This window comes from Bradyrhizobium quebecense, assembly GCF_013373795.3.
GTDB classification, from domain to species: domain Bacteria; phylum Pseudomonadota; class Alphaproteobacteria; order Rhizobiales; family Xanthobacteraceae; genus Bradyrhizobium; species Bradyrhizobium quebecense.
The window spans coordinates 8,525,103-8,582,773 of sequence record NZ_CP088022.1 but is presented as its reverse complement, the minus strand read 5'-3'; the positions used below and the strand labels follow the sequence as shown (position 1 = coordinate 8,582,773).

The 57,671-nt window shown below is 59.8% G+C and carries 40 protein-coding genes and 19 pseudogenes (2 of these 59 cut by a window edge); 26 read left to right on the top strand and 33 right to left on the bottom strand.

The window, feature by feature from the left end:
- Positions 1–471 (top strand): IS5 family transposase gene (locus tag HU230_RS40715; RefSeq protein ID WP_207835011.1). Its coding sequence is split into 2 segments (ribosomal slippage): positions 1–56 and positions 56–471, totalling 759 coding nucleotides; it begins 287 nt to the left of the window's first position; the frame shifts between segments, so codons are not numbered across the junction.
- Between the two features lie 277 nt (positions 472–748).
- Positions 749–1,150, top strand: coding sequence for a hypothetical protein (locus tag HU230_RS40710; protein ID WP_176533544.1), 402 nt, complete (start codon positions 749–751; stop codon positions 1,148–1,150).
- 385 nt (positions 1,151–1,535) lie between these two features.
- On the opposite strand, the gene HU230_RS40705 is transcribed toward HU230_RS40710, so the two are convergent.
- Positions 1,536–1,691 carry a hypothetical protein gene (locus tag HU230_RS40705; RefSeq protein WP_221345264.1) on the bottom strand — a complete coding sequence of 52 codons (156 nt, stop codon included), beginning with the start codon at positions 1,689–1,691 and terminating at the stop codon, positions 1,536–1,538.
- Between the two features lie 289 nt (positions 1,692–1,980).
- On the opposite strand from HU230_RS40705, the gene HU230_RS40700 reads away from it, so the two are divergent.
- The 4 genes and pseudogenes from HU230_RS40700 to HU230_RS40685 all read left to right on the top strand — a co-directional run bounded on the left by HU230_RS40700 (position 1,981) and on the right by HU230_RS40685 (position 4,557).
- Positions 1,981–2,172: a hypothetical protein gene (locus HU230_RS40700; RefSeq protein WP_176533545.1), complete on the top strand. Its 192-nt coding sequence runs from the start codon at positions 1,981–1,983 to the stop codon at positions 2,170–2,172.
- Between the two features lie 363 nt (positions 2,173–2,535).
- Positions 2,536–3,633 (top strand): annotated as a pseudogene (locus HU230_RS40695) (IS3 family transposase); the annotation flags it as partial.
- A 252-nt stretch (positions 3,634–3,885) separates the two neighbouring features.
- Positions 3,886–4,173 carry a hypothetical protein gene (locus tag HU230_RS40690; protein WP_176533546.1) on the top strand — a complete coding sequence of 96 codons (288 nt, stop codon included), beginning with the start codon at positions 3,886–3,888 and terminating at the stop codon, positions 4,171–4,173.
- A 63-nt stretch (positions 4,174–4,236) separates the two neighbouring features.
- The gene (locus tag HU230_RS40685; protein WP_166104130.1) at positions 4,237–4,557 is read left to right on the top strand and encodes a hypothetical protein; all 321 of its coding nucleotides are present in this window, start codon (positions 4,237–4,239) and stop codon (positions 4,555–4,557) included.
- A 112-nt stretch (positions 4,558–4,669) separates the two neighbouring features.
- Here HU230_RS40685 and HU230_RS44445 read toward each other — a convergent pair whose 3' ends face one another.
- From HU230_RS44445 to HU230_RS40665, 5 genes and pseudogenes are all read right to left on the bottom strand, one after another.
- Complete coding sequence (locus tag HU230_RS44445) at positions 4,670–4,936, bottom strand: IS1096 element passenger TnpR family protein (RefSeq protein WP_338077481.1); 267 nt, start codon at positions 4,934–4,936, stop codon at positions 4,670–4,672.
- Complete coding sequence (locus HU230_RS44440; protein ID WP_338077334.1) at positions 4,854–5,309, bottom strand: IS1096 element passenger TnpR family protein; 456 nt, start codon at positions 5,307–5,309, stop codon at positions 4,854–4,856. Before HU230_RS44440 ends, HU230_RS44445 begins: the two co-directional genes overlap by 83 nt.
- Positions 5,306–6,870: pseudogene (gene tnpC, locus HU230_RS40675) on the bottom strand (IS66 family transposase). The gene HU230_RS44440 and the pseudogene tnpC (HU230_RS40675) overlap by 4 nt, the downstream one beginning before the upstream one ends.
- A gap of 103 nt (positions 6,871–6,973) precedes the next feature.
- Positions 6,974–7,273 (bottom strand): IS66 family insertion sequence element accessory protein TnpB, encoded by a 300-nt coding sequence (gene tnpB, locus HU230_RS40670; protein WP_176533547.1) that lies wholly within the window; start codon positions 7,271–7,273, stop codon positions 6,974–6,976.
- A gap of 225 nt (positions 7,274–7,498) precedes the next feature.
- Positions 7,499–7,687: a transposase gene (locus HU230_RS40665; RefSeq protein WP_176533548.1), complete on the bottom strand. Its 189-nt coding sequence runs from the start codon at positions 7,685–7,687 to the stop codon at positions 7,499–7,501.
- A 20-nt stretch (positions 7,688–7,707) separates the two neighbouring features.
- Here HU230_RS40665 and HU230_RS40660 point away from each other — a divergent pair.
- The 3 pseudogenes from HU230_RS40660 to HU230_RS44260 form a co-directional block, all read left to right on the top strand.
- Positions 7,708–8,194 (top strand): annotated as a pseudogene (locus tag HU230_RS40660) (IS66 family transposase); the annotation flags it as partial.
- Between the two features lie 104 nt (positions 8,195–8,298).
- Positions 8,299–9,581, top strand: a pseudogene (locus HU230_RS40655) (IS256 family transposase).
- A gap of 38 nt (positions 9,582–9,619) precedes the next feature.
- A pseudogene (locus tag HU230_RS44260) lies at positions 9,620–9,736 on the top strand (IS66 family transposase); the annotation flags it as partial.
- A gap of 56 nt (positions 9,737–9,792) precedes the next feature.
- Here HU230_RS44260 and HU230_RS40645 read toward each other — a convergent pair.
- The 16 genes and pseudogenes from HU230_RS40645 to HU230_RS40575 all read right to left on the bottom strand — a co-directional run bounded on the left by HU230_RS40645 (position 9,793) and on the right by HU230_RS40575 (position 26,110).
- The gene (locus HU230_RS40645; RefSeq protein ID WP_176533549.1) at positions 9,793–10,644 is read right to left on the bottom strand and encodes a nodulate formation efficiency C protein; all 852 of its coding nucleotides are present in this window, start codon (positions 10,642–10,644) and stop codon (positions 9,793–9,795) included.
- Positions 10,645–11,086: 442 nt separating this feature from the next.
- Positions 11,087–11,581 (bottom strand): annotated as a pseudogene (locus tag HU230_RS40640) (IS630 family transposase); the annotation flags it as partial.
- 79 nt (positions 11,582–11,660) lie between these two features.
- Positions 11,661–11,963, bottom strand: coding sequence for a group II intron maturase-specific domain-containing protein (locus tag HU230_RS40635; RefSeq protein WP_224924229.1), 303 nt, complete (start codon positions 11,961–11,963; stop codon positions 11,661–11,663).
- A gap of 80 nt (positions 11,964–12,043) precedes the next feature.
- Positions 12,044–13,326: pseudogene (locus HU230_RS40630) on the bottom strand (IS256 family transposase).
- 98 nt (positions 13,327–13,424) lie between these two features.
- A pseudogene (gene ltrA, locus HU230_RS43940) lies at positions 13,425–14,345 on the bottom strand (group II intron reverse transcriptase/maturase); the annotation flags it as partial.
- Positions 14,346–14,873: 528 nt separating this feature from the next.
- Positions 14,874–15,338 (bottom strand): annotated as a pseudogene (locus HU230_RS40620) (transposase); the annotation flags it as partial.
- A 542-nt stretch (positions 15,339–15,880) separates the two neighbouring features.
- A pseudogene (locus tag HU230_RS40615) lies at positions 15,881–16,992 on the bottom strand (nodulation protein NodZ).
- Positions 16,993–17,098: 106 nt separating this feature from the next.
- Positions 17,099–19,177, bottom strand: coding sequence for a carbamoyltransferase family protein (locus HU230_RS40610; protein ID WP_173642975.1), 2,079 nt, complete (start codon positions 19,175–19,177; stop codon positions 17,099–17,101).
- A gap of 314 nt (positions 19,178–19,491) precedes the next feature.
- Positions 19,492–20,280 carry an ABC transporter permease gene (locus HU230_RS40605; protein ID WP_166104829.1) on the bottom strand — a complete coding sequence of 263 codons (789 nt, stop codon included), beginning with the start codon at positions 20,278–20,280 and terminating at the stop codon, positions 19,492–19,494.
- Between the two features lie 3 nt (positions 20,281–20,283).
- The gene (gene nodI, locus HU230_RS40600) at positions 20,284–21,204 is read right to left on the bottom strand and encodes a nodulation factor ABC transporter ATP-binding protein NodI (RefSeq protein ID WP_224580964.1); all 921 of its coding nucleotides are present in this window, start codon (positions 21,202–21,204) and stop codon (positions 20,284–20,286) included.
- A gap of 1 nt (position 21,205) precedes the next feature.
- Positions 21,206–22,915 (bottom strand): nodulation protein NodU, encoded by a 1,710-nt coding sequence (nodU, locus tag HU230_RS40595; protein ID WP_173642974.1) that lies wholly within the window; start codon positions 22,913–22,915, stop codon positions 21,206–21,208.
- Positions 22,891–23,142 carry an SAM-dependent methyltransferase gene (locus HU230_RS43935; RefSeq protein WP_321576691.1) on the bottom strand — a complete coding sequence of 84 codons (252 nt, stop codon included), beginning with the start codon at positions 23,140–23,142 and terminating at the stop codon, positions 22,891–22,893. Before HU230_RS43935 ends, nodU begins: the two co-directional genes overlap by 25 nt.
- Positions 23,143–23,181: 39 nt before the next feature.
- The gene (locus HU230_RS43930; protein ID WP_321576394.1) at positions 23,182–23,418 is read right to left on the bottom strand and encodes an SAM-dependent methyltransferase; all 237 of its coding nucleotides are present in this window, start codon (positions 23,416–23,418) and stop codon (positions 23,182–23,184) included.
- A gap of 30 nt (positions 23,419–23,448) precedes the next feature.
- On the bottom strand, positions 23,449–24,804 hold the full coding sequence (gene nodC / locus HU230_RS40585; RefSeq protein WP_173640803.1) for a chitooligosaccharide synthase NodC: 1,356 nt from the start codon (positions 24,802–24,804) through the stop codon (positions 23,449–23,451).
- A 17-nt stretch (positions 24,805–24,821) separates the two neighbouring features.
- Positions 24,822–25,481 (bottom strand): chitooligosaccharide deacetylase NodB, encoded by a 660-nt coding sequence (gene nodB, locus HU230_RS40580; protein WP_166104841.1) that lies wholly within the window; start codon positions 25,479–25,481, stop codon positions 24,822–24,824.
- Positions 25,478–26,110: a NodA family N-acyltransferase gene (locus HU230_RS40575; protein WP_173640802.1), complete on the bottom strand. Its 633-nt coding sequence runs from the start codon at positions 26,108–26,110 to the stop codon at positions 25,478–25,480. The genes nodB and HU230_RS40575 overlap by 4 nt, the downstream gene beginning before the upstream one ends.
- 837 nt (positions 26,111–26,947) lie before the next feature.
- Between HU230_RS40575 and nodD1 the strand changes: the two genes are divergently transcribed.
- The 8 genes and pseudogenes from nodD1 to HU230_RS40535 all read left to right on the top strand — a co-directional run bounded on the left by nodD1 (position 26,948) and on the right by HU230_RS40535 (position 35,637).
- Positions 26,948–27,892, top strand: a complete 945-nt coding sequence (gene nodD1 / locus HU230_RS40570; protein WP_029084501.1) for a transcriptional regulator NodD1 — start codon at positions 26,948–26,950, stop codon at positions 27,890–27,892.
- Positions 27,893–28,511: 619 nt separating this feature from the next.
- Positions 28,512–29,507, top strand: a pseudogene (locus HU230_RS40565) (LysR family transcriptional regulator).
- 612 nt (positions 29,508–30,119) lie between these two features.
- Positions 30,120–30,329, top strand: a complete 210-nt coding sequence (locus HU230_RS40560; RefSeq protein ID WP_176533550.1) for a hypothetical protein — start codon at positions 30,120–30,122, stop codon at positions 30,327–30,329.
- A gap of 122 nt (positions 30,330–30,451) precedes the next feature.
- Positions 30,452–31,165 carry a MerR family transcriptional regulator gene (locus tag HU230_RS40555; RefSeq protein ID WP_173640800.1) on the top strand — a complete coding sequence of 238 codons (714 nt, stop codon included), beginning with the start codon at positions 30,452–30,454 and terminating at the stop codon, positions 31,163–31,165.
- 494 nt (positions 31,166–31,659) lie between these two features.
- Entirely contained in the window at positions 31,660–31,953 is a 294-nt protein-coding gene (locus tag HU230_RS40550) for an ABC transporter substrate-binding protein (RefSeq protein WP_224924228.1), read from the top strand.
- Positions 31,954–32,973: 1,020 nt separating this feature from the next.
- Positions 32,974–33,231, top strand: a pseudogene (locus HU230_RS40545) (transposase); the annotation flags it as partial.
- Between the two features lie 84 nt (positions 33,232–33,315).
- Positions 33,316–33,845 (top strand): annotated as a pseudogene (locus tag HU230_RS40540) (LLM class flavin-dependent oxidoreductase); the annotation flags it as partial.
- A 1,417-nt stretch (positions 33,846–35,262) separates the two neighbouring features.
- Complete coding sequence (locus tag HU230_RS40535) at positions 35,263–35,637, top strand: NolY (protein ID WP_173640799.1); 375 nt, start codon at positions 35,263–35,265, stop codon at positions 35,635–35,637.
- A 935-nt stretch (positions 35,638–36,572) separates the two neighbouring features.
- Here HU230_RS40535 and tnpC (HU230_RS40530) read toward each other — a convergent pair.
- The 5 genes from tnpC (HU230_RS40530) to HU230_RS44430 form a co-directional block, all read right to left on the bottom strand.
- The gene (tnpC, locus tag HU230_RS40530; RefSeq protein ID WP_166213725.1) at positions 36,573–38,144 is read right to left on the bottom strand and encodes an IS66 family transposase; all 1,572 of its coding nucleotides are present in this window, start codon (positions 38,142–38,144) and stop codon (positions 36,573–36,575) included.
- A gap of 52 nt (positions 38,145–38,196) precedes the next feature.
- Positions 38,197–38,550, bottom strand: a complete 354-nt coding sequence (tnpB, locus tag HU230_RS40525; protein WP_166073804.1) for an IS66 family insertion sequence element accessory protein TnpB — start codon at positions 38,548–38,550, stop codon at positions 38,197–38,199.
- Entirely contained in the window at positions 38,543–39,001 is a 459-nt protein-coding gene (tnpA, locus tag HU230_RS40520; RefSeq protein ID WP_166073826.1) for an IS66-like element accessory protein TnpA, read from the bottom strand. Before tnpA ends, tnpB (HU230_RS40525) begins: the two co-directional genes overlap by 8 nt.
- 47 nt (positions 39,002–39,048) lie before the next feature.
- A complete protein-coding gene (locus HU230_RS44435; RefSeq protein WP_224944061.1) occupies positions 39,049–39,327 on the bottom strand; it encodes an RNA-dependent RNA polymerase family protein in 279 nt (92 codons plus the stop codon).
- Between the two features lie 110 nt (positions 39,328–39,437).
- On the bottom strand, positions 39,438–39,677 hold the full coding sequence (locus tag HU230_RS44430; RefSeq protein ID WP_224924226.1) for a reverse transcriptase domain-containing protein: 240 nt from the start codon (positions 39,675–39,677) through the stop codon (positions 39,438–39,440).
- 376 nt (positions 39,678–40,053) lie between these two features.
- On the opposite strand from HU230_RS44430, the gene HU230_RS40505 reads away from it, so the two are divergent.
- Positions 40,054–42,288, top strand: a complete 2,235-nt coding sequence (locus tag HU230_RS40505) for a hypothetical protein (protein WP_173640798.1) — start codon at positions 40,054–40,056, stop codon at positions 42,286–42,288.
- A 404-nt stretch (positions 42,289–42,692) separates the two neighbouring features.
- Positions 42,693–43,121 (top strand): annotated as a pseudogene (locus tag HU230_RS40500) (transposase); the annotation flags it as partial.
- 94 nt (positions 43,122–43,215) lie between these two features.
- On the opposite strand, the gene HU230_RS40495 reads toward HU230_RS40500, so the two are convergent.
- The 3 genes and pseudogenes from HU230_RS40495 to HU230_RS40485 form a co-directional block, all read right to left on the bottom strand.
- Positions 43,216–44,028 (bottom strand): TIM barrel protein, encoded by an 813-nt coding sequence (locus HU230_RS40495; RefSeq protein ID WP_173642972.1) that lies wholly within the window; start codon positions 44,026–44,028, stop codon positions 43,216–43,218.
- A 62-nt stretch (positions 44,029–44,090) separates the two neighbouring features.
- Positions 44,091–45,086, bottom strand: a complete 996-nt coding sequence (gene iolG, locus HU230_RS40490) for an inositol 2-dehydrogenase (RefSeq protein WP_173640797.1) — start codon at positions 45,084–45,086, stop codon at positions 44,091–44,093.
- 50 nt (positions 45,087–45,136) lie between these two features.
- Positions 45,137–45,915 (bottom strand): annotated as a pseudogene (locus HU230_RS40485) (ABC transporter permease); the annotation flags it as partial.
- A 214-nt stretch (positions 45,916–46,129) separates the two neighbouring features.
- Here HU230_RS40485 and HU230_RS43925 point away from each other — a divergent pair.
- The 5 genes and pseudogenes from HU230_RS43925 to HU230_RS44250 all read left to right on the top strand — a co-directional run.
- Entirely contained in the window at positions 46,130–46,303 is a 174-nt protein-coding gene (locus HU230_RS43925) for a hypothetical protein (protein WP_338025826.1), read from the top strand.
- A 637-nt stretch (positions 46,304–46,940) separates the two neighbouring features.
- Positions 46,941–48,848 carry a bifunctional 5-dehydro-2-deoxygluconokinase/5-dehydro-2-deoxyphosphogluconate aldolase gene (locus HU230_RS40475; protein WP_176533551.1) on the top strand — a complete coding sequence of 636 codons (1,908 nt, stop codon included), beginning with the start codon at positions 46,941–46,943 and terminating at the stop codon, positions 48,846–48,848.
- 20 nt (positions 48,849–48,868) lie between these two features.
- Positions 48,869–50,719 carry a 3D-(3,5/4)-trihydroxycyclohexane-1,2-dione acylhydrolase (decyclizing) gene (gene iolD / locus HU230_RS40470; protein ID WP_173640796.1) on the top strand — a complete coding sequence of 617 codons (1,851 nt, stop codon included), beginning with the start codon at positions 48,869–48,871 and terminating at the stop codon, positions 50,717–50,719.
- A gap of 181 nt (positions 50,720–50,900) precedes the next feature.
- Positions 50,901–51,818, top strand: a complete 918-nt coding sequence (iolE, locus tag HU230_RS40465; protein ID WP_173640795.1) for a myo-inosose-2 dehydratase — start codon at positions 50,901–50,903, stop codon at positions 51,816–51,818.
- A 107-nt stretch (positions 51,819–51,925) separates the two neighbouring features.
- Positions 51,926–52,281, top strand: a pseudogene (locus HU230_RS44250) (transposase); the annotation flags it as partial.
- Positions 52,282–52,317: 36 nt separating this feature from the next.
- Here HU230_RS44250 and HU230_RS40455 read toward each other — a convergent pair.
- Positions 52,318–52,578 (bottom strand): annotated as a pseudogene (locus HU230_RS40455) (transposase); the annotation flags it as partial.
- Positions 52,579–53,492: 914 nt separating this feature from the next.
- On the opposite strand from HU230_RS40455, the gene HU230_RS40450 reads away from it, so the two are divergent.
- Positions 53,493–54,377 carry a type III secretion protein gene (locus tag HU230_RS40450; RefSeq protein WP_173640794.1) on the top strand — a complete coding sequence of 295 codons (885 nt, stop codon included), beginning with the start codon at positions 53,493–53,495 and terminating at the stop codon, positions 54,375–54,377.
- 101 nt (positions 54,378–54,478) lie between these two features.
- Here the strand turns inward: HU230_RS40450 and HU230_RS40445 are convergent.
- Positions 54,479–55,358: pseudogene (locus tag HU230_RS40445) on the bottom strand (IS630 family transposase); the annotation flags it as partial.
- A pseudogene (locus HU230_RS40440) lies at positions 55,344–56,099 on the bottom strand (IS5 family transposase); the annotation flags it as partial. The pseudogenes HU230_RS40445 and HU230_RS40440, both read right to left, overlap by 15 nt.
- 144 nt (positions 56,100–56,243) lie before the next feature.
- On the opposite strand from HU230_RS40440, the gene HU230_RS40435 reads away from it, so the two are divergent.
- Positions 56,244–57,671: the 5' portion of an acyl-CoA dehydrogenase family protein gene (locus HU230_RS40435; protein WP_176396267.1), read on the top strand. The gene runs 162 nt beyond the window's last position; 1,428 of the gene's 1,590 nt are visible here — the first part of the coding sequence; its start codon is at positions 56,244–56,246; its stop codon lies beyond the right edge, outside the window.

The window sequence follows — 57,671 nt, the reverse complement described above, 5'->3', positions numbered from 1 at the left end:
CAGCACCATCGTTCGCGCCCACCGGCAGGCGACGAGCGGAAAAGGGGGGCCAAAGATCAGGCGCTGGGGCGTTCCCGAGGCGGACTGACGACTAAGATCCACATGCTGGCCGATGCGCTCGGCCGTCCACTCCGCTTCATCGTCACAGCTGGGCAGGTTAATGACATTACCCAGGCGCCCGCACTGCTTGATGGCCAGAGCGGCGACGCGGTGCTCGCCGACAAAGCCTATGACAGCAACGCCCTGCGTGCGATTATCGCGGAAATCGGCGCAACGGCGGTGATCCCGTCAAACCGCACTCGCAGGATCATCATCCCGCACGACGTTGACGCCTACAAACAGCGCAACTGCATCGAGCGCTGCTTCTGCCGACTCAAACACTTCCGACGCCTGGCAACCCGTTATGACAGGCGAGCCGCCAACTTTACCGGCTTCATCCATCTCGCAGCCGCAATGATCTGGATGTCATGAATGTCGATCGGCCCTAGGTCCATCTCGCGAGCCGCCGCGTCGGAAAGCAAGAAGGTGGGGCAAGTGGGATTGCCGCAGCCGCAGGGCCTAATTTCTCCGGAGGACAGCAGCGCAATCGGCGGCGAAGCTGATCCAATTCACGGCCGTCAGCTCCAGAGCGCTGCGGATGCTCGCATCGCGGATGTGGCGTAACGAGGGAAGTCGGTGGATTTCGACACCTTCTCGCGTTGCAAGATATGCCTGTGCTGAGCACTCTGATAGTGTCGTCGATGGCCTGTTGGAACGCGTGGAGATTGCTCTCCTGCTGAAATGGCGTCCGAAGCGCTGGGCCATCGAATGCCCGGGCGAACATTGCAAGGGCCTGCCCCTCATCAACGTCCTGAAACGTATCGACGAAATTGCGCAGCTCGACTTCACTGTCGGGGAACGGAACTCTGTCGACGAGGCGCCGCAGCAGAAATTCGGCCCGAAGCCGGAGATGCTCCTCGAACCCGCGCCGGACCAGATCACCACGGTAGGGACGCCCCGTTTCACGGCGGCCGATCGAACCTGGTCGCGACGTTTGGCCGAGACACTGCCGCGGCATACGAACTTGAAGGCGTCAGGTTTGCCGATCACCGCGTTCCCCGCCGCGGCCAGATCCCTTCTCCGTCTTCGCTTGCCACGATTGACGCATTGAATGACGGTGCGCTCGTCCAGCTCGTCGTCGATCGGACGTGTGCCGATGACAAGACGCCCGTCTTCCAAGAGGAGCGATCACAACAAAATTATTGCTGCGACGACGCTCGACCCTGCCTCGCCACGACGTCGGCACCCGAGGCAAGCCATGGATTTTCAAATCCACGCCTCGTCAATCTGGTCCGACTGCTGGCGCGACAGGCCGCACGGGACTTCGTTCGAGCCGAAACAGATAGGGGGATACGAGACTGCCTTGCGATGTAAGGAGTCGCCTCCTGAAGGTCGCGCCTACGCCCGCTACTCATCAGACAATCAGCGAGACGCTTCAATCGAGGATCAGTTGCGGCTCTGCACGCCGAGAAACAAGGCTGGACAGTCGTCGACAGCTATACCGATCGCGCAATCTCCGGTGCGTCGCTGTTGCGTCGCGGCATCAGGAACTGATCGGCGATGCGACGCGCGGCAAATTCGTCGCCGTGCTCGCAGAGGCGATGGATCGCCTGAGCCGCGATCAGGATGATATCGCTGGACTGTTCAAGCATATGGCTTTCGGCGGTGTGCGTGTCGTCACGCTGTCGGGGGGGGTGACGTGACGCATCTGAACAAGGTTCTCGACCGCATCATCGATGAGCACGGGCTGATCGTGAGCGGCTGGTCCGCCGATTGGGACCCCGCGTTGAGAGCGGCACTCACGCGGGCCCCGACGCGGGGATATCCAGTGTACTGGGCGGCGCGAGGTGAACCTTCCAAGATCGCCACGGACCTGATTAGACAGCGGGCCGGCAGGACCATTCGCATTGATAGCGCGGACACGAAAGCTTGGAACGCTTGGTGAGCAGCCAGGCTGACATCAAAAGGCAAAACCCACAGAGCGTTGGATTGATGGTGGCCAGCGACAAGCGCTTTTTGGCAAAGCCCGAATTCCGCATTCAGCTGGGTGATCTTATTAGTGAAGAAGCGCGAAAGCTGGAAAGGACGCTAAACGGCCCGGATTTCGCACTGATCGGCGCCTTTCTCCAATGACCTGATCATGCAGAAGGTGGCGCGAGCAGAGAGTGCAACGGAGTCGGTCGCGCGCATTGTGGGTGTTCTCGGGCGTTGGGGCACCGGATCAGAGTTTCGCTAAGTGCTCGACTTGCGGATCGAATTCGGCGTCAGGGAAAGTATCGGCTGGTTGGGCACCTTGATCCGCGCACCTACCCGGCCGTTCTCCTCCTTTACGCGTATGGCCTCGCATTGCTTGCTGCCCGGCGATATACTGATCTTCTCAAATTCCTCAGCGTTACCATCGTGACCGAGCGCGACAACACTACTGAAATGGACCCCGATTTTGGGACCAGAGGTCAGTTGGAAAAGGGCCGCTCCGTTTGATAGACGGAGGGCATGATGACGACGAAGACGAGACGCAAGATCGACGCGGCACTGAAGGCAAAGATTGCGCTGGAAGCCGTGCGGGAGCAGGCGACGGTGGCCGATCTGGCCCAGCGCTATGAGGTTCACCCGAACCAGATCTATGCCTGGAAGAAGCAACTGCTGGACCAGGCGGCGCGGGCCTTTGATGCGGGTGTCGGGCGCGAGAGCGAGGAAACGCGTGAACGCGAGATCGAGAAGCTGCACGCCAAGATTGGACAACTGACGGTCGAGCGCGATTTTTTAGCGCGGGAAGATGAGCACGCCGGACCGTCGAGGAATGCTCGATCGCGCCGACAAGGCGCTGTCGATCCCGTCGGCAATGCCTGTTGCTTGGCATCGCGCGCTCCGGGGTCTACCGGCCGCCCCGGCCGGCCAACGACAACGACCTTGCCCTGATGCGGCGGATCGACGAGCTGTTCATCGCCTGGCCGTTCCTGGGCTCGCGGCGAATGACCGCAATGCTGAAGGCTGAGGGGCTTCAGGTCAATCGCAAGCGCGTGCAGCGGTTGATGCGCAAGATGGGCATCGCGGCGCTGGGACCGAAGCCGAACACGACCAAGCCGGCGCCGGGCCACAAGATCTATCCTTATCTGTTGCGCAACATGACGATCGACCGGCCGAACCAGGTGTGGGCCGCCGACATCACGTATCTGCCCATCGGCCGTGACTTTCTTTATCTCGTCGCCATCATCGACTGGGCGAGCCGTGCGGTTCTGGCGTGGCGGTTATCGAACACGATCGACGTCTCGTTCTGCGTGGCGGCTCTGGAAGAGGCGCTGGCGAAGTACGGCAGGCCGGAGATTTTCAGTATCGACCAAGGCAGCCAGTTCACCAGCGCGGCCTTCACCGGCGCGTTGGCGGGCGCAGGGATCAAGATCTCCATGGATGGCCGCGGTCGTTGGATGGACAACGTCTTCATCGAGCGGCTGTGGCGGTCGCTAAAAGCATGAGGACATCTATCTCAAGGGCTATGCCGACGGCCGCGAGGCCAAGGCAGGGATCGAGCTGATCGCCTTCTACAATGATCGTCGCCTTCATCAGGCGCTCGGCTATCGCACGCCGATGGCGATCTGGCGCGAACGGATGCAGGCCGCGAAGGCTGTGGACATGGTGGACAACGCTGACGCGTTGACCACATGCCCACAGCAGCAACAGCAGCAGACAGTGTCTCTGGCAGCGTGATAGGAAGTAATCAGGAGCGGTCAGTTTCCATAACAAACCGGCTCAAGCGGCCCCGCTCCGCGGGTCCATTTCACTACAACCGTGGTGAGTCACTTATTTCTCACGTCATGTGCGGGTGGCGAAAACAACGCCTGGAAATTCTTGCCGGGGCTTGAAAAGCGCAAGACGCCCCTCAGCGATCATCTGCACGATGTCTTCCAATCCTGGACCGGCGACTATCTGTTTTCGTCGAATGGTTACACCACTCTTTTCGAAGATTGCGAGCTGCTCTGCTCCCTGGCGTATATCTCGATCGGGACCAGCAAAGAGGACCTGCAGCAAGCAACCAGCGGCGCCACAGGCAGAAGCTTTGCCTGGTGTCCGATGGGACGGGTCTCATGGGACGGGCAGACGCGCAGGCGCATCATGGAAGGATGGGCGCGTCCGTAAGCGGCCGATGAACTGACGAAGGCCGACTTCGCGAGAGGACAGCCAGAGTATCTGAAACTTGCCATGAGCCGCCTCAACAATCTCGCGGGCGCCTCGAATGGTAGTGTTCGGACATCGAGTGCCTTTTTCCGGCGTGGCAGCCTAACGATGACGGTCGTACCAACCTCGGATTGGAATCTCACCAACCTTAACGACACGGACCGGCGCATACGCGTGCTCGAAGAGGTTCCTGCAGATGACTTGATTTCTGGGCTTACCACCGCCGCCAAGAAAGCTGCGGGTGAGGCCAAGCTGACTTTGAGTGGCAGCGAGCCGCCCACACAGAAGCTCTGCCTGTCATTCGGCCCTTTAATTGCGGTTTGTTGTCAAGCTTTACATTTCTGAATTCGCCCATGGCACGGTGGTAGTGCTCGCGCCGTCGGAGCTGGTCAGGGTTGCGGAGACGGCGCGAGCGCGGCTGATACGTACTTTGCCGGCCAGGCATTGGATCGTAACCCTAGCTCTTCGGCCCTTTTGAATGGCGCTTGACGTCTATTTTGTTCGCGTGGCGCGTCGCCGCGGTTTCCATGTGTCGGACAATGCGTTGACGGCGGCCTCGAGGGCCTTCCGGTCGATCTCGTTGGGATTGAACCGCTCCGGGGCCCCAGCGGCGCATATGTTCGTGCTCCGGATGGGTGGGGTCACCGATGGCATCGAGGTATTCGGCATAGCCTGGCGCACCGCCGACGTCTTCCGGAGGACAACGACCGGCGGCCTCGAGCAGGAAGGGGCATGCCCTCCGTCGTGGTGTTGTCGAACCACTTTTCGAGCTTGATCACGTGATCCCAGCTGTCGCCGAAGTCATAGAGATAGTGGATCGTCTTGGCGCCGGTCTCTCGAACGATATCGCAAAGCCGCGCTTTACGGGCATCAATGGGCTGGTGGCCGCAATCATTGTCGGGGTCGGGAATCCCCCAATGTGCCTCACCAGCGAAGAACTCGAAGAGGTGACTGTTCGTCCAGCCGAATGCCTCCTGAAGCGTCAGATGCAACCGATCAAGGCGCAGGGTAACGGGTACGACAAGGCGACGCATCACCTCCGGCTTCACATCCTTGAGAGTTACCTTGATCCGGACCGCGGTCGTGTTCAGGCTCATGCCGCCAGCCTCGGATCGTGTGCATGCATCGTATATGTCGACGCCCAGGGAAGCAGCTCGTCCAGTCGCGTCGCTGGCCAGCCATTGACGAGCTTCGCGAGAACGTCAGCGAGCCAGTGCTCGGCACTGACGCCATTGAGCTTACAGGTCTCGATTAACGAAGCGAGAACTGCCCAATTCTCGGCGCCCTCGTCGCAACCGGCAAAAAGGGAGTTCTTGGCGTTGAGCTTGATCGGCCGCATCGCACGCTCGACAGCATTCGTGTCCATCTCGATGCACCCGTCATAAAGATGGAGCGTCAAGCCGTCCCAATGACGCAGCGCGTAACGCAGGGCCTTCGCCGTGTCGCTCTTCTGTGCAAGGTGATCAAGCTTGGCCTCAAACCACTGCTTCAAGGCTGTCGCCAGAGGTCGGGCATGCGCCTGCCTGCCAGCACGGCGCTCGACATCTGATCGGCCGCGGAGCGCTTTTTCGACTGCGTAAAGTTGGGCGATGCACTCAAGAGCCTCGCGGGCAACCGGAGCTGGCGCCGGAGCGGCCTCGCGCTCGATCTTCACAAACTGGCGCCTCAGATGCGACCAGCGGAAGGCGAGCGTCCCGGACAAGGCGTCCGCACGCGTCTCTCGGGTCATAGTCTTGTAAGCCTGATAGCCGTCGCAGTGGATGATGCCGCGAAAGCCCTCAGGCAGCTGCAAGCCATGAACGGCCCCACGGCCCGGTGCATAGGCGTAAACCACGCCAGGTGGGTCAGGTCCGGCCCAGGGCCTGTCATCGCGTGACAGCGCCCAGAAGTAGCCGGTTTTGGTCCTGCCGCGCCCCGGATCCAACACCGGTGCGGGGGTCTCGTCGACACAGAGCTTCGAAGAGCCGAGCAGAAGCTGGCGCAGACGATGCCACAAGGGCTTCAATTCTTGGGCGGCATAGCCGACCCAGAAGGCGAGCGTAGAACGGTCGATGGCGATACCGTGCGTCGTCAGCATCTGCGTCTGGCGGTAGAGCGGCAAATGCCAATGATACTTGGCGTCGATCACATGCGCGACCAGCCGCTCGGTCGGCAGTCCTCCCCTGATCAATCGCTCGGGAGCAGCATGCTGGAGGACGACGCCGTGACAGACGCGGCAGGCCAGTTTGGGGCTGCGGGTGACGATGACGCGATACTGCGCCGGTACGACGTCCAGCATCTGGCTCTCATCGTGACCGATCTCAAAAAGGTCGCCTGCGCAGCACGGGCAGCAGGTTGCAGCGGGCATCAGGGTCTCGACGATGCGTGGCAAATGCTCCGGCAGCTTGCCACGATTGGCCCCGCGCTTGGAAGTTCTCTTCTCGCAGGTTCTTGGATTGGCGTGATTCTCGGCTGCTTCGAGAGCCGCGACGGCCTCTTCGATGTCCTCCAAAACAAGCTGTAGCTGATCAGCGTCCAGCTTTTCCGACGATCGACCGAACTGCGCATCTTTTGCAAGCTTGAGAGCCGCTCGAGCCTGGCGCAGCGATCCAGCAGAGCCGCGGCAAAGACACGCAAGTCGCCTGGATCGCACGGCAGCACATCAGGTAAATCACTCATTGGCCCGAGTCTGCCATGCTTCGCGCCACGATGCAGCGAAGATTTTATGTCCTACGCAAAGCGCTTTCGGCTGCGGGATCGAGGCGCATGCATGCGTGTCCACTCAATGCCGGCCAGAAGCGCGGACAGCTGCGCGGCATTCACCCGCATGACGCCGGCCACGATGGGAGGACATGAAGCGGCCGCCATCGAGCCGTTTCCAGTACATCACAAGGCCGCTGCCATCCCAGACGACAATCTTCACCCGATCAGCGCGCTTCGCACGGAAGACCACCACCACGCCCTTCATCGGATCGTGGCCCAGCGTCTCCTTCGCCAACAGCGCCAGGCCATCCGCGCCCTTCCTGAAGTCTACAGGTCGGGTCGCAACGTAAATCATGAGGCCAGCGGGAGCCGTCAGCATGAACGTGTCCGGCGCAACGCAACAAACACATCACTCAACACGGCAAGGCCAGGCGTCCCTCGCACCTCAACTCGTGCCCCATGGAGCTCAACCGTCACAACGGCTGCTTCCGGCGACCCGGAGGGAGCTGCAGCCGCCGATGGCGACGATTCCGACACCAACGGCACAAACGACAGTGCACCCGCCACTGGCAGCACCAGATTGACCTGAACGCGCCCGGCGCCGTCAGTCATGCACCTTCTGGGGCCGGCAGCCATGGCGACGTGCGACATCTGTTACGATCGCGCCCGGCTCGAGACTGTCCGCGACAATCTGCGCCTTCAAATCATCTGGCCACTGTTTCCGGCCGCCGCCGGCGTACACTTCTATGCGCGGTGACAACGGTCGTCTTATGTCGTCCGAATGGTCGTCCATTGTGAGCACCCTTGCAGAAGATGACTCTTCTAACGGCGCTCACAGGTCTACGCACAAACAATCTGATGGGCCTCGCAGCCCCGCTTACGATCAGGGCGCGCACCGCCTATGCCGATGCGCGTATCGAGCGGCTGACGCAGATCCTGAAGGTCCCTCGACCGCGCCCGGTTCGGCCGACGAACCAGAAAAGCTCGGCTCTGCGAACGGTGACGATGAACAGCAGACCTTTGTCTTCGAGGAAATCGAGACCGGCATCGGTGCGATCAAGGCCCAGGTCAACGAGGGCCGTGAGCAAGCGGATGACAAGCGTACCGCGTCGGCGCCAGGGCCTTGCGCCCTATCTGGAACGGATCGAAACGGTCATTGAGCCGGAAGAGCTGGCTGAGCATGCCGTCAAGCAGAAGGTGCTGATCGGCGAGAACGTGTCAGAGCGTCTGGATGTGGTGCCGGTGAAGTTCCGTGTGATCGCTACGTGCCTTCAAGAAGGAGGACGGCGTGATCCAGGCCCGGCCCGAGCTATCGCTGAAAGTTGGTGACGGCGGGAATCGGGAAGGCGGCATATCGTGGGGGTGCTTGACGCCTCCACTTCTCCACCGAAGGAGCGATATGCCGTGTCCAAAGATAACATCATCAAGTTGATTCAGCCAGGAAACGTCGACGATCAACTCACCGAAATCTTGCGCAATGGGGCGCGTGCTCTGTTGGCCCAGGCGGTCGAGGCCGAGGTCGCGGACTTTCTCGGCAAGCATGCCGATTTGAAGACTGCGGACGGCCACCAGCGCTCGTGCGCCACGGTCACCTGCCGGAACGCGAGGTGATGGATGGTATCGGTCCGGTCGGCGTCCGCCAGCCGCGTGTACGCGATCGCGAGGCGGAGGCTACCGATCCCGACCGCATCCGGTTCTCTCCGTCGATCCTGCCGCCCTACATGCGCCGCTCGAAATCGATCGAGACGCTGCTGCCGATCCTTTACCTGAAGGGTATCTCCACCGGCGACTTCTCCGAGGCTCTGGCGGCGCTGCTCGGCAAGGATGCTGCCGGGTTGTCGGCATCGGCCGTCTGAAGGACGGTTGGCTTGACGAACACACCGCGTGGCAGAGGCGCGATCTGTCGGCGAAGCGCTACGTCTACATCTGGGCCGATGGCATCCATCTCCAAGCACGCCTCGAAGACGAAAAGCAGTGCATCCTGGTGCTGATCGGCGCGACGCCGGAAGGCCGCAAGGAACTGGTCGGCTTCACCGATGGCGCCCGCGAGAGCGCGCAGGACTGGCGCGATCTGCTGCTCGACCTGAAGCGGCGCGGGCTCGGCGTGCCGCCGCGGCTCACCATCGCCGACCGCCGACGGCGCGCTCGGGTTCTGGAAGGCCGCCGGCGAGGTCTGGCCGAAAACGCGCGAGCAGCGCTGCTGGGTACACAAGACCGCCAACGTGATCGCCAAGTTGCCGAAGAGCCAGCAGCCTAAAGCCAAACGCGCGTTGCAGGAGAGCTGGATGGCCGAAACCAAGGCCGCCGCCGAGCTGGCGTTCGACGCCTTCATCGAGAGCTATACGCCCAAATACGAGAAGGCGGCCGACTGCCTGAGCAAGGATCGGGACACGCTACTGGCGTTCTACGACTTCCCGGCCGAACACTGGAAACACCTGCGGACCACCAATCCCATTGAAAGCACCTTCGCTACCGTGCGCCACCGCACGATCCGATCGAAGGGCTGCCTGTCCAACAGAACGGCGCTCGCGATGGTCTTCAAACTGCTTGAGGCCGCGCAGAAAAGCCGGCGTCGTCTCGATGGCCACAACCAGTTGCCAAAACTCGTTCTCGGTGTGACATTCAACGACGGGATCGAGGTCATCGCCAAACCGACTGACCGTCAGCCCATAACCGCCGCCGCCTGACCGGCCGCGCCGTCACCAAAATTTGGCGATAGCTCCCGGCCCCGGTCCATATCATTGAAGGAGGCATTCCGACCGAAGCGCTTTTAGCCCAGATCGCCGTCGCCAAATATGCCGATGGCCAACCGCTCTACCGGCAGGAGGCCATCTACGTCCGCGTGAGTAACAGAATGCGCTAAGTGCAGACCGCATGGCTGCTCCGTGGCGCTCAGTATCAAGGAGTTATGCTGGGATCATGATTTGTGGGGCCATTTGCCGAGGCCTTTCGCGCCTTCTCCAATGCGTCATGTTCATCTGGCTCTATGCGATCGAACCAAGAGCCCGGAGGGAATGCCGCGATGCGCTTGGCAAAGAAGGATTGCGGCTCCCAATCTCGTCGCGCCCGCTTCTCGAAGGTGATGACCCCGTTGCGGGTAAAATAGCGCGGCCCTGGAATGTTACAGTTCACCAAAAGCAGGACACGCCACATGTCACCCTTATCGGTCGCATTCTCATTCGGCTTCGGCACGTAATCCACTACAACGGGTTCTATGATGCTGCAGCGGCCGCGCCGCAGAAGATTGCCGAGCTTGCCTTGCGCCGTCTTCACGAAGTTGAAGTTGGCCGGATCATGCAGAAAGTGAAGATTAGCGGTCCTTTCGCCATCTGCGATTTCACCCGCGATCAGCGAGAGCGCAAAGGCGTGCCAGCCCAGTTCAATGGGCTTTGCATATGTCGACGCCACTTCAATGCCTCCGTCAGATGCGACCTTCCAGGTGATAACGTACACTTCGTCTGATGCACGCTCGTGGTGCCTTGTCCACGACAGATACACGTATTCAGTTCGGTCAACTCCTTCAGCGACCCCCCACGTTTGAGTGACGAACTGCGCCACCTTCGAGACTTTGGAGGTAATTTGTTCTATGGTCTCGCCGTCCTGCGCTCGCCATGTTGACCTGACCCGTTCGACAAGGGCGTTGTCGTTGGCGCGAACACTGTTGCTCGTCGTGGCCAGCTCGGCGTGGCAGATCAGCGATCGAATGAGACAGAACCAAAGCACATGTCTTCCAACCGTTTTACGCTTCATAGTTGTCGGCTCGTCTCGCTTTCATCCACACACATCAATTCCGAGGCGGGTAACTTCAACGCGCTATGTGCGATCGCATGAAGTTAGCGGCGACGTGACGGGGGCGCCCGCTGGTGTCCCGCGCGAGCAGGCGTAGTCCCCTTTGTGTCACGCGCCGCTAACTTCGGTGGCTAGCCACAGCCTCAACTTGCAATGCTGAACCTACCCAGGAGGAGAAGCCTGGGCTACCGAGTGCCTGCATTCTTCGTGCCAGCTAATAGGCGGCCGTTTGCACTATAATTGTGTCGCCTTTGTCGACTTTCCGACCTGCGTACGTTGCAATGCGTCCCTTCAGTCCGCCTCGACCTGCAGAATTCATGGCACGCGCTTGATCACGCGCTTAATCTCCGATGGCGCAGGTGATCGACTTGCGGCGAGGTAGATGACGACAGTCTAGAGCGTTTCACATTTTGACTGAAGCATAACCGGCGTTTGCGAAGTAGTTTGCGCATTCGCGAGGCTGGATGTCCTGAACGAGGTGACCGATTTGGCGCCAAGTGTCTTCGACGGTGCGCCTCTGAGCCTGCCGCATCCAGTGTTTGATCTTGGAGAAGGCCTGTTCGATCGGGTTGAGGTCGGGCGAGTATGGCGGCAGGTACCAGGGCCTGGCGCCAGCAGCCTGGATCATCTGCCTGACAGCTTTCGACTTGTGGCTTCCGAGGTTGTCGAGAATGACGATGTCGCCTTCGCGCAGGGTTGGCAGGAGAAGGTGCTTCACATAAGCGCAGAAGCATTCGCCGTTGACCGGGCCGCCGAAGACGCAGGGTGCCGTGAGTTGGTCATGGCGGAGCGCGTCGAGGAATGTGAGGGTACGCCGGTGACCGTGCGGGGCGAAGCCGCGCAGGCGTGCGCCCTTGGGGCCCCAGCCCCGCAAAGGAGCCATGTTGGTCTTGATCCAAGGGTGAGTAGGCCGGGGGATTTTCACCCCCGGCCTCTCGCAGAACGGTGCGTGAACCTCTCGGTTCACACCGCTCCCGTCAGGTGAACGTGGTCGTTCCGAAGAACTGCCAGTGTACGAACAGCTCCGCGTTATTCCGAGCCAGCTTTCGCAAGAACAGCGAAGCACCGGTTTTGTGGAGCCGGAAGCGCTTGTACTTTCGCATGATCCACGCCTTCAGCTTCTGATTGACGTAGTCGACCAGAGAGAACAGCGCTGAACGGCTGAACCGACCATAATAACCTATCCACCCCCGGAGGAGCGGATTGATCTGTTGGGCAATCTCAGCCAGCGTCCCCGGCGTTTGCCGGGGAATGTGCAAGCTTCGGATCGTTGTTCGCATGGCCTTCAAAGCTGTCGGACTGACCGCCGGGGTGTATCCACAAAAGAGCTATCGCCAAATTTTGGTGACGGCGCGGCCGGTCAGGCGGCGGCGGTTATGGGCTGACGGTCAGTCGGTTTGGCGATGACCTCGATCCCGTCGTTGAATGTCACACCGAGAACGAGTTTTGGCAACTGGTTGTGGCCATCGAGACGACGCCGGCTTTTCTGCGCGGCCTCAAGCAGTTTGAAGACCATCGCGAGCGCCGTTCTGTTGGACAGGCAGCCCTTCGATCGGATCGTGCGGTGGCGCACGGTAGCGAAGGTGCTTTCAATGGGATTGGTGGTCCGCAGGTGTTTCCAGTGTTCGGCCGGGAAGTCGTAGAACGCCAGTAGCGTGTCCCGATCCTTGCTCAGGCAGTCGGCCGCCTTCTCGTATTTGGGCGTATAGCTCTCGATGAAGGCGTCGAACGCCAGCTCGGCGGCGGCCTTGGTTTCGGCCATCCAGCTCTCCTGCAACGCGCGTTTGGCTTTAGGCTGCTGGCTCTTCGGCAACTTGGCGATCACGTTGGCGGTCTTGTGTACCCAGCAGCGCTGCTCGCGCGTTTTCGGCCAGACCTCGCCGGCGGCCTTCCAGAACCCGAGCGCGCCGTCGGCGGTCGGCGATGGTGAGCCGCGGCGGCACGCCGAGCCCGCGCCGCTTCAGGTCGAGCAGCAGATCGCGCCAGTCCTGCGCGCTCTCGCGGGCGCCATCGGTGAAGCCGACCAGTTCCTTGCGGCCTTCCGGCGTCGCGCCGATCAGCACCAGGATGCACTGCTTTTCGTCTTCGAGGCGTGCTTGGAGATGGATGCCATCGGCCCAGATGTAGACGTAGCGCTTCGCCGACAGATCGCGCCTCTGCCACGCGGTGTGTTCGTCAAGCCAACCGTCCTTCAGACGGCCGATGCCGACAACCCGGCAGCATCCTTGCCGAGCAGCGCCGCCAGAGCCTCGGAGAAGTCGCCGGTGGAGATACCCTTCAGGTAAAGGATCGGCAGCAGCGTCTCGATCGATTTCGAGCGGCGCATGTAGGGCGGCAGGATCGACGGAGAGAACCGGATGCGGTCGGGATCGGTAGCCTCCGCCTCGCGATCGCGTACACGCGGCTGGCGGACGCCGACCGGACCGATACCATCCATCACCTCGCGTTCCGGCAGGTGACCGTGGCGCACGAGCGCTGGTGGCCGTCCGCAGTCTTCAAATCGGCATGCTTGCCGAGAAAGTCCGCGACCTCGGCCTCGACCGCCTGGGCCAACAGAGCACGCGCCCCATTGCGCAAGATTTCGGTGAGTTGATCGTCGACGTTTCCTGGCTGAATCAACTTGATGATGTTATCTTTGGACACGGCATATCGCTCCTTCGGTGGAGAAGTGGAGGCGTCAAGCACCCCCACGATATGCCGCCTTCCCGATTCCCGCCGTCACCAACTTTCAGCGATAGCTCTCCACAAAAGAGTTCCTTCCGCTGTGACGTTGCCACCTGCCGCGGCCTGAACTGATATCCGAGAAAGTCAAACTTGACCCTCTGATACGTTCGCCGACGCCTGTTGTCCATGCAATAGACGATCTGCGTCTTTGTCGGGTGCATCTGAAGTCCGCACACCTCCAACCTCGCTTGAAGCTCCGCCCTAATGGCCTCTGCTTCTTGCTCGGTCCGGCAGTGCACCAGTCCGTCGTCGGCATACCGACACCAAGGGAGGTCGGGATGTGTCCGCGCCATCCATAGATCGAACGTATAATGCAGGAACAGATTGGCCAGTATTGGGCTGATCACGCCCCCTTGCGGGGTTCCGCGGCTCCGCTCAACAAGCTTCCCGTCCTTTTCCATTGACGCCGTCAGCCATCTTTCGATGTAGAGCAGCGCCCATTTGCATTGCACGTGTCTCCGGACCGCCTTCAGCAGAAGATCATGCGGAAGATTGTCAAACAATCCTTTGATGTCGAACTCCAGGACCCCAATCATACTTCCAGCACCGCTGACGCGTGACGCCCACGGCGTCCAGAGCCGATTTTCCCGGCCTGTATCCGTAAGAGTCCTGCAGGAAGATGGATTCCAGTTCCGGCTCAATCATCTGTTTGACCACCATCTGCGCGATCCGATCGCTGATAGTGGGCACACCTAAAATCCTTTCGCCGCCCGTCTTCTTTGGAATGGAGACGGCGCGCACTGGAGGTGGAAAGTAGGTCCCTGACGACATCCGATTCCAGATCTTGTAGAGATTCCCTGCCAGATCTGTCTCGAACATCTCCAAGGTCTGTCCGTCCACTCCGGCCGCACCGCCTTGGATTTGACCGCCTTGTACGCTTCGTACACTCGCCGCTTCTCGATCGAGAACGGCTTGTTTATCGCACCGTTCGAAGTCATCCTGTTTCCAGTTGGTTCAAGAGTACGACTACCTGACCCGATCCCTTTGCTCCGGCCCCATTACAGGGCCCTCAACGCTCCTACGGATCGGTCCGCCCCAGTCTCTTGCATCGGTACTCTCGCCTCACGGTTGGCGCCGCTTGCGCTTCTCCCTTGGCATCAAGAGCCTGGTTCCTGCAGTTCCGCGCGAAAGCCTGTGTCCGACTCACGCCCCCTCTACGCCGGTCGCCGTCCGCCCGGTCATCAGGCATCTGGCGGACTTGTCCCAGGATGACGAAACGATCCTGGTTTTGACGACGCTTGGATTCATAACGACGCGTCCTCGAAGGGTTCACTTTCATTCGTCTTTCGGACACTCACCTGCTCGGTTTGATCCGAACTTTTGATCCGACGCTCGCCACCACGGCTATTTACCGCAGCAGCTCGGACTGGTTTGAGACCCGCTCCTGAAAGCCGATCTCGGAGGGCCAGCCCCCATCTTTCCCGCAGCTTCACAATCGGTTTTAGTTCATGTTGAACTCCTTCCGCTGTCTGCAGCACACTCTCATCGATAAACACCAGCCGGCCCGGATCAAGTCCGGCCTGCCAGGATTGCCAACGCTGGCGCCTACGAGAGACGTCGGCGCGCGCTTGTTCGAGGGCGAACAGTGTTTTTTTGAACCGCAGTCCTTCCCGGCGCAGGAACAGCCAGACCGCGTTGTGTGAGACCTTGCCCCCCCGAGCTGCCAGTTCCGCCTTCAGACCATGCAGCGTCAGGTGCGGCGTCTGAGTGATCCGCTCGACAATGAAGGCACGATGCGGATCAAGCACGGGCTTGCGGTGACCGCCCATCTTGCCAGGTGCAACCGAGCCGGTCGCCCGCTGCCGCTGTGACCACTTCACAACCGACGAGACCGCAACACCAAACCGTTCCGCCACAGATCGGCAGCTCTCGTCCGCTAAAACCGACGCCACCACACGCTCGCGAAGATCCAGGGAAAGAGGTCGGGTCATGCGATGCTGGCCTCCAATCCAGTCAGCATCTTGAATCATAAACCGCCAAAAACCGGAATCCCCTCCGATTCAGTTAAGCAATGAAATGCTCTAGCGCTGATTTGATCACCATCCTGTACAGCAGCAGCGCGTCAATTGATGTCGGGACCGCGAGCCGGGGACTGAACGCCTAGCGAGACGTTCCACATAATCGACTCTGAGTGCACCAGCGCGCTCGAGCGAGAGGACGACCGCCGCGGCGAACGCGCCGCTCGACAGACAGCTTGACCTGCGATCGGGCAGCAGCGACAGCTTCCACTCTACGGGTGCGAGACGAAGACACCGGCGTGTTCCACCTGTAGGCACGGTGGCAGCACTACAAGCGCTCTCTCATCCAAGTTGCGCTTCACCGGATGGTGGCGAGCCAGCGCTTTTCTTCTCCTCTTCAATGAAAAGTCGCGTCGGATCCTCAGGTTGGGCTATGAATTGCCGTCTGGAGAAATAGTGCCAGTACTGCCGGATGCAAAACGCGGCCATCTGGTCGATGAGACGGGCTATGATTTTCACAAACCCACGAGCTCTTGCGAGGTTTCATCGGTTAAGATCAATCGGCCCGGATCGTTCAGGTCGAACTCTATCACACGTGGCACAAAGAGACGCGCATAGCGCGTGAAGGCGCTCGTCGGGGGAAAGCGAATTACAGTGTCGCAGCGCGCAAGGAGATACATCTCGATAAGGGCTGAAAACCCGCCCTCGGCTCCGAGCGCGGCGCTGTGCAGAGGCCCAGCCTGAAGGGCCTGGAAACGTTTTGGAATCGTGAAAACATCAGGAAATAAGGCCGAAACCTTCTCAAGAACGAGCGCACTGTCCGTACACAGGAACACCCTCGCAGGCTTGGCGTACGGCAACCCCCTGGCCCTTTCGATGGCACGACAGACCTGCCGCAGGGCGCGCTCCGGATCGGCCCAATAGGGAGCATGCCCCATAATATCCTCGCCGTTGCCGTGTCGAACATGAACGCCGATGATGCTGTACGGCTCAAACTGCTTGCGGTAAATGGCCTCAATCCGTGCCAGAATTTCAGATCGCGGTTTAATGTTGCGAAAGATCTCTCGTTCGGCCTCCTGATCGCAGCGCCACATCAGACAGGCGTCACACACAACCGTGTTAGCGTCACTATCTTCCTCATTTTGGAACAGTTGATCGAGCTCGTCGCGCTCGCGGAAAATTTGCTGATCCGGCCGATAGACGCAGTCGATGGATGGCTTGTTCCACCATCCCGGGAAGAACGGCCCGGGAATGAGCGGTGGTTGATCTGGTCGTCGCAGATGATCGGTACCCCAGCAATATCGTGAACTGGTTCGAAAAAGACTGGGAAGGCATTGGTGAATGGCTGATCGAGATAACAGGATCCGCGCCAATCGATTGCCAGCGTCCGATCGGTCCGCTGTGCAAAGCGCCAAGCTGCCGCCAGCGACCACAGGCAGTCGCCGAACCCGGTCCTTCGCCTGGAAACAACGAACCGACCGCTCTTTAAACCGCTAACCATACGCATTGCCTCGTTCCGGGCTCCTGGGTGGACATAAGACGTCATTATAGATGCATCTCGTGTGATCGCATCCGTTGTCATCGGAGGCACTCGTGATGCCGGCGAGCTGCGTCGGTAGAATTTCATGGCGGCGTGCCTCTGATGGAAGATGTTCTCTGAATGCTTTCCGATTGCACTTCCATTCAGAGACGCTGCGCCGACGTACCCGATTTCGGTCCGATACCGTTTCGCCCTATCCCGGTCCCGCCACGCATGCATTGCCAGGGTCATTCGTGAGCTCAGCCTGCGCTTCACTTTTCCTTTTATTGCAGTCGCAGGCCGCACGCGGTGGACGCAGCCGAACACAGCGCTGCTCCCACGCGAGCCGCAGTTCCTTCACGATATCTTCACGCTTGTCGTGATCGGCCATGGTCGTGTCTAGAAGCCAGCCAAGCGGCGCCTCGCCCTCGATCCGCATCAGCAGCTCGAATAACTCATGTGAAATGCGTATGCTGTCGCGGCCCGAAGGTCCCGTACGGATCTCGCAGACCGTTTCCTGGCGATCTGCCGCGGTGTAGGAGCGAACGCGATGAAGGGACGCATAAGGCGGCAATGAAACGCTTAGCGCACCCCAATCCTGCAGCCTTGCCGCTCGCTTCTTGACGAGGAACGGCCCCGCAACAAGTCCGTCTAGGTCGGTCGTCAAAAATGTCGTGATAGCGTCTGCAACCGAATCCACGATCGGCTCGGCATTGTTGTTGAATGACGTATTCAGAAGCACTGGGATGCCAGTACGCTTTTTAAACGCATTGATAACATCCCAATAGGCGGGGTTTGTCTTGCGCGATACTGTTTGCAGCCGAGCGGTACCATCGACGTGCGTGATTGCGCCGAGCACCTTACGCTGGGCTTCGCGCACCCGGACCACGAAATTCATGAAGGGAAAGTCCTGCTTGCCGTCAGGGAGCTCGAAGAACTCGTTCGCATTCTCCTCCAGCACAGATGGCGCAAACGGACGATAGCCCTCGCGTTTTTTGACCATTGCGTTGATCCGGTCCTTGTTTTCCGGCGGCCGCGGGTCCGCAAGAATGCTCCGGTTGCCGAGCGCACGCGGCCCGAACTCAGAGCGGCCCTGAACCCAGCCGATCACGGCGCCATCTGCCATCCAGTCGGCCGCACTTGCTGCTATGTCGTCACATCGTTGAATGTCGAGATGACCGGACCATGCATTGAGCTCCTGTTCCACGGCTTGCTCGTTTCCGAGGCCGGGCCCCCAATATACGTCTGACAGCCGCTCGCGCGGCGTTGGCCTGCCCAGCTCGCTCGACATCATCAATGCGGCGCCAAGCGCGCATCCGGCGTCGTGGGCCGCGGGTTGGACGAAGATGTCTTCGAAAAGGCCGGAATAGAGTAGCTTACCGTTGACGGTGCAGTTATGGGCTACCCCTCCAGCTAGGCACAAACGCGTGATGCCTGTCGTTTCGCGATAGTGTAGCAGGACGTGAAACACGATCCGCTCCAGAGCTTCCTGCAGCGATGCGCTGACATCCCGATGCTGCTGGGTAAACGGCATTCCCTTTCGTCGGACCTGGATGTTTCGGAGCAGCGCCGGACCGATGCGGTCAAGGTGGACGCGATAGTCTCCATTGTCCAATAACTCGTAGAGCTGTCCGAACAGCTCGCGATAAGGAGTGGGGTCCCCGTAGGGAGCAAGCCCCATCACCTTGTACTCGTCGAACAACCCGTAGCCGAGGTAACGGATCGTTTCGAGATAGAACAATCCCAGAGAGTTGCTTTCTGGGAAGCGTGCAAGTTGTGTCATTCCGGTGCCCGACCCTACCGCCAATAGGCCCGAGAGAAAATCGCCACCGCCGTCAACCGAAAAAATGAGGCTTTGCTCGAATCCAGACATGGCAAACGCGCTGACCGCATGCGCTTCATGGTGATTTACGAATGAAACCCGCGACGCATCGACCTCGGTACCGAACTCCCGTGCCAGTAGCTGTCGCAGCAACAGTTTGGCGTCCAGCGGAAGCGGCTGAGAAACAGCTAGGCGCTCGAGCATAGTGTTGCAGTACGCCTCAGTCGCGTAGAACGCAATGCGATCGATCTGGTGAAGCTCGACTCCCGCAGCCGAAAGACAGTATCGCATCGCGTTGCTTGGGAACTTGTTGGAGTGCTTAACTCGATTGAGGCGCTCCTCTTCGACGGCAGCGATCACGCGGCCATCCTGTACAAGAACCGCAGCGCCATCGTGCAAGAAGGTATTCGGCAGCTCGGGCGAGCTTTCATGAATTCTGTCCAGACCGCCACATATTCCCAGACACAACATCTCGTTCTCCATTTGATCATGACGGGACGACCAATGGCCGTTCCAGCTGCTTCGTATTATCGCGCTCCGTCGGCCGCGCGGGGCCGTAGCACAACCCAAGGTTCTCCCAGCGCCGCCCAGACACGGCGCTCAGCCCGTTGAAGTGCCGGAGCCCCGCATCGATCAACTGAACAGGCTGATGTGGACCTGGCTTGATCGCGTCCTCTTACAGGCATTGCAACTGCTGCCATCGCAGGTCGGGCCTTGTCCGACTCATCAGAGAGCACGGTGCGACTGCATCAGCTGGATTCTCCCGGTTATCTTAGTTCTTTCCCTCAACGCAGCAGCCGGCGCCGCAACAGTGCGGTCGATACGAAGAAGGGCAACACCGCGTATATGCAAAGCGCACCTACATGAAACAAAGCGCCGCCAGCCTCGCGCTCTAGCATCGCGGGGCGAATGAGGTCGACCGAATGCGCTAGCGGCAACAAGTCGGCGAAGTGCTGAAATGAGCCAGGCAGTTGGCTCATCGGAAACACCGCGCCACACAGAAACACCATAGGGGTAAGGACAAGCGTCTGGTAAAACACGAAGTAGTCGTAACTTGGCGCAAGAGATATGACGACCATTGCCAGGCTGGCGAATACAAGCCCAGTAAGCGCGACGGTCGGCATCGCATAGAAAATGGAAAGCCAAGACGCATAGCCAAGCGTGGCAGCGACAAGCCCGATTGCCGTCCCGGCAAGAACGGATTTGCTGGCCGCCCAAACCAATTCGCCTAAAACGATATCGCCAAGCGTAAGCTGTGTGGACAGGATTGCTTCCCAGGTACGATTGGCATCCATGCGAGCAAAGGTTGCATACATGGTTTCAAACGTTGCGGCAGTCATGGCGCTGGTCGCAACCATGCCCGCAGCCAAAAATGCGATGTAGGAAGTTCCCTCAACGGGCCCGACGATGAGACCGAGGCCGAAGCCAAGGCCAAAAAGATGGGTTATAGGATCTGCGAGGTTGCCGAGAACCGACGCAAGCGCAACTTTCCTCCATGCCAGGCAATTTCGACGCCATACCGCGACCCAGTTGTAGGCGTTAGCGGGCAGGACCCCCGCATAACCTTCACTCATCACTCATTTCTCCATCTCGCGTCCGGTCAGGCGCATGAACACGTCCTCGAGATTTGCCGGACGCTGCAGAATGCGCAGACCCGCTCGCCCGCGCAGCTGGATGCGCACCTGCTCGGGATATTGCGCATAGCAAAACAGCGTCTCTCCGCTCACTTCCAGGTGACGTACATAGGGCTTCAGTATCTCGCGCAGCTCTTGCGGATGACCGCCATAGATCTCAATCACGTTGCATCCGACCTTTTCGTCGATCAACGCTTGCGGTTTGCCTTCGGCGATCTTGCGTCCATCCTCCAGCACACACAGCCGATCGCATAGACGTTCGGCCTCTTCCATGAAGTGAGTGGTCAGTAGGATCGTCTTGCCACGGGCCAACAAAACTCGCAGACGTTCCCAGATCAGGTGGCGCGCGTGCGGATCCAGACCCGTCGTCGGCTCGTCCATTACCAGCAGATGCGGGTCATTGATCAATGCACGCGCCAGCGTCAGCCGCCGCTTCATGCCACCTGACAGCTCGGCGACGCGCACATCCACCTTGCTTTCGAGCCGCGCAAACTCTAGCAACGACGGCAGGAGCGCCTCGATCTTTCGAGCGCTCATGCCGAAGTATCTGCCAAATACCACCAGGTTTTCTCGTACGGTAAACCCGAGTTCAAGGTTGTCGAACTGCGGCACCACGCCGATGCGCACACGTGCCACTCGAGCGCGTGCAGGCACGGGCTCATCAAGGACGGTAACCTTGCCTTCATCCGGCGCAATCATGCCGAGAAGCATACGCGCAATGGTGCTCTTGCCAGCTCCATTAGGCCCGAGCAGGCCAAAGCACTCTCCGCGTGCAACCGAGAACGACAGTTCATTGACGATGATCTTGCCGCCAAAGGACTTTTTTACGCCGGCAATGTCGATGGCTACGGTGGACATGTTCACCTTAGGTTGGCAGAAGTCGTTGAGCCGACGATGGCGTCTCTACGACCGTCTTGGTCCAGAGCAGGCCGTCACACCACACATGTTCAACGCGTCCCCATTGGCAAGCCGCGGCAACATCCGGGAAGACGCCACGGCCGTGAACATTGGCGCTCGTATTGCAGAGCAGCGGAATGCCGGTGAGTTTCTCAAATTCGACGAGGAGCTCGGCAATCTTGTGTGAAGAGTTGCGGGAGATTGTCTGCAGTCGCGCAGAGCCGTCCAAATGGACGACGGCGGCGACCTTGTCGCGCCATTCCGCCCTAGTCTGGTGATCGAACAGCATGTACGGATCCGGCGTACCAGGGTTGAATATCTCTGGCGCCCGATCCTCTAGGCAAATCGGCGCCACCGGTCGGAAGTATTCGCGGCGCTTGATGTCGTTGAGACGATCCTTCATTGCCGGCGAGGTCGCGGCCGCAAGAATGCTTCTGCCGCCCAACGCCCGCGGCCCAAGCTCCGCGCACCCGGAAAGGAAGATCACCGGCTCGTTGTCGGCGAGAATGGCCGCAAGATCGCGCAGACTGCACGGCGCGGCCTCCCATTCTGGCGGAACCTCGCTGGCTTGCAGGGCAGGACCACTGTAGACTGACCATTCCAGTGGCACGAACCCATCTTGCGCCGCCAGCGCACTGCAAGCTGCACCGATTGCCGAGCCGCTGTCATTCGGAAATGGCGGCACCCAGACGTCATCGAACAGTCCCGTCGCGCGAAGCGCACTATTCCACTTGATGTTAAGACCGCAGCCGCCGGCTATACATAGATTCCGCGCTCCCGGAAGCGACGAATGCCGCAGCAACACCATTGCGATTTCCCGGATAAGGAGACGTTCCAGGAACACATGAAACGACGCAAGGACGTCCTCCGCTCGCTCGGCCATGAGGCGCAGTCTGCTCGCCTCGAAAAAGTCGTGCATAGCTGCGAGTGACGCTTCGGCATTGTTGATGTCCGCGCGATAGCGACGAGCCTGCTGCGTGTCCGCCGCGAAGCGCCTGTCGTAGAGCTCCTGAAACACCGCCACAATGCTTTCGTTGGCAGAACCAAGCGCGACGTAGGCCATCAATTTGCCGGCGATGCCCAAGTCCGAATTGGTGCGATTCGGCCGCCTGTAAGGCCCGAAGTGAAGGCCGGCGACAGCATAGGCGTGGCCAATCATCGGAAACAGGCATCCAACGAGCCGCCCCCCCTGTGGTTCAACATAGTAAAGACGTGGAGAGATCCAGCCGTCCCATACCAGACAGAACGCGGGTCTACCCGAGACGGCAAAGGGGCTGGTGCTATATGCTGAGGCAACGTGGCCGGTGACGTGCGGGTAACTCTTGTAGGGAAACACCTTGCTGGCAAGGATCAAGCCAAAACCGTCGACACAATCAAGAAGGCCCTCAGCACGGCGCTCGACATATGGCGCCCCTTTCAGCGCGATCGGCACGGCCCCACTGAGGACCAGGAATTGCGACTCGCGCTCGCCATCCCCGCCGTCGATGACGAACTGATCAATATCACGCGGATCCAGGCCATGCTCCGCCAATGCAAGTACAACTGCATCGAGATTATCGATGGATTGATAGCGAGGATTATTGCCGCGCTTCTCTTGCTCGGTGCAAAAGACAAGCCGCCTATCCTCGACGACAGCAATTGCCCCGTCATGTGTCAACTTGATGCCGCAGATGCGCATACGCCCCTCGGCCCAACGACCGCAATTTGATTGTTTCGACGAGCTATTCGACTTCCGGAACAGAACGAGCAGGCAATCTTGGTCGACCGAACCAGTCTGGCAGTGCTGACGCTCGATTCGGATAAACTCTCATTCAAGAGAGCAATCGCCGTCTCAGCAGCATGGCCCCAGCGTCGACAAGCATCACGCGCGAATCCGAAGACCAGAGCGCCATTTGGCGCAAGCATGCTCACCATGACCGCCTCTCCGTTCTTTGCCGTGCGCGCTTAATCCTGCGGCATGACATCCTGCACGGTAATTCGCTGGCAGTGGGGTCCCAGCATTTCCGTGAATGCGAAGGCTGCACCTCCGACTTCAAGGGCACGCGTAACATCCCCATTGGAACGCGACATCCGAAACATTTGCGCGTAACGCTCCTGTTCCAACGGGTTACTGTCGAGGCGCCACTGATCACCAACAGCAAGATCACGCTCGAACAGATGATAGTTCTTGTCCAGTCTCATGGGTCGATTAACCTGTTGTTATTGGCTCGATCAATCGCCACCGCACATATTGTCAGTCGCCGGCTCGCCCGAGGAACCGCGCGACCTCCGCTTGCGAATTGCTTCAACAATTTCTGCAGTAGCTGCAGCGCTCGATCCGGTGTTAGTAGCCGGGATAGTGGCCTTCTTGTCCCCTGCGCTCGGCACATTGACGAGCTTACGCGACAACCAATCGCTATTGCTCAATGTACAAAGCGCATAAGCCTTCAAAGGAAGCAGGATAAATATATTGATGGGCGTATGGAGCGAGAAGCCGATAAAGCGCAATTCGCGGGCACGAAACGCCGCGACACTGCACCGGATTATTGTCATTGCAGCAATTGTCAATCCCGTCCACCAGGGCACCGAACCGCCGATTGCGAGCTGTGCAAGCGCAGCCAGTGATGACAATACGAGGAGTAAAGGGCCGAGATTTTGTCCGACAACGTCTAGCGTGAGATAGCCATCGAGTTCGGGCAGCAGGCGCAATGCAAGAAACGTGTCCCGAAAGGTACTCCGTGCCCAACGGAGTTGCTGACGCAGATACGGCCCAAGGCTGTCGGGTACGACTGTTGCCGCGATGGCATCCGGGACATACTCGGTTCGAAATCCCGCTTTGAGCATGAGGATAGTTAGGTGGCGATCCTCGCCAAAATCGCTCGGCTTTCCGCGAAAGAATTGCGTTTCGTATTGATCAAGCAGCAAAGCGAGGGCGGAGCGACGATACATCGCGCAGGGGCCGCAGCAGCACATGACTGCACCGAAGCGAGCCTGTGCCGCGCGCTCTTCGTTGCACGCTAGCCAGTATTCCATATCGATTAGCTTGGTTAGCCAGGTTTGGCTGCGGTTGCTCGCTATCAACTGGCCCATGGCGGCGCCGACTTCCGGCTCCTGCATCTTCAATGCAAGCTTCTTGACCACGTCAGCGGCTAGTATCGTATCCGAGTCGACGTTGAGCACCAGGTTCCCGGACGAGCTACGTATAGCGGCGATCTGCGCCTTGCGCTTTCCAACGTTCTTGGCCAGCAGGATGATGCTGAATCTCGGATCGTTCGCATAGAGGTCGTGTACAGGCCCCACGACATCGCGATTTGCAGATCCGTCGTCGACCACATAGACTTGCAGTCTTCCACCGTAGTCTTGACCTGCAATCGACTCGAGACATTTGGAGAGCGTGTTCGGGTCCTCGTTGAAGCAAGGCACGATGACGTCCACGCTGGGCAGAGCTACCTCGGATTGGCCCAGATCGGTCTGCAGCGACGAGGTATTCGCCGGCTGAGCATAGAGCGCTTGCGCGCTCTTGTAGACAGTTGAGAGCAGCGCATAAGACGAAACGGCGACAGCGCTGGTTGTAGCGAGCAGGTCCATTTTGGGGCCAGTTTTGTTTAGTGAAGTTGAGGAAGCGGACGGATTGCAAACCCGCGCTGTTGCAGAACCGGTATCAGATGTGACAGCGCCATCACCGTCTGATCACGCAGAGTGGCATCGCTGCAGAGTCTTTCCTCACCAGGAGGATACCCGTCGTGCAGAAGTACAATTGCGCCTGGACGAACGGCCGCCAGCACTGAATTCACAATCCTATCGACGCCTGGGCGCGACCAATCTCTCGGATCGACCGACCAGTGCAGAGCTGTGAGGCCAGCGCTCGCTGTCGTAGCGAGCACCGCTTGGGTCCATAAGCCGTAGGGTGCTCGCATGTGCCTGGGCGAAGCCTGCGGGCATGCCGAACGGATCGCCTTGCTCGTCGTTAGCACTTCATCGTGAACCACCGCTGGTTCACATCTGGAGAGATCCGGATGCGTCATCGTGTGGTTTGCAACCTCGTGTCCTTGCGCAATCATTCGTCGAATGAGTTCAGGCTGATCGGTCACGTACGTGCCGATAACGAAGAACGTCGCCGGCACCCGATGTTGCGTCAGCACATCGAGCACGTCGGGCGTGCAAAATGGATTTGGCCCATCATCAAAGGTCAAATAGACACAGCGACTTGCGCTGACGTCGGCGTAGTCGCGACGCACCGCAGACAGGGGGACGAGCCCTTTCACAGCTCAGGCCCGTTCCGGTCGATGATCGTCCCGGCCGGCCACTCGCTGATCGGGCGTCCGAGCGGGAACACCACCACGAGAACGTCCTCGATCCGGACCGGCGGCAAATTGGGATACACATCTGCGTGGGTGGACCGGACGCGAATGCCGGACATGAGGGTTGCCAGCCCCTGCCTTCCAATCAGTCTGGTAAGGTGCTTCTCAAGCGCGGGCCGAACCGTACCAAAGCCGAACGGAACCCCGAGCTCCTGCAGCGCAGGATACATCACGCGCATTGAGTGGCTGATTCCAAGCCCCTCGAGATCCGGACGCACCGCATATAGTCCCAGTTCGGCCACGAGTAGATCGCCCCCGTCAATCTTGATGAAGCGGCGTAGGGCGCCGATGTGAGCAGCTACGCCGTGCGCGTCGTAACCAATTACGCGGACCTCCGGCCTTGCACCGGCCCAACTTCGACTCCCCTCAAATGGCTGCGCATTAAAAGCACCGGTCGGCCCATAGCTTTCGCGGAAAAACTCAGCGAGCTCGGTATGGTCGCCCAGCCGCAGCTCGCTTTCCCAATGCAGGCTCCACTGCACTTGAGGGCGCGCGGAACGACTTTCCGCCGACCGAGATCCGGGAATATTCATGACGGGCTTCCCTGCACCAGTGACGTTAAGAGCGGAGGTGGTCACGTGAACAACTCGCTATCGGCTGAATCGCTGATCAATACTCGAATGCACTGACGTGGGGCGCCGGCGCCCGGCTCAGTTCGCCAGCGGCGCGGCAGAACGGCCCCCTTGGAGTGGCGCCTTGGCCAGAGAAGAGGCGATCGTGCAGTCGGCGCTGGTCATCCCAGTCAATGTCATGTCCGAGATCTGCCAGACATGCCGACGTGGCGCGTGGATTGTCCGGCACCTACCCGCATTATCAAGAGGTTCGGTCCGGTCCAGGATTGCTATCGATGCTGTGCGGTCTGATGGCGCCCCATCGATGAACGAGATCTCACCGCAAGCGCTCCCGATCGGCCCCAGATCAACTTGGGTCATATGCATCTTCGACACGCTCTGAATGTGATGGACAAGCAACTATTTGGCTGGTCGCGGGTGACGTTTGGCATCCGCAATGTGCGCCTGCCTCTCGGTTCCGACACTAGGGTGAGGCGTAAGCCATCTCTAGTGTACGCGGGTAAACCACAAATATGGAAAGGGATGGAAGACACATACGAACGTTTATCGGCAGTACGAGCGAGCGCCGTGTCAGGCCGCTCGTCGCACCGAGAAGAACAGACGTTGCTCGGATAGCGCGCCGACACCCGCCCCTAAACGGATTCGGCAGGTGCCCGCACACCCTAGCAGTCCGTTTCGGAACTCGCGTAATGGCAAGCAGCCATCGTGGTACGCCTAATCAGTTTCCAAACTGATGTTTGCTATCCAACATTCCGTTGTTTCGATAGAACTCATCAACACGATGGATAGACTCACAACATGCGGTTCAAGGGACTTGATCTAAACCTTCTGGTTGCGCTCGATGCTCTGATGACCGAGCGAAACCTCACTGCGGCGGCACGGAAAATCAATCTGAGCCAGCCCGCGATGAGTGCTGCGATCGCGCGGCTGCGCATCTATTTTCGCGATGAATTGTTCACGATGAGAGGTCGCGAGCTCGTCCCAACGCCCGGCGCGGAGGCGCTTGCGAGCCCTGTCCGCGAGGCCCTGCTGCATATTCAACTCTCGATCATCTCAAGGGACGCGTTTGACCCAAGTCAGTCGAACCGACGGTTCAGGATCATTCTCTCCGACTTCATGACAATCGTCTTTTTTCGGCGGATTGTGGATCGTATCGCACAGGAAGCTCCGGCAGTACGCTTCGAATTGCTACCATATTCCGATGAGCCCGATGAGCTACTCCGCCGCGGCGAGGTCGATTTTCTCATTCTGCCGGAATTGTTCATGTCGAGCGCGCATCCGAAGGCGACGTTATTTGAAGAGACTCTCGTATGCGTGGGATGCCGCTCGAACAGGCAGCTGTCAGGGCAGCTTACGTTTGATAAATACAATTCGATGGGACATGTTGCGGCCAAGTTCGGGCGGGCGCTAAGGCCCAACCTCGAGGAATGGTTTTTGCTTGAGCACGGCCTTAAGAGACGCATTGAGGTCGTTGTGCAGGGCTTCAGCCTCATTCCGCCTATACTGTTCGACACGAGCCGCATAGGGACAATGCCCTTACGGCTCGCCAGACACTTCGAAAAGCGGACGCCTCTGCGGATCGTCGAGCCACCGCTGCCGCTGCCCCAGTTCACCGAGGCCGTTCAGTGGCCAGCCTTCCACAACACGGACCCGGCAAGCATTTGGATGCGGCGGATACTGTTGGAGGAGGGATCCCACATGACGTCTGCGAATCAGAAGAGCCCAGCTCGCAGGCGCTGCTAGGTCGGGGCCACGAGCCGCTCTCCGCACGCTGCAAATACCGTGTTCGGCCTTTGGTCGTATTCGGCCGCTTTCTCATTTCGCCGTGTCGGGCGGCGCCCTCCTTAAGAGGCCACTCAGCCGTCGGTCAGTCGCAAACGCCTGGCAGGCGCTGACCGTAGATGCCGCAAAATGTGACTCGGTGAGCTTGCGTGAAAGCACAGCGCTCACCATCGCGGCAACTTCTCAATAATGTTTGATTCGTCCAATCAATGTCTTGAACCCCACGCCGCGTCAGGTTGTAGGCACGCTGCTGGGACGCGTTGCGCGGCCATCGACAGGGGCATCGGCGAACTTACGGCTCTGGCCATAGCACCAGGGCCAGCGCCAGCCGTAAATTGACCAGGTCGTGTTGCGGGGTTGCCGGAGTGTCGAAATCGATCAGCTCCGCGGCTCCCGATACACTCCAGTCGCCGGTCGTTCGCCGACCGCCCTCCGCGCCCTTCTTACGATGGCTTCCGCGAGCTTCTTTCGCGATCGCAGGATGGGAACGGATTCGTTTCAGGCGATCCGATGAGAGCGCTTCAGAGCCGCTTTCGCTACTCTAATGTACCGCAACGACACTCGCGCAGGATAAGACGATATGCGCTTCAAGGGCTTGGATCTAAATCTTCTCGTCGCGCTTGACGCTCTGATGACTGAGCGCAACCTCACTGCAGCAGCACGCAGGATCAACCTTAGTCAGCCAGCCATGAGCGCGGCCATTGCCCGGCTGCGCTCCTATTTCCACGATGATCTGTTTGCAATGAGAGGCCGGGAACTTGTCCCGACCTCACGCGCCGAAGCGCTGGCAGCTCCCGTTCGCGAGGCGCTGACGCACATTCAGCTCTCCATTATCGCTCGGAACGTGTTCGATCCCGCTCAATCAAAGCGCCGATTCAGGATCGGCCTTTCCGATTTCATAACAGTCGCATTCTTCCGAAACGTCGTAGAGCGCGTTGCGCGAGAAGCTCCCGCCGTCAGCTTCGAACTGGCGGCGCTTGCTGATGATCACGATGAGATTCTCCGGCGCGGTGAGGCCGATTTCATCATCTTGCCGGAACTATTCATGTCGTGAGCGCATCCTAAGATGAGCCTGTTTGAGGAGAGACTCGTTTGCGTAGGCTGCGGCGCGAACAGCCAGTTGCTCCGACGGCTAACATTTGATCGATATATGTCCATGGGGCACGTTGCGGTGAAACTCGGAGGTGCGCGCAAGACCCCCACCGAGGAATACTTTTTACTCGACCTTGGCCTCAACCGGCGCATCGACATTCTCGTGCAGAGCTTCAGCATGATTCCGCCCCTGCTGGCAGGCACGACTCGCATAGGGACCATGCCATCAAGGCTCGTTAAGCATTTCCAAAGATTGATACCCCTTCGGATTGCCGAACTCCCGCAGCCATTCCCCACATTTACCGAGGCGGTCCAATGGACTGTCCGTCACAACAGCGATCCGGAAAGCGTCTGGATGCGAGAAATACTGCTGCAGGAGGCGGCCCGCATGGCATCTACACGTGAAGAGCGCTTCATCATCAACGCTTCGGACCAAGCGGACACTGGCGCAGACTTCGCAGAGTCTAGCTCGCCGTTGTCGTAAGGACGTCCGCAGTGCGTAACCTCTATCCGAACGCATGTCTCGACGCGGCCAATTCACGCTTGTTCCAATGACACCGGTTATTGGCAGATAAACTTCGGTCAGTTTCGGCCGATGGCTATCAGCCGCTGTGCCGCTCGCATTCAATCATCCGACCGGCGCGCGAACTGCGACGCAATGCGGTCGATTGCGTTGTTTGCAACTTAACCCTCAAAGACGAAGCACGACGCGCCCGCCGCCGCTCCAGCTGGGGTCTTACGCTGCACCCGGCCTCTCTCTTTGGCGCACCAGGCTCGATGCACAACTTGGAATCAGCTTCGGACCACGCGCCGTCCACTCTCAGAATCAGTAGCTCCCAGGCAAGAGCTCGATTCGGATTAGCCGGCGTCACATCATCACCCACAGTGAGCGCTGTGCTGATCGATTGTGCAGATGAGGTACATCCCCGCAATTTCGACGCAGCATCGCGCAGCCGTGTTGCCGTATCGCATCACCTTCAAGCGCATCGCATCTTCGTCGCTCCGCGCCGCCGGTCCGACTTCTTTTGGCCCTACCGCGGCCAAACGTCTCGACGACGTGCGCGACCCTAGCGCGATGACAAACAGGAGCTGAGCGTTGGAGCAATACAGCGGCGTATTTGATCCGGAAGAACTTTCCGGCTTGGGAAGTCTTTTTGATAGTGCAATCACCGCGTCGCCGCCATCGATGCGAACTCCCGATAATCGAACGGCGATCGCAAAACTCATTTTGGAGCGGACAGCAGCGAGCGAGGCTCGACTGGCATACCTGATGAACTTACTGGTTACCATTTCCCCTCAGGGTTGATTGCCCGCCATTCTAAGGATAGTCACCATCTCTTGCGCTGGAATGGAAGACGATCCAGCTAGAGCTTTGAAATAGCTTGAATCATACGTGACGTCAGGTTGTAGGCTTTGAAATTGAACAACATGAGCAAAGCTACACCACGAAGGCGTCGATGGCGCATTGGCGAACTTGCAGAGGCGACCGGAGTGACGGTACGCACGCTGCATCACTATGAACACACGGGGCTCTTAGCTGCCTCCGAACGCACCGACGGCGGCCACAGGATGTACGACCGCGAAAGCGTTCAACGGGTTCATCAGATTCGAGCGCTGCGTGAGCTTGGTTTCTCCCTTTTCGAGATCGGTAAGGCTATGGAGCGTACGACTTCACTTACGGACCTCATGCGCAAGCATTTGGAGCAGATAGAGCTTCAAGTCGCTCGTGCAACCCTGTTGCGAGATCGCTTACGCAACATGACGACGGACAGTGAAATCCAGGTAAGTGTTGATGAGCTACCCGCCACCTTGGATGCCATGTCGCGGGTCGAGACGCGTAGGCAGCCCTCCCGATGCACTTGCAAGTTGGCTGCAGATCACGAGGAGCGGTGGCGGCGGATCCGCGATGAGCTGCGCGAATGCATGGATAGGGCTGAGCATCCCTGCGGCGAGCGGGCAAAGGCCGTCGCGATCGCAGCACGCTCGCTGATCGGCGAAATAGCCGGCGCCGATTCGCGCGTTTCGACGATCCTGAAGGTGCTTGCACGGTTAAGCGCACCTCGCACTCTGGCCGGTTGGGATCCCCACCTCATGCAGTATCTCGATCTCGCCCTTGCTGGATTGGAAGATCAGCCGTACTGATTGCGGCGCCAACGGGCGGATTGTCGGACGGCCCGGTCAACATCAAAGCGCGTTAAAGCGCCGGTTGATCTGCTGGTTCTGATTCGTGCCTGCCGTTCTGCGGCCTCACTGGGCCTGTCTGCGTAGCGCGTCTTTGGCGATCCGCCCGCCTAACGCACGGCCACTTGCTGCAACTGGCGGCATGAACCCCGAATGGGGCTTGAACCGCACGTAACGTCAAATTGTAGGCTCTAGCGAGATTGAGGTCTGGCGAACTGCCGCGCATGGATTCGCTTGCCGGAAGCAACCGCATCGAGCTGCAGCTGGCTGACCGCGGCGCTGGCCGTTCACTTCATTTGAGATTGGGAGTTCTACAATGCTAAATGGGCGCTACGCTTCGGCTGCAAGAGCAGCGCTCGTCTTCTGCGCCATCGCCTCGACTGCGCAAGCTTCCGACGTCAATATTGCCGTGGCTGGCCCGATGAGCGGGAACAGCGCTGCGTTTTTGCGCGCCAATGCGCGATGGTGCGGTGGCCTCCGTCGAGGCATTGAACGCCTCGGGCCCAATACCAGATACCAAAGTGATGTTGAGCGTCGCAGACGACGCCAGCGATCCGAAGCAAGCGGCCGCAGTTGCCAATAGGCTCACAATGGACCGAGTCCAGTCAGTCGTCGGCCACTTTTGTTCCCTCTCGTCGATCCCAGGCTCCGAAGTCCACGCCGAAGCGGACAGGCGGTGGGGCGGGCCGGTTCCTTCAACGCCTCGCGAGTTGTCGTGGCACTTCGTTCAGGGGCGACCGATAACCTGATCGGGCCGCTCCGGTTCGATGGCAACAACGCGGCTCCCGCCCTTCTGGTCTATCGCTACGCGACGGGTGTGTTGAAGCCGTCGAGCAGAACTGACCGGCGCGAACGCATCGTTTCCCTAAACAGCGAATGACATGAGACCTTCTCAAGACCTGGCAGCTGCAATAGTTGCGTCCGCCCTTGTACTGGCGGCTCTCGGAACACTTCTTGCGTTTGCTGCAGCGCTCGCAGAGCTCCCCGATGTCGACACGCTCGATAACGAGCTACGTCCGATGATAGACAAGTAGTACCGTGCCAACCCTCATTGTTTGCGAGTCTTTTAAGCAACGGCCTGATCGCTTAATGGTTGGCTACCCTGATCGATGGGCTTGTTGGCCATATGAGCCCTCCATTCACCCTGCAGCATTTGATTGGCGCTGTCGGGAGGTGCTGGCCGTTATCCTTTCAATCGCCGAAGCCGCGAAAATCGATTTTCGGCAACATTCCAGCCTATGGAGTTCCCGTGCTGACAAGTGCCCCTGCCCTGCACAGCTTCCAGGGCGCCAGACGCTGCGTCGTTTACGTCCTCTCGCGCTAATTCGAGCTGCGCAAGTTTCTCGTTATGCCCTTCCGCCAGACAGTTTTCTGCGCGAATTACAACTTCGACGTCAATGGAAACCCCTTCTCGCTGCCGAGCGCCGCAACGCACAACTCACCCAGCGCTGCGCTCAAATCGCAAGGCACACATACAGATCAAGACTTCACCATGTGGCACGCACTCATCAAGCCGAGCATGTTGACGCGCCAATCGAGTGCTTTGGCAAGATCCGGGATACCTTCAACGTCGGCGACGGGATCCTGACGCATCCTTCAGCTATCGACGACAAGGGTTCGCCTAACGGGCCTCTAGGGCAGATCGATGAAGCCCATTTGGCCCCAGTCGGATCGTCTGCGGCCCCCTCCAACCCGCGCTCGGCAGATGACCAATCATTCCGCGCTTCCTCCGGCTGGAATGCAAGCTCCCCCCTAACAGGGGCTGTCAAATGAAGCGGCCACGATTCACGGAAGAGCAGATCGTCGCGATCTTGAGGGAGCATCAGGCTGGGGCGAAGGCAACTGACCTGGCTCGCAAACACGGGACCTCAGAAGCGGCCATCCAGAATTGGAACGCCAGGTTTGGCGGCATGGACGTTCCTGCGGCCAAGCGATTGAAGGTCTTGGAGCAGGAGAACGCGATGCTAAAGATGCTTCTGGTCAAGCACATGCTCGATGTCGCGGAGCTTCGCGAACTGCTTTCAAAGTAGCGAAGCGACCATCTCCCGGCCGCTTGGTGTCAGGCGCCTCGCGCGCCAGAGAGGCAAATTCAAAAGAGACACTGTGAACAGAGGCCTCATCAGCGCCCACATCAGCCGACCTGGATCGCGAGCAATCGCCCGGAGCCAGCGGCGTGGGCTGCTGCAAACGGCGCCGATCTGGCGTGCGCAGGCCACTCCTCTGCTGTCCGAAACATGACAGATGCGTTCCGCTCTCATCTGGCGCATAAGACCGCCGCGGACGATCGGATGCCATTTCTCGGCTTGCTGCGCATGGTCGTAGTTGCGCAGTCTGACAAAGATGCCCGCGCGGCCGCGGAAGCCGCTTATCAACGATGGCTAAGGAGCTTTAGATTCCCTCACGAATTGAGTGCCACTCCGACGCCGCCTAACTTGCAGCTGACCTTCGATGCAGCGCTTGAAGCGAACTGTGCGTTGTCGGAACGCCAGCTTCCATCCGACAGCTCCTCCTTAACCAGAGCGAGGAGGCGGGCGCCAACTAATATCTACTATGCCAGCTTGCATTCGGGAACCTTCCGTTGGAGGTTTCGCTGTACACAGCAACCACAATCCAATCCGAGATCATGCCTGGCTTTGGCTGAAACGTTCGATCCGATTTTGCTACCTGCGTTCAGCGCCGCAACGCTGTGTGCCATGATCGGCCGCCCTGCCGACAACGCCGATATCCGCCTGCCATCACGCTCGCTGCCTTGCCCCGGACCAATAGAGCATGCTCGAGCACCTGGAGCAGCACCGGGTCAGCCCCGCGGCCCGTCTCATCGGCTCGTGGACCGCGCGAGAATCCAGCGCCATCCAGAAAGGTCAATGACTCCTCGCCCGGGCTATCCGCGAACTGGATGGATCCCATCAAAACTTTCGATTTTACCGGATTTAGCCAAATACCCCATAAGTCGATCGCGATTTCCGGAAAGCACCTTTCACGAATGTCGTGTGGCCATGGACCCCTTTTGCCTTCAGCACAGTCGCAGGTCAGTTCAAGCCACCCCGACCTGGATCCACAAAGATACGTTCGATTCGTCCAAATCGACGCACGTGCGGACCATTTTTAGTCTGTCCCCTGATCGCCGCGTCCGGCGCGTAGTCATCAACCGCGTCCTCGCTTATACCATGGCCATTCCCCCAAAGGCGTTTCAGACGATCGGCGTTAGCGCACTTCCAGTGGCCTCGGTAAATGCGTACGTCGTTTAGGATTCGGCCAGGTGAACCGTCCTCCTCGCCGGAGCTTGGACTTTTCGCCCTGACCAGGTCGGCAGCGCCGTCAATCTGGCGGCTGCAAGCGAGGCCGTGCTGGCAGGTCTGTACCTGCCCCGATTGCAAGATACGTGTCCGACGGCCCGGACGAGGACCCGATCTGCGACGACATGGACAGATCAACTTCGCCAACTTGCCGTCCACTCTGCAACGTCGTGTGACCGTAAATCCTCACTGCGCTCGCTTGCTGAGCCCAGCTCGGTCGGCGAAGGCCAGATCTACGCTCTACAAACCTGCACGATGCTCATCCGGCTTTATCCGCTGTTGTCGATCAACTTTCGACGGGGGCGAGCGCTCTTTGAGTTTCCGGCAAGCATCACACCATCATCTAAGCAATTGGCGCAGCTGGGCGAGCTGCCGAGCTCCCATCTGTTCGCGGGCTCCTTTTCCCCGCCTGGCCGCACGCTCACTGTGCCGAGCATTTAACGATCTGAGCGTGGCAGCCCAGACGATTGTGGCGGAAGATCGCTCTGCAATCCCCGATGAGCCCCAATTGGCTCTCGGCGGCTATGCCGGGCGGCGTCTCACGCACATCCGCGGGCTGCTCGGCTTCAGTCGTCAGTCGCAGTCATGGCCCGCAGGCCCTGCCATTGTACGGCGTCGAGCGAGCGCGACGATCGCCTCAATGGACACGCAGCTGGGACGGAGACATTCCTTGTCGCGCCGCACCTGCCGGCTCTCGCGGACCGCGAAACGCAACACAAACCATCAGGTACTTTACATTCACTTCACCACCAGGAGCACATCGTGGAACTTGCCCCCTCCAATTCCCGCGTACAGAATCTTAAGGATCGGATCGACCTGCAACTGACCATCCTCGCCACTCTCGTAGGCGAGGATGGTGACGCGCTTGACGCGATCCGACTGCTCAACGCACTCACAAATGAAATGATCACGGCGGAGCTGGAGCTCGGCCAGCTCGGCGAGACAAGAACAAGCAATCATGACGGCGGCGCTCGCACCACGCACATGTCCGGGGACCGCGGCGCTTATTACCCGGAAGACCTTCTCGTTTTGGGACGCCTGTTCGATCAAGCCGTCGATGCCTTGCCGGCAAACCTGCGAACTCCGGCCAACCGGATGAAGATCGCGAAACTCATTTTCTCGCGTGCCACGGAGTGAGATTTCGTTGACGGTTTGATGTGGAGAGCGCTTTTCCTGGCCGAACAACGCCGGCTGCGATGGTACGAACAGAGTATCATAGCGAAGCGCAGCATCCAACGAGCTAACCTGGCATGCGGGCGCCGCCTCCATTACGCCGTCTGCGACTGATTCATTAGCTATCGCGGTCGGGTCGGGTACGTCGGACAATCACGCATTTGCACTGCAACAACCCAGTTTGATTTCGCCCCTTAGTTCAACTTTTGCTCTTGCTTCGGGACCTCATGGCTCTGCTACCGCCGTGCGGAAGCCGGATAACGAGAAAGCACAGGCCGCCCGGGTGCGAGACACTCACAATGACTGCCAACTCGGCCTAACCTTCGTTTCGTGTATAGTGGTTAGGCCGTTGTTGCGGCAATATCCCCTTATTTGCTGACGACGAACTTCACTCGAACCCTTCTGGGGGCGGCGGCGCACGGTCGTGGTCGAGTAGCTCGGCCATTTGGCTTTGCCCTCGCAGATCCGGGCAGGCGGCTTTCCCGCACCCGGCTCTTCTCGAGGGTAACCCGCGTCATATCCGCGCCTGTGCCCAAGTGCGAGTGATGCGTGGAACGGGCAGACGGAAGCGTGCCGTCAGGGTCTCGAACTCGGACCAACCCATGCGCCGACTTTTCTGGCTGCGCCGTCTCAGACAGCGCATCCAGGTCCGACGCACTTCGCGGTAGAAGCCGTTGAGCGCTGGATAATTGTGCGGCCTGCCGTAGTAGCCGTAGTGTCCACGCAGCACAGCGGCGAACCACTCGTGCTGCGAGGCAGTGGCGCGTGCATGAGCCGCCAGGCCTCGTGGCGCAACGCCGTCAGCTTGCGCGTCAGGCGTTTCCCTTCCGTAAGCGCGATTTTCTTCGCACGCCGGCGGTTTTGATGGATTGCCCTGGTATCGGGCGATACCGAGCCGTTCAGGCAGTGGCGGCTTTGTGGAAGTTGAAGGGCAGCAGGTCTGTAATATCGGCGTCGCCGGCGCGCTGAGGCAATTCGGTGAGGACGTGGCGCAACCACGCTAACGGCTCGACACGTGAGGCGCGGCAGGTCAGCATCAGGCTATAGACGACGGCACTGGCCTTGGCTCCGTCCACGGTATCGCTGAACAACCAACTCTTCCTGCCAGTTGCAAAAACCCTGATGTCGCGCTCCAGAAGATTGTTGTCAATCGGCATGCTGCCGTCCCCGGTGTAGCGCGTCAGATATTCCCATTGGTTTCGGGTGTAGGATACGGCGTCGCCGAGCTTGCTGTCAGGCAAGACCTTCGGGGCCATGTCATCGAGCCATACTTTGAGAGCATTGAGGATGGGGACACTATGTTGCTGGCGGAAGCGGCGAATGCAGTAGGCCTGTGTTTCACCCTTCTCCGGTATTCCGTCCCACGCCCGCCTTTCAACCCGGTAGAGCTGTTCAAAGAACCGCAGCGCTTGCTCGGGCGGACCGCCGCCCTTCTTCCTGGCTTTGAGGGCATCGACAAAGCGCCGCCGGGAGTGGGCCATGCATCCAATGTGGGTGGCCCCTTCCAGCGTGCGCCATGCGGTATAGCCGTCACTCATTACAATGCCACGGTAATCGCCGAGGAAGGCTTGCGGGTGGATTTGGCCGCGGCCCGGCTGATAATCCAGAAGAACGATCGGCTCGTGGCTGCCCTTGCCGCTGCGATAAGCCCACATGTACGATGTGCTGGTGGCCCGTTTGTCCTTCTCCTTGAGGACCTGAACCGTTGTCTCGTCGCCATGGATGAGAGGTTGTGATCTGAGCCGCAGCTTCAGGGCGTCGTAGATGCGATGCAGATGCTTCTCGCTCGAGCCAATCACCCAGTGGCCCAAAGCGCCGCGGCTGACAGGAACACCTGCACGTTCGAAGGCCTGCGCCAGGCGGTAGAGCGGCGTGCCATCGACATATTTGTGAACCAGCGCGAACGCCAGCGTCGAGGGCGTGGCAACGCTGCCCGGCAATGGTTGCGGCGGCATCGGCGCGGTCACGACAGGGGCGTGGATCCCGGTGCGATCGCAATGGCGGCACGCATATTTGAAGCGCACATTCTGTAAAACCTTCGCCTTCACCTCGATATGAAGTTGCTCGGTGACAGCCTCGCCCATGCGATGCATCTGGCCACGGCAGCAAGGACACGCCTTCTGATCGTCGGACAGGTCATACTCGACGCGCTCACGAGGTAGGTTCCCCGGCAGCGGCTTGCGGCCGCGCTTCTTTCCCATTGTGTTTTCGACGGGTGGCAAGCCCGTGTCCGGAAGTTCGGCGATATTGTTCGTTTCACTGCCGGCGTCCTCCTCATCGGAGGCCTGCTCGGCTTCATTGAAGAGACGATCAACATGCTTTTCGCTGCGCGGCGCAAAACGATGCAGGCGTGCCAGCGCCAGTTCTTCCTCGAGCTTGGCGACGCGGTCGGCGAGTTGATGGTTCTCCGCCTGCAGCGCAGCAATGCGTGCCAACAGCACTTCAACACTCGGATCGCCGGTTCGATTCATCGAATTCTTGAATCTGAACCGTACCGACGCGTCAACCGCTCAACTCGAGAGCTCAGCCGGCAACCTGATATTGCCGCACCGGATGGCGGACCATCGCATCGATATCGATGCCGTCAAGGATCCAGTGCAATTGCTCCGTCGTCAGCGTGACGATCGCCTCCTGGCGGCGCGGCCATCGGAACCTGTCTTCGGTCAGCCGCTTCAGGACCAGTACAAAGCCGGACCGATCGAAGAACAGAAGCTTCATCCGGTCGCAACGGCGATTGCAGAACGCAAAAACCGCCGGAGTGAATGGATCGAGCGCCATCGTCTCCTGGACCAGGACCGCAAGGCTGTTGATGCCAGCCCGGAAGTCGATCGGCTCACGGTGCAGATAGACCTGCAGGTCATCGCCCAGTCTAAACATCGCCCAGCGCTCCGATGATCGCCGTCAATGCATCCACATCGCCGCATTCCAGCGCGAGCTTCACGCCATTCGGCAGCGACACGCTCACTTTGGCCGGAGAACAAAAAGCTGGAGTCCCTTTGGGTTCCGAACCACGCACTTCATCGTAAGCCGGCAAATCAACCGTCGCCACGCTGTCTTTTCGCGACAGGTCCCGCTCGGACTTCCCCTCAAGCTGAACCGGGATGAACGCCGGGCGTGAGGACGGCGGCAGCGACCTGGTCGCGCTGTGCTTCTTGATCCACTTCCGAAGGAGGTTCGCGTTGACCCCATGTTCGAGTGCAAGCCTCGATACCGAAACCCCAGGCTCAAGGCAGGCCGCGACAAGACGCTCTTTCGATGCCGCCTCGTAGCGCCGGCGACCGTTCCGGCCGACAAGCCTGACCCGCAGTTTCTGATCATCGTCGCTCATCACAAGGTGTCCACCTATTTTGGTGGACACCTCATGCATCAGGACTCTCAAAAGCAAAAGGTGCGGAGAAATTCGCGCTTACTCCCTTCCGTCTTGTGCTTCACGATAAACCCGCCGTCCCTGGTCCGCCCGCAGTAGTGGGTGAAGCCGAGGAAGGCGAAGGTTTCTGGCCGCCGCTCGCCGCGCCGCTGACGCGAGAGGGCCGCGAACCGGCCAAACTCGATCAGCCGCGTCTTGTCCTCATGGAGCGTTAGGCCGAAGCCGGTCAGCCGCGTCTTGAGGGCAAAGAGCATTTCCTGCGCATCTGCCTTGTTCTCGAAGCCCATGAGTCGTCCGCATAACGCACAGTCACGACGCGACCGCGTGCATGGCGACGACGCCATTGGTGGACCAGAGATCGAGGATGTAGTGCAGGAAGATGTTGGCAAGGAGCGGGCTAATGCCCGCCGCCTTGCGGCGTACCCCTGTCTGTATCTTGCTTCTCGCCGCTCTCAAGAACGCCAGTTCGCAGCCACAGCTCGATGAGCCGTAAGATGCGAGGATCGGTGATCCTGTGCGCCACCATCCGCAACAGCCACTCGTGGTCGACCGAGTCGAAGAAGCTGCGTATGTCGGCATCGAGCACCCAGTTGACGCGCTGGCTCATGATCGCCGTGTGCAAGGCGTCAAGCGCCATATGAGGATTCCGCCCCGGCCGACAGCCGTAGAGAACCCGAGGAAGTCGGCCTCGTAGACGGCGCTCAGCACCTCGGCTACCGCGCTTTGGACAATCTTGTCCTCTAGCGCCGGCACACCGAGAGGCCGCTTACCGCCGTCGGCTTTGGGGATGTAGACTCGTCGCACCGGCTGTGGCCGATAACGACCAGTGTGGACTCGTGCGCAGAGGTCGCGGAGGTTACCCGCTGCCTCCAGCAGCACGCCAGCTTCCGGGAATTGATGCCCGCGGCGATCCGGGCGTTACCGTGCACCTCGGAAAAACGCCCTGCGTCAGCTACTCGTCAGCCAGCTGGTCTACCGGACAGGCTGCGCATTCTCGACTTGATGGGGGAGATATGACGGGCATTGGCCGAACTGGCAATTCGCACATTGGGCCTGCGGAAGCCCGCAGCACATGGGGATCGAGCAGTTCGAGCCCGGAGCCCGGGGCCGCCCTCGGCGAAGGCAGGCAAGCTTTCGACTCCGTCGTGGTGGGGATGCGCCTCGGGCCTCAGGATGGAACGGCGCCGCTCGCAGGCCTACCACCAGCTTCGGGTGCGCCAATCCCGAGTTCCTCAAGTGGCGACGGAAAATCAGCGCAGAAAAAAATGCGCAGTCTGCTTGGGAACTTTATTGCTGCCCAAGCTGCGGTTATGCAAGCTCGGAGCCTATCGGAGACGCAAGACCTGATTGATCAAGGCGTCAAGGCAGGCTCGGAAGTTCTGGAGTATTACGCGAGCCTCCCCTCGGACATGGCGCGCAGGCTTCTTTCCGACAGTCAGGTTCGTCAACTCCGCGACGAGACTCTCGCCTCGGGGAACAACGGCAACGCTGTGGCCATCCAGATTGGCGACAAGCTGGATAAGAACAGGAGCAAAGCAGCAGCCGTGTTCGAGCGGATGCGAGATGCCGGCGCTCCGTCCGACCAGCTGGGCCGGGCGGTATCCAGCGTGGCGAAGCATTACGAAGCCTGCTTGGATTGGTGGGGAAAGAAGGTGTTGCGCTCGGAGCGGATGCGGTCCGTCTATACGGACACCGCCAGCTTGCCCAGCACCACGTCCAAGATGCGGGAGGAGGAAGAGGCCGCGCTACGCCAGCATACCGGCTGGGCACTGTATACGAAGTGCATGTACCTGGAATCGCGCATCGCTCTCGCGCGACTCTTGATCGAGTCGAAGGCGGCCACGTTCGGCCCAGCCGTGAACGACGCCCTCATGGGTGAGGATGGGCGGGTGCGACTGCTTGGGACCTTTATCGCGGATTTTTTTCCGGCATTCAACTCGACTTCCCACGCCGTTCTGGAGGGAGCGGCGCTCGACGCAGACCACTGCACCGTTCTGGAAGGAGTCATGGAACGGCTTTCGGAATTTGCCTCAGGGGTGCACGGCATCGTTACCCGACTAAGGGGCGCCGGAACGGATGCCGACCTTCCGTTGGAACTGTTGGGGCAGATCGCGGAAGGTGCATGGGTCACCGCGGACGACGTCACGCGTCTTTTGGTCGTGCAGCCAAAGACGCCCGCCATGATTGAGCCGCTGGCCCGGACTGCCGTAGTGGTTGAAGGGGGCGCGGCGCGGAGGAAGGGGAAAGGCAAGCGCGCCCCGGCCGCAGGCGAGCGAAGTTCGGCGGCCGGGCTGCGCGAGCCGCAGCTCGCCACGCCCGACGCTGCCACGGCCCCAACAGGCAAGGTGATCGTACTCTCGGATTTGGGTACAAAGAAACTCGCGAGCGCGGAGGAGGCAGACGCGAGGGTGTCATCGTCGGCGACTGGGCACCTGGAGATATTGCAGGCTCCGCCCTCCAGGAAAGCACTGACCGGATTAATCGAGCGATTGGACGAACTTTTGCAGTTCGATCTGCCCGCTCAGCAAAGCACCGTCTCGCAAGCGCGCCAGATGAAGCCCGAGGACGCCGATCACGTCGTGGATCTCGTCGTTAAGCGACTGCAGACGCAGGCCTCCGAGATTGAGGCCAGTGTAGTCGCGCTGGAGGAGCCTCGCCGACGTGTCCTACTCACGCCTGCGCAAGTGCCGGAAGTGCATGACAAAATAACCCGGCTCAAGGCGATGTTGTCCGAGGTGCAGGGACAGGCGAACTCTTTGAAGGCGCGAAAGGCGGCGATCACGATCGATTGCATGAAGACCTACGCGTTTCCGTCCCAGAAGTATCTTGAACAGTTGCGGGCGGCCGGGGAGCTGGCGTCTGTGAATCCACCGCGCGCCTTGAAGGATGATCCGGGGACACTGTTCGAGATCAAGCTGCAGCCCAAGGCCCTGCGCAATGGCGCGATGCCGAGCCCGATGTGGGTGCACATCCATACCAATCGGCCGGTACATGCCAGGCAGTTGGCAACGCTGAGCGATGCCGAGTTCGCCGCTTGCCACGTGAAGTCCAATGACCAACGCGGCTACAATCAGGACTGGCAGAGCGCTCGAGCTGCGACGGGGCGCGAGAACGTCGTGATCCACCGCGGGAAGCTCACGCCGGCGTTCTGTAGGTCCTTGATGAGCACCGCAGTTGGTGGCCATCCGTGGTATCCCCTTCCCGAGACGGAGCACATGTCGACCCAGATGGCGCGCCTGGGGATGTAGACAGGTGGTTTGTCTCGCGCCGGAGCGCCGCTGTGGTGACACGATCAAGTGGCCGTTATCACCGAGAGGAAATCCTCGATGAGCTCGAAGCCGGCACGAACTCCTCGAACAGATCGACAGCGGGGTCCGATTGAAATTCGATCGGGAGCGTCGTGACCACGACTTCCTTTCGCTTGGCGGCTGAACCGTCAAATGCCGGCGCTCAAGTCCAGACGCATACGATCAGCGCTCCTGGCCCTTCATCTTCGAAAGTGAGTACAGATGAACTTCGTCTCAATGAATCGCGTGCGTCAACAAACGGATAGCGTGGACGCGCAAGATGCCTCTCCGGCCGACTCGTCGGCAGAGGCGGCGGCCTTTCACAGGCAGCTGAGCGAGGTCGCTGTCCCGTCCTCTCCCGTGCTCATGCAGGTCCGCGCCCATCAAGCGGATACGACGGTCACACCCTGCGGGACGTCATCGACCGAACCGAGACACTCACCGGCTGCGCGATCGAGCGCGCCTTTGTCGACAAGGGATACCGCGGCCATGACGCACAGAACCCGCGCCGCGTCTTCATCTCCGGCCAGAAGCGCGGCGTCTTCGGCACTATCAAGCGCCAGCTGCGGCGCCGCTCCGCTATCGAGCCCGTGATCGGCCATTTGAAGGCTGAAGGACACCTCGGCCGCTGCTACCTCAAAGGCCGCGCCGACGATGCCGCCAACGTCATCCTCTCCGCCGTCGGTTACAACTTCCGCCGCATCCTCGCTTGGCTAAGGGCTCTTTGGTACCTCTTCCTGGCTGCCTTCTTCTCAGTCACCAGCCACCGCACACCACTCAAATCGGCTTCTTAACCGACGACTACATCACTGGTCTTAGGAACGCTACTGATGGGATTTTCCGGGAGGCGAACCATCTCACCGCGAAAGGCAGACATATGGCTCTCATTTAAAGGCTGGATCGAACAAATGCAATGCTGGTAGACAGCGGCCCTGCCGGATCGGCGAGCGTCTGAACCTCCGGAGAAAACGGCTCGAACGAAAGCGGCATGTCAAGCCCAACGGCCAGCAATGTGCGCAATTGCGCCATGTTCCCGAGCCGATCGTCCGCATCCACCAACACGCGATGCTCATCGCGCATGCCGGAGATCGCGAGTTTCGGATCCGTAACCCCAGAAACATGGACGATCCCGGTCACTTCGGGAAAGAGCTTCGTTTCGCCGGCGAGATGGTGATGGAAGGTGTCGTGAACTAAACGGAATGTGTCAACCCCATCGATTTCGCGGACCGCATCAACCGCCTCGCTCTTCAGGCGCAGAGAGCATATCTCGAAGCCGAGCGGTTCGAGATAGCCGCGAAGGCCCCGATCGGCGAGGATCGGCCTGAGAGCCCTGAGCGCGGCGACAAGATTGCGCTGGCGTACCCCGCCTTCCCGACCGCTGCCGTCGTTGAGCGGCACCAGCGCGATGGCTCCTGCACCGACCGCCTGCGCATAGTCGGCAAGCTCTATCGCTTCGGCTTCCCGGGCCGCATTCCACTGGTTGAAGCGCTGCAAGCTATTGATGGTGAGGATGCGGATACCCGCTGCTTCGGCCGCAGCTTTCACCTCCTCAGCCGGCGTTCCGTCCAGAATCGCGTTCCCGTCGAGGTCGTTGCGGATTTCAGCTCCGGACGCGCCAACTCTGCGGCACAGCTCAAAAAAGGCATCCTGCCGCAGCGATGGCGCCAGAATATGATTGATGGCAAAAGATGGCTCAATCATCGCGTTCTCCGACGTCATGGGGCAGCGGCGCGCCGCCATGCTGTTGTTCATGCGCCAAACAATTACGTCTCGAGCCGTACGACCCGGCCGGTCTCTGCCGATTTGAGCGCAGCGCCGGCCAGCCGAAGCGCCGCGAGACCATCGGCGCCACTCGGCGACATAGCGCGATTTTCGACTATGGCGGCGATGAAGGCGGAGATCTCGTTGGCATAGGCGTCGACATAGCGATTCATGAAGAAGTCGTGCAGCGGCGGGCGGGTGTAGCCGGAGCCGCTCGCAAGTTCGATCGATACCGGCCTCTGGTTTTCGGCCGCCACCATCCCTCTTGATCCCAACACCTCGATACGCTGGTCGTAGCCATAGGTGGCACGACGCGAATTTGAGATAGTACAGTGCTTGCCGGAGGCGGTTTTCAGGATAACGCTCACTGAATCGTAATCACCGGCTTCTCCGATCATTTTGTCGACGAGCACGGACGCTTCGGCGCTAACGCTGACCGGCTCTTCGCCGAGCAGGAAGCGCGCCATGTCGAAATCATGGATAGTCATATCGCGGAAGATTCCGCCCGAACGCTTGATATAGCTAAGCGGCGGCGGGCCGGGATCGCGCGACACGATCGTGACCATCTCGACATCACCAATGGCCCCTTCGTCGATCGCCTTCCGTACCGCAACGAAGTGCGGGTCGAAGCGGCGATTGAAACCCAGCATCAGTGCCTGGCCGGTTTTCTCGACTAAGGCGAGACATCGTTCGACGCGCTCGATACTGAGATCAATCGGCTTCTCGCAGAAGATCGCCTTACCGGCCATCGCGAACCGTTCGATCAAAACGGCATGCGTGTCGGTCGGTGTACAGATGATGACAGCGTCGATGTCGTGCGAGATTTCGATCTCCTCAACGCTCCGGACCTCGGCGCCATAGGCAGACGAAATATCTTGCGCGGCATTTTGGTACGAGTCAGCCACAGCCACTAGTTTAGCTTTGCGGGTTGCAGCGACCCCTTGGGCATGAACTCTCCCAATGCGCCCTGCACCAAGCAACCCGAAGCGAACTGTCATTCCTTCCTCTTTCAAGCTGAAGGGTGGACGCGTCCCCGACACGTCCACCCTTACTTGTGCCGGAAATGGTCGCTAAAGTGTCGGCGCTTCCTGTTGCGCTGATGGTACGTGTCGGTCACGACATGCGGCGACGATAATAACGCCTTTGATGATCGCCTGGCAATATGTTGACATACAGGAACGTGGAGCCAGACATCATCGTGCCGAGGATGATCGTTCCGGCGATCCTTCCGGAGCCGCCTGTGAGCTAGGGTGCCGCCGATAACTGCTGCCGGGATCGCGTCCAGTTCGTTCATCGTGCCCATGCCTGCCTGTGCCGTCTGGGCGCGGGCTGCGGTCACGATACCCGCCAGACCGGCCAACGTGCCGGCGATGGCGTACACCTTGATCAAATGACGCTCGATGTTGATGCCGGACACACGGGCCGCCTGCGCATTCGCGTCTATGGCGTAGGTGAACTTGCCAGCCCAATAGCGAAGACAACCTGGAAGATCACCGCGATCACCAGGAAGACGATAACTGGTGCTATGCCACTACCAAAGAAGGTGAAGCCATCAGACCCGAAATCGGCTGCCCCTTAGTATACCACTTCGCCAATCCGCGGGCAGACACCATAATACCAAGCGTGGCAATGAACGGCGGGATCTTGGTGTAGACAATGAGCGCGCCGTTGATGGCACCGGCAAACAGCCCATACCGATCAGGACCGGGACGACCGCCGGCAGGTGCGTGAGGTCGGGATAAACGACTTTGCCCCACGTCGAGGCTGAGCTAAGCTCGCGGCCACCATCGCCGAGAAGCCGACGACCGAGCCGGACGACCAATCGACGCTAACATGGTGGACAACGCTGACGCGTTGACCACATGCCCATGGCACTGGTGCCGTGTTACAGCCGAAATGGAATATCTGGTGTGTAGGTGAACGTGAATTTGACAGACGAAACCCGCCGTGGGCCGCCAGCGGGTTTTGAAGAGCTGCGGCAGCGTATCCTCGACCAACGCACAAGAATGCCAAATGGATCAGGCAGGTCGCCGCATATTCGTTGGACAATCCAAACGACGTCGCCCTCGGTACCGCCGCCAGCATTGCCGCTTCAGCCGGCGTTCAGGCATCGACCTTGGTTCGTTTCGCGAAACACTTTGGATTTGAGGGAGTCACCAAGCTTCAATCGGTATACCGCGAACGGCTTCGCGACCGTAACATCTCCTGTGATTAGCGCCTTACCTCGCTGAAAATGATTGGAGCAGAAGGTGAAGGCGTCCACGTCCTGAAAGGCCTGATGCATGCATCGATACAATCGATAGATACGCTTGCCGATTCGATTGAGAGAGACCGCTTTGACCAGGCAACAAAAATTCTATCTGGTGCTAATGTAATATATGTACTTGCCAAACGATGATCGTTCCCCGTCGCAAGCTATCTTGCCTACATATTGGGGAAGCTACTAAAGGCCAGGAATGTTCTGATCGATTCATCGTCGGGACTTGATCCCGAGACCATTTCTTTCGCAACGCCGCACGCCGCCGCCATAGCCATAAGTTTTTCACCCCCAGGAGACCATCCTACGCCGCCACTCTTGCAGTTCGGGGAGTCCCCACAGTCGGGATCAGCGACAGTGCATTCTCACCGCTTTCGGACCTTTCGAATGTGCGGTTCGAGGTGGCGGAGTCAGATTTTGGAGGATTGCCCTCCCTGGCTGCCAGCACGTCCCTGGTGGCCGCGCTGGCTATTCGCGTCGCGGAGATCCGTCATCAAAAGTAGGGCCCGACATTTATGCTATAAACATTTCATCTTGACCAAAAAAGACCAGTGTTTCAAATACGAAAGGGCCATTTCATAGCTAGGAGGTCGCTTTGGTTGAGATCGCCAGAGCTAGGCAGCTCGATGTTGTCACCATCGGTCGGGCTTCTGTGGACCTTTACGGCCTGCAGATTGGCTCGCGGCTCGAAGACGTCGCCTCCTTTGCCAAATCGGTTGGCGGGTGTCCGGCTAACATAGCGGTCGGCACGGCGCAGCTCGGCCTGCCTTCGGCGCTGCTGAGCCGCGTCGGCGGCGAGCAAATGGGATCCTTCATCCGCGAGCAACTGATACGTCAGGGTGTGAATGTCGAGGCGCTGAAGAGCGATCCGGACCGACTGAGTGCGCTGGTCCTGCTCGCCGTCGAGGACGAAGGCGTTTCGCCGATGATTTTCGTCCGCCCGGATCGCGCCGACATGGCGCTCTCGCCTGAGGACGTCGATCGGAGCTTCATTGCCTCCGCGCGATCAATCGTGGTGACCGGTACGCACTTCTCCGCTCCGGAAGCCGCCCAGCTCAAGGCGATCAAGGCGTCGGGTGGCAAGGTGGTGTTTGACATCGATTGCCGGCCGAACCTGTGGGGCCTTGCCGGGTATGCGGCCGAACGCTATGTGAAATCGGATGCCGTTTCCAACAAGCTTCGTGCCGTGCTCGCCGACTGCGACCTAATCGTTGGGACCGAGGAGGAAATTCGAATAGCCACCGGAGAGGATGACGTTGTTGGCTCTTTGAAGGCGATACGGGCGCTTTCCGATGCGACCATCGTGCTGAAGCGGGGCGCCATGGGCTGTGTCGTCTATGATGGCAACATCAGCGACAATCTCGAGGATGGCATTTTCGGCGAGGGCTTCCCTATCGAAGTCTTCAGCGTGCTCGGCTCCGGCGACGCCTTCATGTCGGGCTTCCTGCGCGGCTGGCTGGGCGGTGAAAGCCTCGCCACGGCAGCGACCTGGGCGAATGCCTGCGGCGCATTTGCCGTGTCGCGGCTGCTATGCGCGCCCGAGTATCCAACGTTCGAGGAGCTACGATATTTCCTCGAGCACGGCAGCCCGTTCACCGCGCTGCGCAAGGACGAGACGATCAACCACATCCATTGGGCCACGACGCGACGGCGCGAGATCCCCTCGGTCATGGCGCTGGCGTGCGATCACCGCAGCCAGCTCGAGGAGGTCGCCGTGAGGGTGGACGCAGAGCCCTCGCGCATCAATGCCTTCAAGGTGTTGGCGGTAAAGGCAGCAGTCCGAGTGGCTGCCGGACGCGACGACTACGGTATGCTGATCGACGAGCGCTTCGGCCGCGAAGCGTTGTTCGAATTCGCGCGCCATCCGTTCTCCTGGCTCGGCCGGCCGGTCGAGCTGCCAGGTTCGCGGCCGCTGCGTTTCGAGTTCTCACAGGACATCGGATCTCAGTTGATCGGCTGGCCGCTCGATCACTGCATCAAGTGCTTGTGCTTCTGTCATGCCGACGATCCCGCGCCACTGAAGAAGGAACAGCAGGAAAAGCTTCGCGCGCTCTTCGACGCATCGCACAAGGTCGGCCGCGAGTTCCTCATCGAGATTATCGCCGGCAAGCACGGCACGCTGCAGGACGACACGATCCCGCGCGCACTCGACGAACTCTACGCGCTGGGCATCAAGCCGGAGTCGTGGAAGCTTGAACCGCAGGTTTCCGCCACCGCCTGGGTACGGATCGAAGCGACCATCGTCAAGCACGCCTCTTGGTGCAGGGGCGTTATGCTGCTCGGACTGGAAGCACCGCAGGACCAGCTCGAGGCAGCGTTTGTGGCGACGGCGCACGTTCCGATCATCAAGGGCTTCGCCGTCGGGCGCACGATCATCGCCCATGCCGCCGAAGAGTGGTTGGCGGGCAAGATGTCAGATGAGGAGGCGATCGCCAACATGGCCGCTCGTTTCGAGCGACTGAGCCAAGCATGGCTAGCCTCCCGCGAGCGCAAGGCGGCATAAACTTCTGCTGGAGCAATTTCATGCCCAAGACGACCCGCTTGACGATGGCACAAGCCCTCATACGTTTCATGACGTGCCAGCGGACCAAAATTGATGGCAGGGTGGTACCGATCTTCGGCGGCGTCTGGGCGATCTTCGGTCACGGCAACGTCGCCGGTCTGGGCGAAGCACTTTATGCCGTGCGTTACAAACAGCCGACTTTCCGTGCTCACAATGAACAAGCGATGGCGCATGCGGCGATCGCCTACGGCAAGGCGAATTTCCGCCGCCGTTTCATGGCAGTGACGACCTCGATCGGACCAGGCGCACTCAATCTGTTGACCGCCGCAGGCATGGCATACGTCAACCGCTTGCCTGTCCTGCTGTTGCCCGGCGACGCCTTCGCTAACCGCATCCCGGACCCGGTTTTGCAGCAAGCCGAGAATTTCACCGACGGCACGGCGACCGTGAACGACTGCTTCAGGCCGGTGTCTCGCTATTTTGACCGTATCGTTCGACCTGAACAGATCATTCCGGCGTTGAACCGGGCTATGCAGGTGTTGACCGACCCGGCCGAATGCGGGCCGGTGACGCTGGCATTGTGCCAGGACGTGCAGGCGGAAGCCTACGACTACCCCGAGAGCTTTTTCGAGGAGCGGATGTGGATGCCAAGACGTCCGCGCGCCGATTTGGGCGAGCTCACAGTAGCAGCCGAGGCGCTGATGGCTGCGGAGAAGCCGTTGATCATCGCCGGCGGGGGCGTGCTCTATTCCGAGGCGTCCGCCGCGCTGACAAACTTCGCCGAGGCAACGGGAATTCCTGTCTGCGAAACCCAAGCCGGCAAGTCGTCGTTGCCGGATGACCATCCCTTGAACATGGGCGCCATCGGCGTCACCGGTACATCGGCGTCCAACCGCCTTGCCGAGGAGGCCGACCTGATCCTGGCGGTCGGTACGCGCCTGCAGGATTTCACCACGGGGTCGTGGGCATTGTTCAAGAACGACGGGAAAACCATCGTCGGCCTCAACGTACAACCGTTCGACGCCCACAAGCATCGCGCGCTGCCACTCGTGACGGATGCGCGCGGAGGACTGGACGAGCTTCTGGCCGCGTTGAAGGGCTACAAAGCACCCGTGCGCTGGACCGGCAAGGCGGAGAAGGGCAAGACCACTTGGCAGGTGGAAGCAGACACCGCGCGAGCCAGCACGAATGCACAGTTTCCGTCTGACGCACAGGTCATTGGCGCACTCGATCGCGTTTTTGGATCGTACGTCGTGCTGGTGCAGGCTGCAGGCAGTCTCCCCGGCGAGTTGCACAAATTGTGGAAGGCGAGCCGTCCCGGCTCCTATCACGTCGATTATGGCTTCTCGACTATGGGTTATGAGATCGCGGCGGGCCTTGGCGTCAAGCTGGCGCGGCCCAACGAGCAGATCGTAATCCCGGTCGGCGACGGTTCGTATCTGATGCTGAATTCTGAGATCGCCACCTCCGTCATGCTGGGCCTGAAGCTCACCATCGTCGTACTCGACAACGGCGGGTTCAGCTGCATCAACCGGCTCCAGATGGCAACCGGCGGCGCTAACTTTAATAATCTGTTGAAGGACAGCCAGCACGATACGCTGCCGAAGATTGACTTTGCTGCACATGCCGCGAGCATGGGCGCATTCTCGGAACATGTAGCATCGATCGCCGAGCTGGAAGCAGCTCTGGAGAAATCGAAAGTGAACGACCGCACCACCGTCATCGTGATCGATACGGATCCTCTCGTCACGACCGAGGCTGGCGGACACTGGTGGGATGTCGTGGTTCCGGAAGTCAGCTCGCGCGAGCAGGTGCAGGAAGCGCGCAAGGCCTATGAGCAAGCAGTGAAGCAACAACGCGTCGGGAATTAGAAGTGGCAATGCACCTTTGCGCGAATTCCCATCCATCCATCGCTCGACGATGTCGCGGGTTGCAGAAGCATCGCCGCTGGTCCGCCGGACAGTCCCGCCCTTCGGCAAGCCGAGAACCAGCGAACTGCGACGCAGAGATGAGAATTGGCTCAGGGCTCTCCTAGGCTGATAGGAGTATCACGTGAAGGCCAAACTGGGCATATCCCCCATCGCGTGGTGGAATGACGATCTTCCCGAATTGAGCGACGATGTTTCGCTTGAAGAATGTTTACGCCAATCTCGCTCGGCCGGCTTCACCGGCATCGAGAAGGGCCGCCGCTTCCCCGACGATCCGACGGTCATGTCGTCGATTCTAAAGATGGTTAACGTTGCGCTGTGCGGCGGCTGGTTCTCTGGCACGCTCGTCAACGAAGACATCGCGACCAACAAGCATCGCATCCAGCCAATGATTGATCTGTTCAAGGCCGTGAACGCACCCTGCATCGTCTATGGTGAAGTTGGCCATTCGATCCAGAGCGATCGCTCAAGGCCTCTAGCGACCAAGCCAGTGCTGAGCGACGCCGACATGAAGGCCTATGCCAGGAGGATGACCGAGTTTGGTGAATGGTGCGCTGGGCAGGGCATGCCGCTCTCCTACCATCATCACATGGCCGCGGTTGTGCAGTTCGAGCACGAACTTGATACCTTTATGAAGTGTTCGGGAGAAGGCATCCCGTTGCTGTTCGACGCTGGCCACTTGGCCTTCGCGGGCGGCGACGTGCTGCGCGTCATCGACAACCACCACAAGCGCATCAACCACGTGCATGTGAAGGATATCCGCGGCCCCGTCATCAAAGCGCTCGATTGGAGGACGCAATCTTTCCTCGACGCCGTCGCGCTGGGCGCCTTCACTGTTCCCGGCGACGGCTCGCTGGATTTCGGCGCAATCGTGCAGAAGCTCGCTGGCTATGGCTATGAGGGCTGGTTCGTTGTTGAGGCCGAGCAGGATCCGAGGAAGAATCCGCCGCTCAGAATGGCCGAAATGGGCTATGCCGAACTCATGCGGGTGACGACCAAGGCGGGCTATGTTGTGGAAGCCCCGACCTTTCCCTGGCGCTAACTGGCAATTGGGATGCTTTTCCGTTGCCGGCAGCTTTCGTGTACGAATGGCTCAGTTGCCCACATCGACGTACCGGGATGATGTGATGGATAACAGCGAACATCCCTTTTACCTCCTGGCTGGGACTGGCGCCGAGCAACAAGGTCTCCGGCGGCAAAATGCTCTCGTCCCGAACGCGCCGATCCGGCGGCCGAGCGGCGGCACTTCTGCGCCTTGCTGCCGTGACCGTGGGGCGTACAGACACTGCGCTCGGCGCCTTTTATAGACGGCTCTCAGTGCGCATCGGCAAGGCCAAGGCCGTGACCGCCACGGCCCGGAAGATCGCAGTTCTGTTCTACAATGCTGTGCGATAAGGAATGGACTATGTCGATCCCAAAGCCTCGTCCTACGAGACGCGTTACCGGACGCGAGTGGTCAACAATTTGCATCGGCGTCCAAGCCATTCGGCTTTGTTCTCCATCCCTTGGAGCCGAAAAGTAGATGCTGCCGTTTCTTAGGAATCGTTCTCCAGCGTCAGTTCGCCGATCTTGGCGTGCAGCGACTTCACATCGATGGCTGCTTGTTCCGCTCCGGAGCCGCCGCCGGGACCGAACGCATCGGCGGCCTTGCTTTCAAGCTGAGCCTTCCACGCCGTGATCTGATTGGGGTGGACGTCGAACTGCTCGGCAAGCTGAGCCAGCGTTCGATCGCCCTTCACGGCGGCGAGCGCCACCTTCGCCTTGAAGGCCGGTGTGTGGTTCCGGCGTGTTCTTCTGCTCATTGTCGCTCCTGATTCGCAGGCACAGCGTGCCCGCTGTCAGGCAGAAACTCCACTTATCGCCCTGTGCAGAATTCCGGGGCCGGCTCTGCACTCTTCTGTGCGTCAGCTTGTTGTCAGATTGCTCGCTTACCCTGCTAGCAAGTCCTAAGAAGACCGATATTGACTACAGCGCAGATCAGTCGATAAGAGCGAATCGCGTGGATAGCAGAATCACATGTTCATCCAGCCAACCCACAACGATGCGGCGAAGCCCCGTCTGGAGCAGATGGGCTTTGTTGACGTGGGGTAGAACCAGTTCGTGCTTGACCCTCGACGGTCCGATAAGTGGACGATGAACAACCAGGGTGAATGGCAGCGGGCAGACAAGCCCCGGCTGTATCTTCAAGCCGAGAGCGAGGATCCCGCTGAACGAAGTAGCGACGAAGACGAAGGATGTGTCGAGTCAGAGTCGTCCGACGATGATCTTTCTTGGTACGTGGCGCGGGCGCTCAATTTCCGCGGAGGACCGGCGGAATGAGAGTCTAGATAGACTAACGGGAATGTGCATGAAGGCTATCATGTTCCGTTTTCCGCGTGCCGGGCGCGAAGGGGATATCCCAGCCGCTCCAATCCGTTGGCTTAACGGTGCCGCCTGAGCTCCTCTGTAGGAGCATTGGTGCAGTGAAATTTCATCAGCATAAAGGAGATTGCTTGTGGGAATTTGTTGTTCAAAGCCTTCAGTAGTGGCCTCGCCTTATGATAGTTCGAGCGCCGACGGCGCATCGCACTCAACGGCCCGCAGCGCCAGCGATCGCCAATGGTCCGCGCTAATTTCGACGGCATCGGGACCGGCCCCGATGGCTCCCCGAGTCGCTCTGGGAACGTCGCCGAACACGTTGCAACAACGACGCGGTGTGGCACTACAGCGACATGAGATGCAGCAACTCGCCTACCTCATTGCGGCCATGATGACTGGCGATCCGGTCAGAAGCCCCGCTCGGATCACCGCGGCCGGTCAGACAGTGCACGACGTTCGCCTGCTGCTCAGGCACGGACGCGGCAACGTTCATGCGGATGGCGAGCCGTCCCACGGGCACAACGTCGTAGCCTCACGTCTGGCCTACCGCGGACTCGATCGCAACAACCAGATGGCATTGGCGGGCGCGCTGGGCGCAGGCTTTTGCGATCAATTCGCGCGCCTCGCTGCAGTCTCGCACGCGCCGCATTTGCGCGATGGTGAATCGGTCGTGAATGCAGGCGGCGAGGTGGAAATTATGGAACTGAACGCCGATCACACCATCTCGGCCACGCGAACTGGACACGCATGGAACGAGCTACGCCGCGGCAACGAACGCGATGGAGAGACGACCATCGTGCAGGACGGCTGGTCGAACGGCCCGGCGGTGCGGCTGAAAGACAGCGCGTGGGCGCACGTCCAGGTGGAGAGAGAGGACCTGAGTACCGACAAGGACGGCGCCCTGTGGTTGAAAGATCGCGTCGAACAACTGATACCTCTCGTCCACCCGGACGAAGACGAACACACAGCGAATTGGCTGGAGCATTTGCGCCGAAATCCCACCCAACATGATCGCTTTTTGGAAACTCAGGTAGTGTCGGCCGAGTTCGCCGCAAAAGCGAGGGAAGCCCTAGAGCAGATTCCGCGGGAACAGCAGGAGCAGTTTGTCTCGATGGCGGCGCAGGAATTCTATGGGCTGTCTCCCCATGAGGCGGGCGCCCCGCATTTTATTCACTCGGTGCTGGAACAGGTTGGGCTCCTAGACCATCAGGATCGTCCGCCGGTGGTGCCGCCGGAATATTGACGACGACTCCGTGTCGTCTCGATGGGCACTGCGTGTTGCGGCACGCGCTGCGCTTGGCGTGGGCCCGCGTGAGATCTGCGTCTAGTACCTCGTCACAGTGATTATGACTCTTTGGAAGTGGCGGGATAGGCGCCTGCCATTTTGGCGCGAGCCTTGTCTGTTGTGAACACCCATTTGATGCGGGAGCGGGCGGCATTTCGTTGTCGTTCCCAGGCGGTGATTTCGCGGCGCAGTCGCTTGGGGTCGTCAATCCTGCGATCCAGGCACTGGCCTCGCAGGACGCCGATTTCGATCTCGACCATGTTGAGCCAACTTGCGTGCTTTGGGGTGTAGTGGAACTCGAGCCGTCGCAAAATCCGCCTGGCTTCGGCGGGCGGGAACGCCTGATAGAGGGCGCCGGCGGAGTGGGTCGATAAATTGTCCTGGACGACCCGGATGATCTCGGCGTCGGGATAATGGATGTCGACGAGATCACGCATGCATTGGGCGTAATCTCGTGCCGCTCGGTGACCTTGACCTTGCGCCAGGGGCGATGCACGTCGAAGAGAACGAAGAGATTGACCGTGCCATTGCGACGATACTCATAATCGTAACGTTCGAGGTGGCCGGGCTTGGCCGGAATGGGCTGACGCACCTCGCCGATGAGTTGCACCGGGCTTTCGTCGAAGCACACCACTGGCCGTCTGGAGTCGGGCACCTCGGCATAGAGGTCGAGCACATCTTCCATGCGGGCGACGTATTCGCCGCCGACCTGCGGAATGCACCACATGTCTTTGCGCCAGGGCTTGAGGCCATTCTCGGCCAGGCGCCGCCGAACCGTCTCGTGCGACAGGCTCTTGTGTTCGGTGAGCTTGACCATCGCAGCCGCCAGCAGCTTTAGCGTCCAGCGGGCACGGCCCTTTGGGGGACTGGCGCAGGCTGTCGCCACCAGCAAGGCTTCTTCCTTGCCGTGAGTTTGCATTCCGCCCCGGGACGCGGCTCGATCAGGTGCAGCGCGGCCACCCGTTCGGCATGCCCGTCGGCCCGCGTCAGGCAGGCGTCGACCAGCAGGCCGTGGCGGTTCTCCATCAGCCCATGCCCGATGAAGCACAGCTTCGTTTCGTTGCCCTTTCCCTTGCGGTAAAGCCAGGCATCCCGATCGGTGGTCGAAGCATGGGTGCCGTTCGAGCGCTTCTGGCCATGGAAGTCCGCTTCGGCGTTGCGCCCGCCGCCTTGCGCCGGCGGCGCGCCAGAGCCATCCTTCGGCTTCACGCTCTTCATCGAGGCCCAGGCCTCGATCAGCGTGCCATCGACCGAGAAGTGATCGCTCGACAGCAGCTTCTTCACCTTGGGCTGCGCCAGCACCGCCGCGAGGAACTTGGCCGCGATGTCGCCTTCCGGCAACCGGTCGCGGTTTTTCGAGAACACCGAATGGTCCCAGGCTCCGTCGTCGACGCCAATTCCGACGAACCAGCGGAACAGCAGGTCGTATTCCAGCCGTTCGATCAAAAGCCGCTCCGAACGGATCGAATAAACGCTTGCAACAGCATCGCCCGCAGCAACTTCTCCGGCGGGATCGACGGCCGCCAAATCGGCGAATAGAGCGCGGCAAACTCGCGCTCCAGCGTCGACAGCGCCTCGTTCGCGATCGTCCGGATCGCTCGCAGCGGATGGTCACGCCGCACCCGCCTCCAGATCAACGTAGCTGAACAGCTCGCCCGTTCGATTGTCGCCGCCGCGCACGCACCATCTCCGAATCTCGTCGGAGCCAATGAATCACGGTCGCTGGTCGGCGGCGAGCACCTTTTTCAACAGCCTGCTAGAGCAGCCTGCTCATGCTACGCTCCCACCCACATATACCATTGTGTGATCGAGCTAGCCCCGGGGATGATTGTCACGAAGCGCGGGCTCATCCATTATGCACTAATGGCTATGTACTCTCAAGTTTACTCTCCATTCGGGGAGGCGCAGGAACGCACAGCTGAAGGTGCTGTACCTACCCTATATACCAGTTTGATCGATGACCTGAGTCAGCTGAATTTCGCTGATGCGGATGACCGTCGGGCATTTCCTCCGACCCTACACAGCATATTAGCAAGGCACGGACTGTTCGGGCTCACTACACGAACAGAGCACGGCGGACTAGCTCTTCCCTTGCAAGAGGCCATCGACCTCATCTCTGCCACTGCATCCTTCGATATCTCGGCCGCCTCTACCCTCGTTATCCATAACTTTCTGGCCTTGCCCTGCATCGAAGCAGCACCGCGCATCCCTGAACAAAGGCATGTCATGTGGGGTGCAACACGCGGAGACCTTTGCGCTTTCGCTTTGACAGAGCCTGGGGCTGGCTCTGCCCCGCGGCACATAGAGACTTCGGCTTTCATGCACGAGGATAGAGTTCGCATCTCTGGCCGCAAAATTTGGATTGGCCTCGCTGACTGGGCTCGCTGGATCGTTTGCTTTGCACGAGCCTCTGGTCCCGACGTGAAAGGTCGGCTCGTTGGTGTACTAGTTGATAGGCAGGCTCCGGGCTTAATGGTCACACACGAGCATCGCACACTCGGTCTACGTGGCATTATCCAGAATACTTTGGAGTTCAAGGATGTCGAGGTGCCGAGCGCTTACGTTCTTTCTCGCGATCAAGACGGCTGGGGAACAGCAGCATCCAGTATGAACCGCGGGCGCATCGGTGTGGCTGCGATGGGCCTTGGAGCCCTTGAGCGCGCTATCCAGGTCGCAGCCTCATATGCAAGACATCGTCGACTAGGTAAGCTGCGCATGATTGAGAACAGCTATATCGAGCAGCTATTCGGGCAAATGGTGCTCCGGCGGGAAGTAGTGAAGGCAATGCTAGCTGCATCCTGCCGACTTATCTCAGCGAAGGGCGCGCCCAATGTCCACCTTGCGTCGGCAACGAAGGTTTTGTCGTCGGAGTGGTGCGGCCTCGTCGCTGATCAATGCCTCCAGCTGTTGGGGGGCCGTGGTTACGATGAGGGAACGCCTGTAGCTAAAATCTATCGAGACGCTCGCATTCTCCGCATCTTCGAAGGTCCGACAGAGACGCTCCTATCACATCTCGGCCGCTGCCTTCTCTCTAGGGCCACGCGTGATGAGATAGCCGATCTTTTTCTGTCTCTTGGTGCGGCGCCGGTCCATGCTGCTGCAATTGAGGAACTCTCTGGGCTCAATGAGACAGATGGTACCGTGCTCATCTATGCCGGTTGGCTCACCACATTAGGACTTGCACAAGCAGTCATGTCTGCTGGTTGCTTCTCCGCCTCAGATTGCGCCGCTGCCGCGGCTGACCTTGTTGGT

Excerpts from the sequence above, each read along its gene's own strand:
- HU230_RS40705 (WP_221345264.1), bottom strand. The coding sequence starts at position 1,691 with ATGCTTGAACAGTCCAGCGATATCATCCTGATCGCGGCTCAGGCGATC.
- HU230_RS40685 (WP_166104130.1), top strand. The coding sequence starts at position 4,237 with ATGAGCCGCCTCAACAATCTCGCGGGCGCCTCGAATGGTAGTGTTCGG.
- HU230_RS44440 (WP_338077334.1), bottom strand. The coding sequence starts at position 5,309 with ATGAGCCTGAACACGACCGCGGTCCGGATCAAGGTAACTCTCAAGGAT.
- tnpB (WP_176533547.1), bottom strand. The coding sequence starts at position 7,273 with ATGCTGACGGCTCCCGCTGGCCTCATGATTTACGTTGCGACCCGACCT.
- HU230_RS40665 (WP_176533548.1), bottom strand. The coding sequence starts at position 7,687 with ATGGACGACCATTCGGACGACATAAGACGACCGTTGTCACCGCGCATA.
- HU230_RS40645 (WP_176533549.1), bottom strand. The coding sequence starts at position 10,644 with ATGAAGCGTAAAACGGTTGGAAGACATGTGCTTTGGTTCTGTCTCATT.
- HU230_RS40635 (WP_224924229.1), bottom strand. The coding sequence starts at position 11,963 with ATGCGAACAACGATCCGAAGCTTGCACATTCCCCGGCAAACGCCGGGG.
- HU230_RS40610 (WP_173642975.1), bottom strand. The coding sequence starts at position 19,177 with ATGTTGTGTCTGGGAATATGTGGCGGTCTGGACAGAATTCATGAAAGC.
- HU230_RS40605 (WP_166104829.1), bottom strand. The coding sequence starts at position 20,280 with ATGAGTGAAGGTTATGCGGGGGTCCTGCCCGCTAACGCCTACAACTGG.
- nodU (WP_173642974.1), bottom strand. The coding sequence starts at position 22,915 with ATGCGCATCTGCGGCATCAAGTTGACACATGACGGGGCAATTGCTGTC.
- HU230_RS43935 (WP_321576691.1), bottom strand. The coding sequence starts at position 23,142 with ATGCTTGCGCCAAATGGCGCTCTGGTCTTCGGATTCGCGCGTGATGCT.
- HU230_RS43930 (WP_321576394.1), bottom strand. The coding sequence starts at position 23,418 with ATGAGACTGGACAAGAACTATCATCTGTTCGAGCGTGATCTTGCTGTT.
- nodC (WP_173640803.1), bottom strand. The coding sequence starts at position 24,804 with ATGGACCTGCTCGCTACAACCAGCGCTGTCGCCGTTTCGTCTTATGCG.
- HU230_RS40575 (WP_173640802.1), bottom strand. The coding sequence starts at position 26,110 with ATGAATATTCCCGGATCTCGGTCGGCGGAAAGTCGTTCCGCGCGCCCT.
- nodD1 (WP_029084501.1), top strand. The coding sequence starts at position 26,948 with ATGCGGTTCAAGGGACTTGATCTAAACCTTCTGGTTGCGCTCGATGCT.
- HU230_RS40555 (WP_173640800.1), top strand. The coding sequence starts at position 30,452 with ATGAGCAAAGCTACACCACGAAGGCGTCGATGGCGCATTGGCGAACTT.
- HU230_RS40550 (WP_224924228.1), top strand. The coding sequence starts at position 31,660 with ATGCGCGATGGTGCGGTGGCCTCCGTCGAGGCATTGAACGCCTCGGGC.
- tnpC (WP_166213725.1), bottom strand. The coding sequence starts at position 38,144 with ATGAATCGAACCGGCGATCCGAGTGTTGAAGTGCTGTTGGCACGCATT.
- tnpB (WP_166073804.1), bottom strand. The coding sequence starts at position 38,550 with ATGTTTAGACTGGGCGATGACCTGCAGGTCTATCTGCACCGTGAGCCG.
- tnpA (WP_166073826.1), bottom strand. The coding sequence starts at position 39,001 with ATGAGCGACGATGATCAGAAACTGCGGGTCAGGCTTGTCGGCCGGAAC.
- HU230_RS44435 (WP_224944061.1), bottom strand. The coding sequence starts at position 39,327 with ATGGGCTTCGAGAACAAGGCAGATGCGCAGGAAATGCTCTTTGCCCTC.
- HU230_RS44430 (WP_224924226.1), bottom strand. The coding sequence starts at position 39,677 with ATGGCGCTTGACGCCTTGCACACGGCGATCATGAGCCAGCGCGTCAAC.
- HU230_RS40505 (WP_173640798.1), top strand. The coding sequence starts at position 40,054 with ATGACGGGCATTGGCCGAACTGGCAATTCGCACATTGGGCCTGCGGAA.
- HU230_RS40495 (WP_173642972.1), bottom strand. The coding sequence starts at position 44,028 with ATGATTGAGCCATCTTTTGCCATCAATCATATTCTGGCGCCATCGCTG.
- iolG (WP_173640797.1), bottom strand. The coding sequence starts at position 45,086 with ATGACAGTTCGCTTCGGGTTGCTTGGTGCAGGGCGCATTGGGAGAGTT.
- iolD (WP_173640796.1), top strand. The coding sequence starts at position 48,869 with ATGCCCAAGACGACCCGCTTGACGATGGCACAAGCCCTCATACGTTTC.
- HU230_RS40450 (WP_173640794.1), top strand. The coding sequence starts at position 53,493 with ATGCAGCAACTCGCCTACCTCATTGCGGCCATGATGACTGGCGATCCG.